Origin of the sequence: Paenibacillus lycopersici, from assembly GCF_010119935.1 — a bacterium.
In the GTDB taxonomy this organism is placed as follows: domain Bacteria; phylum Bacillota; class Bacilli; order Paenibacillales; family Paenibacillaceae; genus Paenibacillus_Z; species Paenibacillus_Z lycopersici.
In genome coordinates this window covers 6,031,028-6,088,698 of record NZ_CP048209.1, presented here as the reverse complement: position 1 = coordinate 6,088,698, position 57,671 = coordinate 6,031,028, and the positions used below count along the sequence as shown (strand labels likewise).

The 57,671-nt window shown below is 60.0% G+C and carries 50 protein-coding genes and 1 pseudogene (1 of these 51 cut by a window edge); 34 read left to right on the top strand and 17 right to left on the bottom strand.

The features are described from left to right. From GXP70_RS26695 to GXP70_RS26680, 4 genes are all read left to right on the top strand, one after another. Positions 1 to 7 carry the 3' portion of a DUF3502 domain-containing protein gene (locus tag GXP70_RS26695; RefSeq protein WP_162359620.1) on the top strand. The gene continues 1,589 nt to the left of window position 1, outside the view, so the window shows 7 of its 1,596 coding nt (coding positions 1,590–1,596); its start codon lies off the left edge, out of view; it ends in the stop codon at positions 5 to 7. Between the two features lie 239 nt (positions 8 to 246). After that, positions 247 to 1,470 (top strand): enolase C-terminal domain-like protein, encoded by a 1,224-nt coding sequence (locus tag GXP70_RS26690; protein ID WP_162359619.1) that lies wholly within the window; start codon positions 247 to 249, stop codon positions 1,468 to 1,470. Between the two features lie 67 nt (positions 1,471 to 1,537). Continuing rightward, positions 1,538 to 2,386: an NAD-dependent epimerase/dehydratase family protein gene (locus GXP70_RS26685; RefSeq protein WP_162359618.1), complete on the top strand. Its 849-nt coding sequence runs from the start codon at positions 1,538 to 1,540 to the stop codon at positions 2,384 to 2,386. 373 nt (positions 2,387 to 2,759) lie between these two features. Next, on the top strand, positions 2,760 to 3,416 hold the full coding sequence (locus GXP70_RS26680) for a FusB/FusC family EF-G-binding protein (protein WP_162359617.1): 657 nt from the start codon (positions 2,760 to 2,762) through the stop codon (positions 3,414 to 3,416). Between the two features lie 222 nt (positions 3,417 to 3,638). Here the strand turns inward: GXP70_RS26680 and leuB are convergent, their stop codons facing one another. The 4 genes from leuB to GXP70_RS26660 form a co-directional block, all read right to left on the bottom strand. Continuing rightward, on the bottom strand, positions 3,639 to 4,736 hold the full coding sequence (leuB, locus tag GXP70_RS26675) for a 3-isopropylmalate dehydrogenase (protein ID WP_162359616.1): 1,098 nt from the start codon (positions 4,734 to 4,736) through the stop codon (positions 3,639 to 3,641). 139 nt (positions 4,737 to 4,875) lie between these two features. After that, on the bottom strand, positions 4,876 to 5,409 hold the full coding sequence (locus GXP70_RS26670) for a GNAT family N-acetyltransferase (protein ID WP_162359615.1): 534 nt from the start codon (positions 5,407 to 5,409) through the stop codon (positions 4,876 to 4,878). Positions 5,410 to 5,438: 29 nt separating this feature from the next. Continuing rightward, positions 5,439 to 6,326 (bottom strand): aminoglycoside phosphotransferase family protein, encoded by an 888-nt coding sequence (locus GXP70_RS26665; RefSeq protein ID WP_162359614.1) that lies wholly within the window; start codon positions 6,324 to 6,326, stop codon positions 5,439 to 5,441. Then, on the bottom strand, positions 6,323 to 7,198 hold the full coding sequence (locus GXP70_RS26660) for a LysR family transcriptional regulator (protein WP_162359613.1): 876 nt from the start codon (positions 7,196 to 7,198) through the stop codon (positions 6,323 to 6,325). Before GXP70_RS26660 ends, GXP70_RS26665 begins: the two co-directional genes overlap by 4 nt. Before the next feature lie 109 nt (positions 7,199 to 7,307). Here GXP70_RS26660 and GXP70_RS26655 point away from each other — a divergent pair. The 6 genes and pseudogenes from GXP70_RS26655 to GXP70_RS26635 all read left to right on the top strand — a co-directional run. Further along, positions 7,308 to 7,607: pseudogene (locus GXP70_RS26655) on the top strand (tautomerase family protein); the annotation flags it as partial. 75 nt (positions 7,608 to 7,682) lie between these two features. Then, a complete protein-coding gene (locus GXP70_RS29645; protein WP_192043511.1) occupies positions 7,683 to 8,054 on the top strand; it encodes a carboxymuconolactone decarboxylase family protein in 372 nt (123 codons plus the stop codon). 109 nt (positions 8,055 to 8,163) lie between these two features. Next, positions 8,164 to 8,661, top strand: coding sequence for a GNAT family N-acetyltransferase (locus GXP70_RS26650; RefSeq protein WP_162359612.1), 498 nt, complete (start codon positions 8,164 to 8,166; stop codon positions 8,659 to 8,661). Continuing rightward, entirely contained in the window at positions 8,658 to 9,188 is a 531-nt protein-coding gene (locus GXP70_RS26645) for a DinB family protein (RefSeq protein ID WP_162359611.1), read from the top strand. Before GXP70_RS26650 ends, GXP70_RS26645 begins: the two co-directional genes overlap by 4 nt. 294 nt (positions 9,189 to 9,482) lie before the next feature. Beyond that, positions 9,483 to 9,956: an NUDIX hydrolase gene (locus GXP70_RS26640; RefSeq protein WP_162359610.1), complete on the top strand. Its 474-nt coding sequence runs from the start codon at positions 9,483 to 9,485 to the stop codon at positions 9,954 to 9,956. A 14-nt stretch (positions 9,957 to 9,970) separates the two neighbouring features. Beyond that, on the top strand, positions 9,971 to 10,615 hold the full coding sequence (locus GXP70_RS26635; RefSeq protein ID WP_162359609.1) for an HAD-IA family hydrolase: 645 nt from the start codon (positions 9,971 to 9,973) through the stop codon (positions 10,613 to 10,615). A gap of 329 nt (positions 10,616 to 10,944) precedes the next feature. Here the strand turns inward: GXP70_RS26635 and GXP70_RS26630 are convergent, their stop codons facing one another. The 3 genes from GXP70_RS26630 to pepT form a co-directional block, all read right to left on the bottom strand. Next, positions 10,945 to 11,253, bottom strand: a complete 309-nt coding sequence (locus GXP70_RS26630; protein ID WP_162359608.1) for a hypothetical protein — start codon at positions 11,251 to 11,253, stop codon at positions 10,945 to 10,947. Positions 11,254 to 11,669: 416 nt separating this feature from the next. Beyond that, positions 11,670 to 11,888, bottom strand: coding sequence for a hypothetical protein (locus GXP70_RS26625; RefSeq protein WP_162359607.1), 219 nt, complete (start codon positions 11,886 to 11,888; stop codon positions 11,670 to 11,672). Positions 11,889 to 12,009: 121 nt separating this feature from the next. After that, complete coding sequence (pepT, locus tag GXP70_RS26620; protein WP_162360698.1) at positions 12,010 to 13,248, bottom strand: peptidase T; 1,239 nt, start codon at positions 13,246 to 13,248, stop codon at positions 12,010 to 12,012. Between the two features lie 228 nt (positions 13,249 to 13,476). On the opposite strand from pepT, the gene GXP70_RS26615 reads away from it, so the two are divergent. Together GXP70_RS26615 and GXP70_RS26610 are read left to right on the top strand one after the other, a co-directional pair. Further along, a complete protein-coding gene (locus tag GXP70_RS26615) occupies positions 13,477 to 15,207 on the top strand; it encodes an ABC transporter ATP-binding protein (RefSeq protein WP_162359606.1) in 1,731 nt (576 codons plus the stop codon). Between the two features lie 55 nt (positions 15,208 to 15,262). Next, positions 15,263 to 17,089 carry an ABC transporter ATP-binding protein gene (locus tag GXP70_RS26610; RefSeq protein ID WP_162360697.1) on the top strand — a complete coding sequence of 609 codons (1,827 nt, stop codon included), beginning with the start codon at positions 15,263 to 15,265 and terminating at the stop codon, positions 17,087 to 17,089. Between the two features lie 394 nt (positions 17,090 to 17,483). On the opposite strand, the gene GXP70_RS26605 is transcribed toward GXP70_RS26610, so the two are convergent. After that, entirely contained in the window at positions 17,484 to 18,896 is a 1,413-nt protein-coding gene (locus tag GXP70_RS26605; protein ID WP_162359605.1) for an MFS transporter, read from the bottom strand. Between the two features lie 274 nt (positions 18,897 to 19,170). Beyond that, entirely contained in the window at positions 19,171 to 19,746 is a 576-nt protein-coding gene (locus GXP70_RS26600) for a TetR/AcrR family transcriptional regulator (RefSeq protein ID WP_162359604.1), read from the bottom strand. A 199-nt stretch (positions 19,747 to 19,945) separates the two neighbouring features. Here GXP70_RS26600 and GXP70_RS26595 point away from each other — a divergent pair, with 199 nt between their 5' ends. The 6 genes from GXP70_RS26595 to GXP70_RS26570 all read left to right on the top strand — a co-directional run bounded on the left by GXP70_RS26595 (position 19,946) and on the right by GXP70_RS26570 (position 29,688). After that, positions 19,946 to 21,433 (top strand): aminoacyl-histidine dipeptidase, encoded by a 1,488-nt coding sequence (locus GXP70_RS26595; protein ID WP_162359603.1) that lies wholly within the window; start codon positions 19,946 to 19,948, stop codon positions 21,431 to 21,433. A 551-nt stretch (positions 21,434 to 21,984) separates the two neighbouring features. Continuing rightward, complete coding sequence (locus GXP70_RS26590; protein WP_225442908.1) at positions 21,985 to 24,030, top strand: glycoside hydrolase family protein; 2,046 nt, start codon at positions 21,985 to 21,987, stop codon at positions 24,028 to 24,030. Further along, positions 24,027 to 25,193 carry a NosD domain-containing protein gene (locus GXP70_RS26585; protein WP_162359601.1) on the top strand — a complete coding sequence of 389 codons (1,167 nt, stop codon included), beginning with the start codon at positions 24,027 to 24,029 and terminating at the stop codon, positions 25,191 to 25,193. Before GXP70_RS26590 ends, GXP70_RS26585 begins: the two co-directional genes overlap by 4 nt. 808 nt (positions 25,194 to 26,001) lie before the next feature. Then, a complete protein-coding gene (locus GXP70_RS26580; RefSeq protein ID WP_162359600.1) occupies positions 26,002 to 26,187 on the top strand; it encodes a DUF4177 domain-containing protein in 186 nt (61 codons plus the stop codon). A 529-nt stretch (positions 26,188 to 26,716) separates the two neighbouring features. Further along, positions 26,717 to 27,562 carry a DUF5700 domain-containing putative Zn-dependent protease gene (locus GXP70_RS26575; RefSeq protein WP_162359599.1) on the top strand — a complete coding sequence of 282 codons (846 nt, stop codon included), beginning with the start codon at positions 26,717 to 26,719 and terminating at the stop codon, positions 27,560 to 27,562. Positions 27,563 to 27,804: 242 nt separating this feature from the next. Beyond that, positions 27,805 to 29,688 (top strand): heparinase II/III domain-containing protein, encoded by a 1,884-nt coding sequence (locus tag GXP70_RS26570; protein WP_162359598.1) that lies wholly within the window; start codon positions 27,805 to 27,807, stop codon positions 29,686 to 29,688. Between the two features lie 173 nt (positions 29,689 to 29,861). Here GXP70_RS26570 and GXP70_RS26565 read toward each other — a convergent pair whose 3' ends face one another. Further along, a complete protein-coding gene (locus GXP70_RS26565; RefSeq protein ID WP_162359597.1) occupies positions 29,862 to 30,284 on the bottom strand; it encodes a hypothetical protein in 423 nt (140 codons plus the stop codon). A 317-nt stretch (positions 30,285 to 30,601) separates the two neighbouring features. On the opposite strand from GXP70_RS26565, the gene GXP70_RS26560 reads away from it, so the two are divergent. The 12 genes from GXP70_RS26560 to iolB all read left to right on the top strand — a co-directional run bounded on the left by GXP70_RS26560 (position 30,602) and on the right by iolB (position 44,334). Next, positions 30,602 to 31,171, top strand: a complete 570-nt coding sequence (locus tag GXP70_RS26560) for a GNAT family N-acetyltransferase (protein WP_162359596.1) — start codon at positions 30,602 to 30,604, stop codon at positions 31,169 to 31,171. A 537-nt stretch (positions 31,172 to 31,708) separates the two neighbouring features. Next, complete coding sequence (locus GXP70_RS26555) at positions 31,709 to 32,998, top strand: ABC transporter substrate-binding protein (protein ID WP_162359595.1); 1,290 nt, start codon at positions 31,709 to 31,711, stop codon at positions 32,996 to 32,998. Positions 32,999 to 33,099: 101 nt separating this feature from the next. After that, positions 33,100 to 33,984: a carbohydrate ABC transporter permease gene (locus GXP70_RS26550; protein WP_162359594.1), complete on the top strand. Its 885-nt coding sequence runs from the start codon at positions 33,100 to 33,102 to the stop codon at positions 33,982 to 33,984. Positions 33,985 to 34,002: 18 nt separating this feature from the next. Further along, a complete protein-coding gene (locus GXP70_RS26545) occupies positions 34,003 to 34,830 on the top strand; it encodes a carbohydrate ABC transporter permease (protein WP_162359593.1) in 828 nt (275 codons plus the stop codon). Between the two features lie 48 nt (positions 34,831 to 34,878). Beyond that, positions 34,879 to 35,889 carry a LacI family DNA-binding transcriptional regulator gene (locus GXP70_RS26540; RefSeq protein WP_162359592.1) on the top strand — a complete coding sequence of 337 codons (1,011 nt, stop codon included), beginning with the start codon at positions 34,879 to 34,881 and terminating at the stop codon, positions 35,887 to 35,889. 42 nt (positions 35,890 to 35,931) lie between these two features. After that, positions 35,932 to 36,891 carry a carbohydrate kinase family protein gene (locus tag GXP70_RS26535; protein ID WP_162359591.1) on the top strand — a complete coding sequence of 320 codons (960 nt, stop codon included), beginning with the start codon at positions 35,932 to 35,934 and terminating at the stop codon, positions 36,889 to 36,891. 372 nt (positions 36,892 to 37,263) lie between these two features. After that, the gene (locus GXP70_RS26530; protein WP_162359590.1) at positions 37,264 to 38,205 is read left to right on the top strand and encodes an aldo/keto reductase; all 942 of its coding nucleotides are present in this window, start codon (positions 37,264 to 37,266) and stop codon (positions 38,203 to 38,205) included. Beyond that, positions 38,202 to 38,954 carry a sugar phosphate isomerase/epimerase family protein gene (locus tag GXP70_RS26525; RefSeq protein ID WP_225442569.1) on the top strand — a complete coding sequence of 251 codons (753 nt, stop codon included), beginning with the start codon at positions 38,202 to 38,204 and terminating at the stop codon, positions 38,952 to 38,954. The genes GXP70_RS26530 and GXP70_RS26525 overlap by 4 nt, the downstream gene beginning before the upstream one ends. 104 nt (positions 38,955 to 39,058) lie before the next feature. After that, entirely contained in the window at positions 39,059 to 40,924 is a 1,866-nt protein-coding gene (iolD, locus tag GXP70_RS26520; RefSeq protein WP_162359589.1) for a 3D-(3,5/4)-trihydroxycyclohexane-1,2-dione acylhydrolase (decyclizing), read from the top strand. A gap of 31 nt (positions 40,925 to 40,955) precedes the next feature. Next, entirely contained in the window at positions 40,956 to 41,954 is a 999-nt protein-coding gene (iolC, locus tag GXP70_RS26515) for a 5-dehydro-2-deoxygluconokinase (RefSeq protein ID WP_162359588.1), read from the top strand. Positions 41,955 to 41,976: 22 nt separating this feature from the next. Then, a complete protein-coding gene (locus GXP70_RS26510; protein WP_162359587.1) occupies positions 41,977 to 43,437 on the top strand; it encodes a CoA-acylating methylmalonate-semialdehyde dehydrogenase in 1,461 nt (486 codons plus the stop codon). A 78-nt stretch (positions 43,438 to 43,515) separates the two neighbouring features. Next, positions 43,516 to 44,334, top strand: a complete 819-nt coding sequence (iolB, locus tag GXP70_RS26505; protein WP_162359586.1) for a 5-deoxy-glucuronate isomerase — start codon at positions 43,516 to 43,518, stop codon at positions 44,332 to 44,334. Between the two features lie 97 nt (positions 44,335 to 44,431). Here iolB and melA read toward each other — a convergent pair whose 3' ends face one another. From melA to GXP70_RS26490, 3 genes are all read right to left on the bottom strand, one after another. Beyond that, entirely contained in the window at positions 44,432 to 45,844 is a 1,413-nt protein-coding gene (gene melA / locus GXP70_RS26500; protein ID WP_162359585.1) for an alpha-galactosidase, read from the bottom strand. A 920-nt stretch (positions 45,845 to 46,764) separates the two neighbouring features. Continuing rightward, positions 46,765 to 47,844: a Gfo/Idh/MocA family protein gene (locus GXP70_RS26495; RefSeq protein WP_162359584.1), complete on the bottom strand. Its 1,080-nt coding sequence runs from the start codon at positions 47,842 to 47,844 to the stop codon at positions 46,765 to 46,767. A 5-nt stretch (positions 47,845 to 47,849) separates the two neighbouring features. Further along, positions 47,850 to 48,938, bottom strand: a complete 1,089-nt coding sequence (locus tag GXP70_RS26490) for an FG-GAP repeat domain-containing protein (RefSeq protein ID WP_162359583.1) — start codon at positions 48,936 to 48,938, stop codon at positions 47,850 to 47,852. A gap of 172 nt (positions 48,939 to 49,110) precedes the next feature. Here GXP70_RS26490 and GXP70_RS26485 point away from each other — a divergent pair, with 172 nt between their 5' ends. Both GXP70_RS26485 and pgsA read left to right on the top strand, forming a co-directional pair. After that, entirely contained in the window at positions 49,111 to 49,938 is an 828-nt protein-coding gene (locus GXP70_RS26485; RefSeq protein WP_162359582.1) for an AraC family transcriptional regulator, read from the top strand. A 301-nt stretch (positions 49,939 to 50,239) separates the two neighbouring features. After that, positions 50,240 to 50,824 carry a CDP-diacylglycerol--glycerol-3-phosphate 3-phosphatidyltransferase gene (gene pgsA / locus GXP70_RS26480; RefSeq protein ID WP_162359581.1) on the top strand — a complete coding sequence of 195 codons (585 nt, stop codon included), beginning with the start codon at positions 50,240 to 50,242 and terminating at the stop codon, positions 50,822 to 50,824. 172 nt (positions 50,825 to 50,996) lie between these two features. Here the strand turns inward: pgsA and GXP70_RS26475 are convergent, their stop codons facing one another. The 3 genes from GXP70_RS26475 to GXP70_RS26465 form a co-directional block, all read right to left on the bottom strand. Further along, entirely contained in the window at positions 50,997 to 51,806 is an 810-nt protein-coding gene (locus tag GXP70_RS26475; RefSeq protein ID WP_162359580.1) for a phytanoyl-CoA dioxygenase family protein, read from the bottom strand. Between the two features lie 124 nt (positions 51,807 to 51,930). Further along, a complete protein-coding gene (locus tag GXP70_RS26470; protein ID WP_162359579.1) occupies positions 51,931 to 53,289 on the bottom strand; it encodes an MFS transporter in 1,359 nt (452 codons plus the stop codon). Positions 53,290 to 53,374: 85 nt separating this feature from the next. Then, on the bottom strand, positions 53,375 to 53,809 hold the full coding sequence (locus GXP70_RS26465; protein ID WP_162359578.1) for a MarR family winged helix-turn-helix transcriptional regulator: 435 nt from the start codon (positions 53,807 to 53,809) through the stop codon (positions 53,375 to 53,377). Between the two features lie 415 nt (positions 53,810 to 54,224). Between GXP70_RS26465 and GXP70_RS26460 the strand changes: the two genes are divergently transcribed. Then, positions 54,225 to 54,650 (top strand): hypothetical protein, encoded by a 426-nt coding sequence (locus tag GXP70_RS26460; protein ID WP_162359577.1) that lies wholly within the window; start codon positions 54,225 to 54,227, stop codon positions 54,648 to 54,650. 113 nt (positions 54,651 to 54,763) lie between these two features. After that, entirely contained in the window at positions 54,764 to 55,879 is a 1,116-nt protein-coding gene (locus GXP70_RS26455) for a DUF4303 domain-containing protein (RefSeq protein ID WP_162359576.1), read from the top strand. Between the two features lie 624 nt (positions 55,880 to 56,503). Here GXP70_RS26455 and GXP70_RS26450 read toward each other — a convergent pair. Continuing rightward, positions 56,504 to 57,424 (bottom strand): amidoligase family protein, encoded by a 921-nt coding sequence (locus GXP70_RS26450; RefSeq protein ID WP_162359575.1) that lies wholly within the window; start codon positions 57,422 to 57,424, stop codon positions 56,504 to 56,506. Between the last annotated feature and the right edge of the window lie 247 nt (positions 57,425 to 57,671).

Genomic DNA, 57,671 nt, shown 5'->3' with positions numbered 1-57,671 from the left:
CAAGTAAGGATTCGCCGGTAATCGGCGTGATCAGGAACAGAACAAGCCGCCCCGTCCTCGCGAAGCTTCGGCGAGCCGACGAGGGGCGGCTTCGCTGTCTCTATCGCTGGCTTCATGCCGGGTGCGGAGAACTTCGGCCGCCCGGGAAGAGGAATTACGCAAGGAACGACGAAAGGTATTCACAGTCGATCGTCAGCGGCATGATCGTGCTTCGGTTGATTATTCTGGGGGAAGAGGTGCATACGAATGGCGAAAATCACGGGGATCAAATGCATCCGCACGCGAAAAAACGGCACGTGGACCATCGTGAAAGTGATGACGGATCAGGATGGGCTGTACGGCATCGGTTCGGCGAACGACTGTTATAACCCGGAGGCGGTCGTGCAGGTCATCGAGCAGCTGCTCGCGCCGCAGCTGATCGGCAGGGATACCGGGAACATCGAAGATATGTGGCAGACGATGCAGCTCAGCTCATACTGGCGGAACGGGTCGATCCTGCAGACCGCGATCGGCGGCATCGATGTCGCGCTGTGGGATATTAAAGGCAAAGAGGCGGGGCTGCCGATCTATGCGCTGCTCGGCGGCGCATGCCGCGCGGCCGTTCCATGCTACGGGCACGCGGGCGGACGCGATATCGCGGAGCTGAAAGAAGAAGTGCAGCGCTACCTGGAGCAAGGATACACGGTCATCCGCGCACAGCTCGGCGGTTACGGCGGCGGCGGGTTCATCCCGCGCGGCCAGGCGAATGTACCGGAAGGCGCATGGGCGAAAGAAGCGGTCTTCGACGAGCACGCCTACGTGCAGGCGATTCCCGCGATGTTCGAGCAGCTGCGGGTCGCTTTCGGATCGGACGTGCAGTTTACGCATGACGTGCACGAGCATCTCTCGCCGATTAACGCCATCAAGCTGTCGAAGCGTCTCGAGCCGTACGATCTGTTCTTCCTGGAGGACGTGCTGCCGCCCGAGCAGCTTGCCTGGTATCGCCAGCTGCGCCAGCAGAGCGCGACCCCGCAGGCGGTCGGGGAGCTGTTCACGAACCCGCAGGAGTGGACGACGCTGATCACGGAGCGGCTGATCGATTTTATCCGGGTGCGGATTTCCAAGGTCGGGGGCATTAGCGCGGGACGCAAAATCGCGACGCTCGCGGAGGCGTTCGGCGTCCGCACCGCTTGGCAGGAGGGCGGGGAGAACGATCCCGTCAATCAGGCGGCGGCGGTTCATCTGGACATGGCCGTCTGGAACTTCGGCATCCAGGAGATCAATCATTTCACGGCGGAAGAACGCGAGGCGTTCCCGGGGCTCGTCGAGCGCAGGGGAGGCTATCTGTACGTGTCCGGCAAGCCGGGACTCGGTCTCGACTTCGACGAGGAGAAGGCGCTGCTGCTGACCGGCGACGATTGGAACCGCAAGAGCTACCACCAGCCGTATACGCTCGACCGCAAAGCGGACGGCACGCTGGTACGGCCTTGATCCGCTTAATGGCCGAATTGGACAAGACCGTGAACATAAACATAAACGAAGGAGTGGATCCCACAACATGCAAACGATAGCGGTCACCGGAGGAAGCGGCAAGCTCGGCCAGTACGTCATACGCGAGCTTGTCCGCCAGCAATATCGCGTTATCTCGCTGGACCAGAAGCAGGCGGCAGGCCTCCCCTGCCGGCAAATCGTCGTCGATATGAATGATTTCGGCCAAGTGGCGGGCGCGCTGCAGGGCGCGGACGCCATCATTCATTTGGCCGCGATTCCGTCGCCGAACGGATTTCCGCATCAGACGATCTTCACCAATAACGTCGTGGGCGGGTTTAATATTCTGGAAGCCGCGTCCATGCTCGGCATTCGAAGGGTCGTCATGGGCTCCAGCACGTCGAGCTACGGGTTCGCTTGGGCGCTTGAGCCGTTCGCGCCGAACTATTTCCCGATCGACGAGGCGCATCCGCATCTTGCCCAGGAAGGCTACGGGCTGTCGAAGACGTTGAACGAGCTTACGGCGGAGATGTTCCACCGCAGGAACGGGATGCAGGTCGTCAGCCTGCGTTTCTCGCTGATCGCGGCGCCGGATGAATACGAGCGGATGAAGGACAGCATCGGCAGCAAGGCGGATTTTGCCAAAATCCTGTGGAGCTATATCGATATCCGCGATGCCGTCAGCGCATGCATCGCATCGCTCCATGCGGACGTGGACGGCGCGATCGCGCTGAACATTACCGGCGACGATACGCTCAGCGCGTTCGATACGTCCGAGCTGCTCCGGGAATGCTACCCGGAGGTGACCGATTTGCGGTCGGAGATGACAGGGCGGGAGCCGCTGTTCAGCAATCGGCTCGCGAAGGAAACGCTGAACTGGCGGCCGGAGCACTTCTGGTCGGCGGAATTGCAGGGTTAAGATGCGCAGCCGCGCGTGAAACGATAAGCCGCAGGTTCGTTGCTCGGGCAACCGGCCTGCGGCTTTATCGTTAGCTTCGAGAACGGGAACCCGCGCCGCAGACGGCGAATGAAGCAGGATTCAGCCGGAAAATCGATGCGGCGGGCTGCCGGATAAGGTATAATGGTTGCATTCCCGGAAGAGGAGGGTGATACGGATGGCAGTCAGAGATTGCCGGATTGGAACGGCGCTATGCAAAGCCTGATTAGGGGGCGATACTTTGCATGGGCTGGCCAATTCCTATCGCCGGCAGCATAGAACGCAACGATCGTTTTCTAATAGATGGCTTTGCCCTTATGGATGGAACCACTATACCAATAAGGAGCTGACGTCCATGTGCGATCAACCATTTATTAGAAATCATGACTATAACTTTATTCAGAAGCAGGCAGACTACGTGCTGCATGCGCTTCGAACGGTCGGCGATCCCAAAATCGTGGCATCCGTCCGATCGGACGCGCAGGCCAAGGCGGTGGATTTGTTCCCGGACGTAACGGATCATCGGAGAACGATACTGGAATCGATCGCGGATGTGAAGTCGGCCGAAGACGTCCAGCAGTATATGCGAGGGCTCGAGCCGTACCGGATCGCGTACCCGCCGATTACGGGCAAGCAGATCCAAGGGCTGTTCCCGAAGAACAAGAAGCTGAAGCTGCCCGATCTCGCGCAAATCGATTTCCGCCGCGTATCTTACCTGAGCTGGACCGATATCGCGACCAATAAAATGTTCCTCGTGTACCCGGCAGGCGACGGGTTCGTCGGCTTGGAAGGCCGGTTCACGGCGAGCAGCAAGAAGAGCTATTGCTTCGCATGCAACCGTCTGGAAGACGTGGTGTTGTTCTCGGCGAACTTCAAGAAGAAGCCCGCGAACGCGTCGCCCGACTATTACAAGACGGTCGGCAACTATATTTGCGCGAACGGCGAAATCTGCAATAAGAACATCGCCGGTACGGCTTCGTTGGAGCAATTCATCGAAGCGGTTCTCGGCTAGACCGGGAACGCATAAGGGAAGGGAGGCGGCTTGCATGGCCGCCTCTTTCTTATGCCCGCATGTCCGGACGCTTACAGACAGACGCCAATGACTACGAGTTGGTCCACTACGAAGAAAACGGCGTCCACGCTTGCAGGCAATCGAAAGATACATCCGATGCCCGATCAGAGTGCCCGCGGCAAGCATCGTTACACCGCGGATGGCGATAAGGGGCCGGCGCCCCTAATCTCCTCGATCGAGCATGCCGGCGATCCGATCGCCCATCTCGCTTGTTCCGAGCAGCAGGCGAGGATCGTCTTCGCCGGTGAAGATGTCCCGGGTACGGAAGCCCGATTCCAGCGTTCGTCTGACTGCGCGCTCAATACGCGCGGCTTCGGTTACGCAATGAAAGGTGTGGTTGAACATCAAGGCGATGCATAGGATCGCGCTGATCGGATTGGCGATATTCCGCCCGGCGATGCTTGGCGCGGAGCCATGAATCGGTTCGTACAGCCCGAAGGCGGAATCTCCGAGGCTTGCCGACGGGAACAACCCGATGGAGCCCTGCAATACGGAGGCTTCGTCGGATAGAATATCGCCGAAGAGGTTGCTCGTCAGAATCACGTCGAACTGCCGGGGATTCATGATTAACTGCATGGCCGCATGATCGACATGCATATAGTCGTTCTCGATGCCGGGGTAGGAAGCGGCGACCTGATTGACGACTTCTCTCCACAGCACGCTGCTTTTCAATACGTTCGACTTCGCGACTAATGTCACTTTCCGCTTGCGTTTCGATGCGAGTTCGAATGCTTTGATCGCGATCCTTCGTATCTCCGACTCCGAGTAAGCCTCCGTATCCGCGAATACGCGCTCGTTATTCAGCATTCGCTCCTTCTTCTCGCCGAAGTAAATGCCGGACGTCAGTTCACGCACGATCAACACATCGACGTTACGAACGATCCGTTCCTTGACCGGGGACAGATGCATCAGCGGCTCCCAAACCTTCGTCTCCCTGAGGTTGGCATACAGGCGAAAATGCTTGCGAAGAGGCAGGATGGCGCCTTGTTCCACGCCCGACCACTTCGGATGATGCAATTCCTCCGGCGGCCCGCCGAACGGCCCTTTGAGCAGCGCGTGGCATTGCCCGGCTAGCGCCAAGGTGGACGGCGGGAGATGGCAGCCGTATCGGTCATATGCCGTTCCGCTTGCTTCCAGAGGAACGATTTCGACTGCATGATTGTAGAGCGCGGCCGCTTTCTTTAAGATTTTGACAGCTTCTTGCATGATTTCTGGCCCGATAAAGTCGCCTTCGAGCACGCCTATGATTTTCTTGGACATCGCCGTCACCCCTTGGTTCGGAATTCATCGTTAATGAAATCCTAATCCAGACGGACGAATTGCGGAAATACATATTATGGATAAACGAAATAGTTCAAACGTATAAGCGCTCGTTACGATGATGCCGGGGGCAGCTGCCTTACAATTGAAACTCCAATTGATAATCCCTTGGGTCATTGTCGTATAAGGCCTGATTGAGCTCTGCGGCTTCGGTGCAGCCGATCGCCCTATAGAACGCGATGGTTTCCTCGGCGGACCCTGCGCAAATATATAGTTTATCCGCCTGCCAAGCCCGGGCGATATCGGCGGCGGACGCAAACAGCCGCTTGCCGATTCCTTGATTGCGGCGCTCGAGCGAGACGAAGAGCTGATCGAGCAGAACGTAGGCATGCTGCCCGCCAAACGGCTCGCGATTCACGGCTGCGAATCCGATTAATCGGCCGTCCGCATCGAATGCGCCAGCCGCTTCGCCTTCATTAGCTACCGTCGCGCGCAGTCGGTTGAAATGACTCTCGTATCCTTCGGGCCAATCGGGATCCAGGTAATGAATATCGACAAGACGGCGTACGCCGTCCACTTCTCTCCATGCCCGCTCGATGAATTGCGATGGATTCATCTCCTTGATTCGATCGCAATCATCAAGAACGAGTTTCCTGTACGTCACTTGTACCATCTGCTGCCTCCTTGCGGGATCAGGTGAGTTTATAAACGCTTATAATCCTCGATAATGACATCGATCACGCGCTTGCCCCAATTGGCCGCCTCCGAACCTTGAGGATTCCAATCGTAGGTGATCAAGGCCTTCCACAACGCCCAGCCGCGTGCACGGCGGGTCGTATTCTCGCCCAAACCCATACAGTCCAGGAACCGTTGTCGGCTTGGCGCATCGAAGAAATTCCAGGCCATGACCAGGTCGCTTGAAGGATCGCCCACGCCCATGGTGCCGAAATCGATGACGCCGCTCAGTCTTCCGCCGCTGACGAGCAAGTTCCCGACGGCCACGTCTCCATGCACCCAGACCGGGGCCGACGCGTAGTCGGCCGCAAGCGCCAGCTCCCACATCTCGGCTAGCAGCCTTGCATCATACATGCCGGAGAGCTTGTCGATGACCAGCCGCGTATCCGAATCGTACACGGACAAATCGCCGCCGCGGTGGAAGTTTTGGACGCCTGCGGGAACGCCGCCGGCCGCATCGATCGCCTCAAGCTCATGGAGGAAAGCCGCCAGATCCTCCGCCAATTGGTTCAAATCGCCGACGTTGGCATGCGTGATCGTATCGCCCTCGATCCACCGGTTGACCGACCAAGGGAGCGGGAACGCTTCAGTCGGCCGCCCCTTCGCGAGCGGAGCGGGAATCGGCAAGGTAAGCTGCGGCTGGAAGATAGGCAGCCAAGCCGTCTCCTTGTCTACCGCCGAAGCGTATCGCTCGTGGCTGGGCAGCCGGACGGTCATCTCGCCGCCCAGCCTGAACGTGCGGTTGTCATGGCCGCTGCGCTCCACCGGTCTTAATGCCAGATGGCCCCACTCGGGAAACTGGCTGTCGATGAGTCCGCGTACAAGGTCCGTCGTAATGTCGAGTTGATCCGTCATACGTGAAATTCCTCCTTGATGGCGTTTTGAAATAATCGCATGGATGATTCGGCCGGCTCGCTGCGGCCGCGCAGCTGCAGAAGGCCGATGGGAATGGGCGGCATCTCCAGCTGCGCGTCGATCCGCTCGACCTCCGGAATTAACGGCGTGGATGCCAGCACGACGCCGACGGCATGCGTGTGTTGAACGAAATAGGGAATGGCGGAGATTCGGCTAACGGTATGCAGCAGCGGAGACGCCTTATACCGGGACAGCTGCTGCATGAGCTGCAAATAGTAGAGACAAGTTCTCCCTCCCGCGATGACCGGGTAGTTCAGGAGGTCGGAGAAGGAAACCTCGGTTCTACGGTGCAGCGGATGTTCGCGGTCCGCGATGAAGACGGTGCGCTCCCGGCCGAGCGGCTCGAAATAAAAGGCGGCCGGGTCGGAAGGCTCGCCGCAGACGGCAAAATCGAGTTCGTCGTCGAGCAGCGCCTGCGTCAAATTATCGGTGTTGCCCGCGACGAACCGGCAGGCCATGCGCGGCTTCTGCCGTTCGAATTTGCGCAGCGCGCGGGGCAATACGGCGTCGATCGCGGTTTCGATGCCGCCGATGCGCAGCAGGCCGATCTCGTCGTGCTCCAGCGCCCGGGCCAGCTCGGCGACGCCGTTCCAATGCTGCAGCAGGCTGTCCACCTCTGCCGCGAACAGCTGGCCGGCGCCGGTCAATTGCGCGTCCCAGCCCCTCTTGAAGAGCTGCACGCCAAGCTCCTTCTCGAGCCGCCGGATTTGATTCGTGATGGTCGACTGCGCGTAGTTCAATTTCTCCGCCGCGCGGGAGAACGTGCCTTCTTGCACGATCGTTTGGAAGGCCGTTAGTTCCTTGAGGTCCATTTCGTCACCTTAATCGATAGAATTGATGGAGTTGATGATTTTATTCCATTATATAAATGAAACGGCGTGAAGTACAATAAGATCATTCAGAAGCAAGGAGTGATCCAGCATGCCTTTCATTCGCGTCAGCTATATGGAACAGCAATACGATGCCGATCAATTGGCCCGAATCAGCGAAACGATCATGGAGGCTTTAGTTCGGCATTTCCATGTGCCGGCGGACGATTGGTTCCAGGTGTTCCACGCCCACAAGCGAGAAGAATTCTACTACAGCGGCACGTATTTGGATGTGAGACGAAGCGACGGACTCCTGTTCATTCAAGTGACGTGCAAGTCGGGCAGATCGGCGGACCGGAAGAAGCGGCTGTACGAGACGTTGGCCCGTACATTGTCCGAACGGCTTCCCATGCGGCAGGAAGACGTATTCGTCGTGCTCGTGGATACGGAATTCGAGGATTGGTCGTTCGGCAGCGGAATCGCGCAGATGCTTGAGCGTACGGGAAGGGAGGGGCGGCCGGCGGAGCAGCGCTCCCTTGCATCCGGCGCGAGAGAGGCGTACGGCGACATTGCGCCGGCATTCGTCCGCTACTCGGAGGAAGTGCTGTTCGGGGACGCTTGGCGGAGAGAGGAGCTGTCGCTGCGGGACCGCAGCCTGATCACGGTCGCGGCGCTCGTGGCGGGAGGGATGACCGAGCAGCTCCCGTATCATCTGCGCTTGGCCATGGAGAACGGGCTGGCACCGGAGGAATTGACGGAAGCCGTCACGCATCTCGCCTTCTATGCCGGGTGGCCTCGCGCGGCTGCTGCGCTCACGGCAGCGAAAGAGGTGCTCGGGAAGCAAGCTTTGCCAGGATAAATTGATTTATAATCAATCCTTCGCTTCCAAATTCCCGTGTAAAAGGTTAAGTTTAGTAGCATAGCGGATTTCTCGGCTGTCAGTTCATATTCGGGGAGTGGGTGCTCCATTGCGGATCATCTCGACGAAAGAGATCGGCGCAAGCGCGTTGAACCGCTTCTTCCTGTCACGCTGGGGAAGCCCCCGAATCGTCAGCGTTAGCGGCGTCTATTATGGCGCCGAGCTGGATGGATTCCTTGCGTTGAATGAAGAAGGCGCCATCGTCGGACTGTGCACGTATGTAATGTACGGCGAAGACTGCGAAGTCATTACGATCGATAGCGTGGAAGAGAACCAAGGGATCGGGACGGCTCTGCTGCGGCGCGCGGAGCAGGAAGCATGCGCAAACGGCTGCCGCTGCATGCGGTTGATTACGACGAACGACAATCTGCATGCCCTCGGATTCTATCAGAAGCGGGGCTACAGGCTTGTTGAAGTGTTCCCTTATGCCGTTGACCGGGCAAGGGCCATCAAGCCCGAGATCCCTCTCGTTGCCGACAACGGCATCCCGATCCGGGATGAGATCCTGCTGCGGAAGGACATTCATGAAGAGGAGACCGAGCCATGATGGATAGCGATCGGATTTACCTTATCGCGGATATGCCCGGCTACGCGCCGCAGGTCGGCCGGCTGCTCTCGATGATGAATTACGCGAGACATACGACGCTGGAAGCGGTGCAGCACCTGAACCGGCAGCAGCTGGACTATTTGCTGGATGCGCGCAGCAATTCGATCGGAGCGCTGCTGCTGCATTTCGCGGCCGTGGAATACGCCTACCAGGTCTCGACGTTCGAGGATCGGGGACTGAACGAAGAGGAGCTGGCGGAGTGGGGAACCGCGCTCGACCTGGGCGACGCCGGCCGGGAGCGAATTAACGGCCATGACCTGGATTATTATCTCGGCAAGCTGGAAGCCGTCAGGAACCGCACCTATGACCTGTTCCGGTCGGTCGACGATCGCTGGCTGTACGAGCAGGAGGAATTCTGGTACGGTAAACAAGCGAACCGGTATTTCATGTGGTTCCATGTATTCGAGGACGAGATCAATCATCGCGGGCAGATCCGCTTGATCCGCAGCCGGCTGCCGAAGGAATGAAGCAGCGGCTGCCGTATCGTTCGCGCCGCGAGGCGCGATCGACGATAAGCATCGCCGAATAACAAGCGTGGCCGAAACACGACCGGTTGCTGGGACAGCAGCCGATCGTGTTTTTGTTAGGGATGAAGGGGACAAGCGTAGATTGCGGCAAGAAAAATATTCCATTTTTAAGCAGGGTTGGTTTCGTTGCATCGCGAATTGGGTAGATGTGGAAAGCGTTGGGCGCGATCGCACTTTGTGCCGAGGCGATAGAACAGGACGGCTTTGCAGAGGAACGCATGGAGGTGAAGAGGCTTGGCGGTAGTCAGAGTGTTCGTGAGGGATGACCGCGACCGCGTGCTTCTTGTACAGACAAGGCACAAGCATATGGACGGTCATTACTGGATCGTGCCCGGCGGCATGATCGAAGAAGGCGAATATAGCAGAGACGCGGCGATTCGCGAGGTGCAGGAGGAAACAGGCCTGCGGATTACGATCAAGCGTTTGGTTTGGGTCGAGGAAAGCAAGAACGACGAGGGGAGAATCGGATCGATTTACTATTTTGTGGCGGAGGCCGCGAATGGAGCGCCAATCGTAGGCTATGATCCGGAGCTGCCGGAGAACGGGCAGAAGATCATCGATGTCGCGTACAAAAGCAGGGACGAGATCCAGCGATTAGAGAAGGTGTATCCCGAGATTATGAAGCATGACGATTTCTGGGCGATCATGGAAGCGGACGCGCATGATCCTTACGTAACCAGACCGAGCAGGGGATTCGGACATGATTGAAGGGAGTGCGCCTGATGAGAGAATACGTGATATTTGATTTCGACGGAACGATCGTGCAGTCCAAAATGCTGGCCATCCGGTTGTTCAATGAACTGGCCGCGAAGTACGGAGGCCGGCAAATCGAAGAAGCGGAGATTCCGCGCTTGTCCGGGCTCTCCATTCCGGACCGGTTGAAGGCGCTGCAAGTGCCGCTCTACAAGATGCCCCCGCTGGTGTTGGAAGGAAAGCGCCGCTACCGGGACGAGCTGCCGGGCTTGCAGCCTGCGCCCGGCATGCGCGAGGTTTTCGCTCGGCTCAAGAACCACGGGTATAAGCTGGGCATTCTCTCGTCCAATACGATGGACAATATCCAAACCTTTCTCGCGCAGCATGAACTGGCCGGCTTCGACTTCGTTCATTCCTCGACCAACATGTTCGGCAAGGACAAGGCGATCCGCAAAATGGCGCGCAGCGCGGGCTTCGGCCTCGATCAAATGATCTATGTCGGCGACGAGCTCCGCGACGTGCAGGCATGCCGGAAGGTCGACGTACCGATCATTGCCGTTACCTGGGGGCTCGATTCGGCGAAACTGCTGGCCCAAGCCGGGCCGGACTACCTGTGTCATTCCGCCGCGGAGCTGGAGGCGATTATTCTGGCAGGAAGCGGGAAGCGCGGGTAGCGCGGGTGCGATGCGGCGAGTGTCGCGATAAGTAGGGGTTGATGCGTGTCAGGGAAGGAAGCACGGGTGCGATGCGGGGAGTGTCGCGATAAGGGGGGGATTAATGCGCGTAAGGAAGGAAGCGCGGGCAGCTAGGGATCCCGCGAGTGAGGGAGCCTTGCATCCGTGCCGGTGCAAGGGGCTATCGTGCAAATGGCCTTGCAGGCGTTCGTGCGAACGCAAAACAAAAGAGCTGCCGAAGTCGAATTCGGCAGCTCTTTGTGATGTTTGCACGGGCAGCACGGATAGGTAGCATACCTGCCGATGACAAGCATTGCGCGAGCGGGCATTTACGATTTCTCGCGTTGAGGTCCCTTGGCAAGCTGCTGCTCAAGCGCGGCTTTCTTCGCGGCTGCCTGCTTGTCGAGGTCGGCCAATGCGCGCGCCGCGGCTTTGATCTCTTCGTTGTGTTTGTTCACGCGCGTCAATTTGCTGCTCAGATCGTTCGAAGACTGACTTAACTTCATGTCTCTTTGCAGCTGTTTGATCTTGGCTTGCGCCTTGTGCTGCTTCTGCTTCAGGCTGCCGGCTCTGCTCTCCAGGTCAGCGATGTCGCGCTGCAGCTGGGCGATAACGGCTTTCGTGAAATTAATGGACATCCATGCACCTCGGAATCGTGATGTTGCTGCCGGGTCGTGCTGGCAGGAATTCGCAGTGTGACGGTCCGAACCGGCCGCAAAAGCTGCCCAGCGGCAGGAATTCGCGGCGTGACGGTCCGAACCGGCCGCAAAAGCTGCCCAGCGCAGGAATTTACTGTGTGACGGGCCGAACCGGCCGCAAAAGCTGCCCAGCGGCAGGAATTTACTGTGTGACGGGCCGAACCGGCCGCAAAAGCTGCCCAGCGCAGGGATTCGCGGCGTGACGGGCCGAATCGTCCGCAAAAGCTGCCCGGCGGCAGGAATTTACTGTGTGACGGTCCGAAACGGCTTGGTCAGAGGCGGGAAAAGTTGCTCGAACAGCAACTTTACCGGCATTTTGCTGGTCAGAGGCAGGGAAAGTTGCTCGAACAGCAACTTTACTGGCATTTTTGCTGGTCAGAGGCGGGAAAAGTTGCCCATATAGCAACTTTACCGGCATTTTTGTCGGTCTGACGCAAATAAAGTTGCTCGTGTAGCAACTTTTCGGCTTTTCGCCATTCTGCGGCCAGTTGTGTAAGGCTCTTTGCAAGGCTACTGCGAACCGGCCGCAAAAGCTGCCCTGCGGCAGAAATTGGCGGCGTGGCGAGCTGAGCCATCCTCAAAAGCTGCCGTGGCAGCAGGAATTCGCGCTTTGCCAGGCCGATCGACCCTGCCCACTAAGCCGAACCGGCCGGCCTCTCCTCCAGCGCAGCCGTGCCACCGCCAGCCCGCCGAAGCCTACTGCCCCCGCTGCTCGTACAGCCGGGCGATCTGCACGATCGTTGCCGTGGCTTTGGCCATCGTCTCGAGCGAGACATACTCGAACTTGCCGTGGAAGTTCTCCCCGCCGGCGAAAATATTCGGCGTCGGCAAACCCATATACGACAGCTGCGACCCGTCCGTGCCGCCGCGGATCGGCTTGACGATCGGCGCGATGCCGAGGTTCGTCATCGCTTCGTGAGCGATGTCGACGATGAACTTGACCGGCTCGATTTTCTCGCCCATGTTGTAATATTGGTCCTTCATCTCCAGCACGATGCGCGATTCTCCGTACGTCTGGCGGAATTCGGCGACGATGGATTCCATCGTCGCTTTGCGGTGCGCGAAATTCGCTTTGTCGTGGTCGCGGATGATGTACACGAGCTTCGTCAGCTCCGTGTTGCCCTGGATCGAAATCAAATGATAGAACCCCTCGTACCCTTCGGTGAACTCGGGCGCCTCGCCGGCAGGCAGGCGGTTGTGCAGCGCCATGGCGATTTTGGAGGAGTGGACCATCTTGTTCTTCGCGGTGCCGGGATGCACGTTCACGCCCTTGATCGTCACGACCGCCTGGGCGGCATTGAAGCTCTCGTATTCGAGCTCGCCGAGCGGGCCGCCGTCCATCGTATACGCGTAGTCCGCGCCGAACGCAGCGACGTCGAACTTATGCGCGCCGCGTCCGATTTCCTCGTCCGGCGTGAAAGCAACGCGGATGCGGCCGTGCTTGATCTTGGGATGCTGCACGAGGTACGCCATGGCGGTGACGATCTCGGTGATGCCCGCTTTGTCGTCGGCGCCGAGCAGCGTCGTGCCGTCCGTGGTGACGAGCGTCTGGCCGACATAACCGGCCAGCTCCGGGAACTCGCGCGGCGACAGCACGATGCCAAGCGCCTCGTTCAACACGATATCGCCGCCGTCGTACCGCTCGACGATCCGGCGTTTGACGCCGTCGCCCGTGAAGTCCGTCGCGGTATCCATATGGGAGATGAAGCCGATCGTCGGCACGTCGCCCCGGTCCGTATTCGCCGGAAGCGTCGCCATGACATAGCCGTTCCCGTCCAGCGTGACCTCTTCGAGGCCGATCGCCTTCAGTTCGCGTTCGAGCAGGCGCGCGAGGTTCCATTGCCCTTCCGTGGAGGGGCAGGTTTCGCTGTCGTCATCGGATTGCGTGTTGATTTCTATGTAGGAGGTAAACCGTTTCAGCAGCTCGTCTTTCAAGGCATCTTCATTCATCGTTTTATTCATCCTTCTCACGCTCCTTGGCGTTTTCATTTCAATCCTATAGTAACACAAGTTATAATAGGACGTATAAGAGCGGCGCAGGGGCGATTCAAAGGACGGTCAGATGGAAGGCTGGCCGGCCCGTCCGGCTGCGACACCGTTACAAGGCTACGCGGTAACAAGGCAATCGTAAGCACCCTACTAATCGGCAAGGGAGTCCTGAGCTTGAGTTATTTGAAGCCTTACTTTCGCCGCTTCGGCAAGCCTTTCGCGGTGGCGATCCTGTTCCTGACGTTCGAGGCGCTGTGCGATCTCCTCCAGCCGACGCTCATGTCGCGCATTATCGATGTGGGAGTTAAAAACAAGGACCTCGATTACGTCGTCCGCTTCGGCGGATTCATGCTGCTCGTGACCGCGGGCGGCGCGGTGGCGGCGACGCTGCGCAACATTATTTCCAGCCATGTGTCGCTGAATTTCGGAACGCGGCTGCGCTCGGATCTGTTCCGGCAAGTCCAGACGCTGAGCTTCGACAACATCGATAAATTCGACCGCGCCTCGCTCGTCACCCGGCTTACCAACGACGTCACCCAGTTGCAAAACTTCACGAACGGCTTGATGCGGATTTTCGTCAAATCGCCGCTCGTCTGCATCGGCAGCTTGATCATGGCGGTCCGGCTGAACCCTCCGCTGTCGCTCGTGCTCGCCGTCGTCGTCCCCATGGTGGCGGTGCTGATCGTCTTCAACATGCGGATCGGCTTCCCGCTGTTCGCCAGGGTACAGAAGGCGCTCGACCGCCTGAACGGCATCTCGCGCGAATACCTCTCCGGCGTTCGCGTGGTGAAAGCGTTTAACCGGTTCCAATACGAGAGCGACAAATTCGCAGGCGTCAACCGTTCGTTCCAGGACATCTCGTCGCGCGCCATGCGGATGGGGGCGATTTTCAGCCCGAGCATTATGCTGACGGTCAATTTCGGCATCGCCGCGGTCATCTGGATCGGGGGCGTTCGCGTCGATCAAGGCCATATGCAGGTCGGGCATATCATCGCCTTCATCAACTACATGACGCAGATTCTGTTCTCGCTGCTCATGATTTCCAACGTCTTCAACATGTTCGTCCGGGCCAAAGCGTCCTCGGAGCGCATCGCCGAGGTGTTCGCGGAGCGCGACGCCATGACGTGGAGCGACAAGGCGCCGCAAGCGTCCGGAGACGTCGGAAGCGTCGACTTCCGCAACGTATCGTTCGCCTACGGCGGCACGGAATCCGTGCTCCGCGACGTGAATTTCAGCTGCCGGCCGGGCGAAACGATCGGCATCATCGGCTCTACGGGGTCCGGGAAAAGCACGCTCGTCAGCCTGATCCCGAGATTCTATGACGCCGCGTCGGGCGCCGTAATCGTAGACGGGACGGATGTCCGGCTGGTCGATCCGAAGCGGCTGCGGGAGCGGATCGCGATCGTGCCGCAGAAGACGGTGCTGTTTACCGGCACGATCCGGGAGAACCTGCTCTGGGGCAAGGAGGACGCCTCGGAGGAAGAGATGCTGCACGCGGCGAGAATGGCGCAGGCTTACGAGTTCATCGAAGCGACTCCGGAAGGCTTCGATACGAGGCTCGGGCAAGGCGGCGTCAACCTGTCGGGCGGCCAGAAGCAGCGGCTGTCCATCGCAAGGGCGCTCGTGCGCAAGCCGTCCATCCTCATTCTGGACGATTGCACGAGCGCGGTCGACGCGAAGACGGAGTCGCGGATCAAGGCGGCTTTGCGCGAGTATGCCCAAGGGCTGACCTGCCTGCTGATCGCGCAGCGCATCACGTCCGTCATGGACGCCGACCGGATCGTCGTGCTCGACAACGGGGAAATCGTCGGCTCCGGCACGCATGACGAATTGCTGCGGGATTGCCGGGCGTATCAGGAAATATACCGGTCGCAAACCGGCAAGGAGGCGAAGGCGAATGTCTGACCGCGGCGAGAACAAGGAAGGCCGGCCATCCGGCGGCGCGCAGCAGCCTGCCGCCATGCCGCCGATGAATATGCCGGGCCGGGGCGGTCCGATGGGCCGAGGCGGAGGCCCTGTCGTCAAACCGAAGAACATGAAGGCGACGCTGAAGCGGCTGTGGTCGTATTTCGGCAATGAACGCCGGCTGCTCGCCGGCATTTTCCTGATCGTGCTTGTCGACTCGCTCGTCGTGCTCGCGTCGCCGTATCTTATCGGCGCCTCCATCGACGCGATGACGGCGCAGGACGGCGGAGGCGTCGACTTCGGCACGCTCGAGATCGCGCTGATCGCGCTCGTCGTGTCGTATATCGCGGACGGCGGCCTGACGTTCCTGCAGGGCTGGCTGATGGCGGGCACGTCGCAGCGCATTGTCGGCCGGCTGCGGGCATCGCTGTTCGATAAGCTGCACAAGCTGCCGATCCGCTTCTTCGACACGCGGACGCACGGCGACCTCATGAGCCGGATGTCCAACGACATCGACAACGTAAGCAATACGGTCGCGCAGTCCGCCTCGCAAGTGATGTCGGGCTCGATCGCCATCGTCGGCGCGCTCGTCATGATGCTCGTGCTGAGCCCGCTGCTGACGCTGGCGAGCTTGATCACGGTGCCCGCGGTGTTTTTTCTTGCCCGCGCGATCGCGCGCTCGACGGCGCCGCTGTTCAAGGAGCAGCAGAGCAAGCTGGGCAAATTGAACGGCCATGTCGAGGAGACGATTAGCGGCATCCAGATCGTCAAGGCGTTCAACCGCGAGGAGAAGGCGATCGCCGAATTCGACGCCGTCAACGACGAGCTGTGCCAGGTCGGCATCAAGGCGCAGATCCGTTCGGGCTTCCTGATGCCGATCATGAACGTCATCAACAACCTCGGCTTCGCCGCCGTGGCGATCGTCGGCGGCTTGCTCGCGGTCAACGGACACATCACGGTCGGCGTTATCGCCAGCTTCCTCAGCTATTCCCGGCAATTCGTGCGGCCGCTTATCGACCTCGCGAATTTGTTCAACGTGCTGCAGTCCGGCGTGGCCGGCGCTGAGCGGGTGTTCGAGGTGCTCGACGAGCAGGAAGAGCCCGCCGATCCGCCGGGCGCCGTGGCGCTGACGAACACGCGCGGGCGCGTCGTGTTCGACAACGTGAGCTTCGGGTACCGGGAAGACCGGCCGATTCTGCGCGACGTCAGCTTCGCCTCGGAGGAGGGAACGAGCACGGCGCTCATCGGTCCGACGGGCGCGGGGAAGACGACGATCGTCAACCTCCTGACGCGGTTCTACGACGTGACGGCAGGCTCGATCACCATCGACGGGCGGGATATCCGCGATTACACGAAGGACAGCCTGCGCCAGGCGTTCGGCATCGTACTGCAGGATACGTATTTGTTCGCGGGCACGATCCGGGACAATATCAAGTACGGCAAGCCGGATGCCACGGACGCGGAGATGGAACGCGCGGCCGCTCTTGCGAACGCGCTGCCGTTCATCCGGCGGCTGCCGCAGCGGTTCGATACCGCGCTGTCCGAGAACGGCAGCAACCTGAGCCAGGGCCAGCGGCAGCTGCTCGCGATCGCGCGGGTCATTCTGGCCGATCCGTCCATTCTTATCCTGGACGAGGCGACGAGCAGCATCGACACCCGGACGGAGCTGCATATCCAGGACGCGCTGAAGGGCGTGCTGCAGGACCGCACCAGCTTCGTCATCGCCCATAGGCTGAACACGATTCGGGACGCGGATACGATCATGGTCATCGCGCACGGCAACATCGTGGAACAAGGCTCGCACGAGGAACTGATGAAGCGTCAAGGCGTGTACCACGAGATGTTCTCGAATCAGTTCGGCGCGGTGCTCATCGACGGATAGCGGCAAAGCTCGAGCTAGCCTGCGGTTAGCGTAACGTTCGGAGCTCGTTGGCATTCGAGTGGCAGGCCGGGCGGGCACAAGAAGAAGACGATCCAGGAAGCGCGTCGCGGCGCGGCTTGGATCGTCTTCTTGCGTGCGGGGCTACAAGGGCGGCTGCATTGCAGGCCGGCGGGTATGAGATTGGCAGCCATCTCGCGCCGGCCGCCCTTCGCGCAGCAGGGTTACTTGAACAAATCGACAACCGCCGGAGTTAAACCGGACTCGCTGCCGTCTGTCGGTACCGTACGCTCATTCTCGTCCGTCGCCGTCTGCCGGTACCGCATGTTCGCTCTCGTCCTTCGCCATCTGCCGGTACCGCGCGTTCGCTATCGTCCATTACCGTATGCGTCCATTGCTACCCAAGCTCGTTGGCGGCTTGCGGCTGGCGCGATGTCTGCTTTCTTCTGGCGTAGAAAGCGAGGACGCTGAGCACGCTGAGCAGCGTCATGGCGGCGCCGGTCAAGAGCGCCGGCACGATGTGGTCGCCGAAATCGGCCGGCGACTGGACGGCGGCGCCGGATTGGAACACGAGGCCGCCGATGGCGATGCCGAACACGCCGCCGAGCTCGCGCATCGCATTGTTCACGCCGCTTGCTTCGCCTGCGGCCGATTCCGGCACGGAGCTGAGGATGCCGTGCGAGATCGGCGTGAAGCTGAGGCCCATGCCGGCGCCGGCCATCATCATGAACGGCGCCATGTAGCCGAACGGGAAATCGACGCCGAGTTCGAGAATTTGCAGGCCGAAGCCGAGCAGCGCCCCGCCTTGGAGCAGCAGGCCGGTCAGCAGGACGGTGCGGGTGCCGAGCTTGCCGACCGCCAGACCGGCAAGCGGCGCGGCCACCATCGTGCAGCCGGTCCAGACCATCTCGCGCACCCCTGCCCCAAGGGCGGAATAGCCTTGCGCTTGCTGGAGGAACAGCGTGAGGAGGAAGATGGCGCAGAAGATGCCGGCGTTCATCCAGAAGCTGGCCAAGACGAGGCCGGTATATTTGGCGCGGCGAAACAGATCGAAGCGGATGAGCGGATTGCTGCGGCTGCGATTCCACAGATAGAACAGCGCGAGCAGCAGAGCGCCGCCGATGAGACAGGAGAGTACGAACGCGGAACCCCAGCCCTCGGCATTGCCGCGTTCAAGCCCGAAGACGATGCCGAATAGTCCGGCGCCGAGCAGCAGCACGCTGGGCAGGTTGATCGGCTTGCGCACGCCGTACGCTTCGGGAAGCCAGCGCAGGCCGAGCAGGAAGGCAAGGATGCCGACGGGAACGTTGACCCAGAAAATCAGCTGCCACGGCGCGCCTTCCACGATCAAGCCGCCGATCAGCGGGCCGACCGACAAGCCGAGACCGGAAATGCCGGACCAGATGCCGAGCGCGGCCGCCCGTTTCTCCGGAGGAAACGCGGCATTGACGAGCGTGAGGCTGAGCGGAACGATCGCGGCGCCGCCGACGCCCTGCAGCGCGCGGGACAGGATAAGCTGGATCGAGCTTTCGCTGATGCCCGATAGGGCGGAGCCGATCGTGAACAGCACGATGCCGGTCAGGAACATCCGCTTGCGGCCGAAGCGCTCGCCAAGGACGCTGAACGGAATAAGCAGCACGGAGAAAGCGAGCGTGTAGGCATTCATGAACCATTCCAGATCGGACATTGTGGCGTGAAACGATTCCTGGATGGCGGGCAGCGCGACGCCGATCACCAGATTGTCGAGCATCGCCATGAAGAGGGCGGCACAGGTGATGACGAGCAGTTTGACGCGTGACGAGGTAAACATGATAACACTCCTTTAGCATATTATTTATTAATAAATAAGTAATACCCGCAAAAAAACTGTCACTTTATTTATCGATAAATAAATGACAGGGCGAAAAACAAGCAGCGGAACGGGGAATAGACGAGATGCGTTTCCGCTGCCATTCATAATCCATACATTCATGCGGCTGCCGGGATCGGCATGCCGTGCTGCGAACGATGCGCACGACCCGCGTATCCAAGTCCGACCGGCTTTCGATCGGCACCGGCGAAGTGTTTGTTGTTCCGCGCTCCGATTATTCCTCGGGATTCGCCGGCGCGCCGAGACCCTTGAACGGTTCCGGATTCTTCTCCCGCCACCGGCACAGATGCGGCAGATTGAGCGTTTCCGACAGCGCAATCAGCAGGCCGTGGCCGATGAAGTTGCTTGCTTTGCTCTCCGCATCCTCGAGTCCGGCTTGCGTGAACCGGTTCACGACGCGCTCGTAAACCATCTCGAATCGTTCACGCGTAAGGTCGCGGATGACGGGCTCGGGCGTCGCATAGGCCATCATCGTCAGCAGGATTTCGTCCCGGTATTCGACGAGCAGTTCGACGAACGCCCTGCCCATCGTTTCCTGCAGTTCTTCCGGCGGTGCCTGCACGGAGGCGAACGCGTTCAGAATGCGCGTGTAGGCGCGTTCCAGCACGGCGAGATAGAGCGACTCCTTGGTGGCGAAGAAGTGAAATACATATGGCTGCGTAACGCCTACGGCCTGCGCGACCTTGGCCGTCGTCGTCTTGTAGTAGCCGTTCTCCGCGAAGAGCGTCGCCGCGGCATCGAGTATTTGTTCTTTGCGGTTGAGGGAAGCGTCGTCTTTGGGTGGGGTCATGTCGGCTGCGGCTCCTTAAGCGTTATTTATTGACTAATAAATAAATATCATAGCGGACAACCGGTTGTCAATCATTTCTTTTCTGGCTGCTGCATTTGGGCCGAAGCGGTTGAGCACTCGAGCGTTAATTGGCGTTTGGGCGCTCCGTGCGCTACACTGGTAAGAGCGATGAACCTTAATGTTGGGAGGACGTTTACATATGAACAATGAAGCAGGCCAAGTATATACGGGCGATTCCAGCGTGCTGCGGTTCTTCGAGCAGCTGTCCGCGATTCCGCGGGCGTCCGGCAGCGAGAAGGCGATCAGCGACTTCGTCGCGGCATTCGCGCGCGAGCGGGGCTGCACGGTGGTACAGGACGACCGCTGGAACCTTATTATCCGCAAACCGGCTGCGTCCGGTTACGAGTCCGCGCCGATCGTTATTTTCCAAGGTCATCTGGACATGGTGTGCGAGAAGAACAAAGCGACGGTCCACGATTTCGCGAAGGACCCGATCCGCTTCAAAATCGACGGCGACATGATCTACGCGGACGGCACGACGCTCGGCGCGGACAACGGCATTGCCGTGGCGACGGCGATGGCGATCATCGATTCGCCGGACATGGCGCATCCCGAGCTGGAAATTCTGCTTACGACGGAGGAAGAGACGAGCATGGGCGGCGCTTTCCATCTCGATCCGGCGCCGCTGAAGGGCCGCATGATGATCAACTTCGACTCCGACCGCGAAGGCATCCTGTTCGTCAGCAGCGCCGGCGGCATCAACGCGTTCCATTCGGTGCCGCTCGCCTGGCAGCAAGCGGACGCATCGACAGGGGCGCCGCATACGATCAGCGTGCAAGGGCTGATGGGCGGCCACTCCGGCGACGACATCATTCACGAGCGCGGCAATGCCAACAAGCTGCTGGGCCGGGTGCTCGACGACTTGCGCGGGCATGCGGATTTCGCGCTGGCGTGGGTGAGCGGCGGCGCGAAGGTGAACGCGATTCCGCGCGAAGCGGATGCCGCGGTGTACTTGAGCGAGGCCGGCAAAGCCGCGGCCGAGGCTCGTATCGCCGAGCTGAACCGCATCCTGAGGGACGAATTCCAGGCAAGCGACAAAGGCGTGACGGTGACGCTGCAAGCGGGCTTCGACGAGGGCGTCGGCGCGGCTGCCGCCGGCAAAGCGTTCACGGAGGACGTGAAGCAGGCCGTTATCCGCTTGTTGACGCTCATCCCGAACGGCGTGCTGAGCATGGACAAGGCGATCGGCAATCTCGTGCGCACGTCCTCCAATCTCGGCGTCGTCTCGGTTAACGACACGCATGTCGTCATGCAAAGCTTGGCGCGCAGCTCGATGCGCTCGCAAGTCGACGAGGTCGTGCGCACGATGCGGACATTGGCTGAGACGGCGGGCTGCGAATTCCGGACGGATCAATATTTCCCGGGCTGGCCCTACCGCGCGGATTCGAAGCTGCGTCCCGTCTTCCAGGAAGCGTACGAGAAGCGCTTCGGCAAGCCGATCGAGATCAAGGCGATCCATGCCGGACTCGAATGCGGCGTGCTGATCGAGAAGATGCCGGACCTCGACGCCGTCTCCTTCGGGCCGAACATGTACGAGATTCACACGCCCGACGAGCATCTGTCGATTTCGTCCGTGGAGCGGACCTGGCCATTCCTTCAGGACGTGCTGCGGGCGCTGAAAGGGTAAGCGGGCAGGTTCCCCTGGCGCGATCCGCAGCCTGGACTGCATGTCCGCAAGCGAGCGGCTGACCAAAATAGAAGATGAAAGTAACCGCCTTCGGTAGTTTTCGAAGGCGGTTTTTCGCGCTTATGCCGTCAGCGGCTGTTCACGCCGCGCGCGTTCTGCCGCATATTCGGGCAGGCAGCCGTGTTCCGCAAGTTAAAGGGACATGAGCAGGTTGTCGGCGAGTGACTTCCGGTATTATTCAATATTTCAGGCCGCAGCTTCAAGGATGGCTATATTTTCCCGAGCGCTGCCGCTTCCGCTCATTTATCCGCTGCCGCAGCGGTGCTTCATGACAGGAATTGTGAGGGGCGGCGTCAAAGAATAACAGGACAGGCCATTAAGACGAGGCGAAGACTGCAGAACGAGCGATTGCAGCGCAAGGAACGGCATGACACAACGACTGCAATGTAATGACTGCAGCGCCATGACTGCAACGCAATGATTGAAGCGCAACGACTGCAGCACAATGACTGCAACGCCATCAACCGCCGGGAGGGTTTCCATTGTCCAACGTGAACACGAACCTCAAGCTTGATGCCGGATTGTCGGCATTCATCGCAAGCCTCGCGATCGATTCGATCGGCCGGACGCAGCCGACCTCGGAGATTACGCGCCTCGGCGATAACGCCGCGAAGGTGAAGCTTTCTTTTGCACTGGATGAAGCGGTGGAACAGGACGACTGGCAGCTCGGCATTACGCCGGCCTTTCGGCCGACATTCCACTGGGCGCCGCATTTGACGCCGACCGATAACCATATCGTCGACCAGCACAGCTTCCGTTCCCCTGCGCTTATCGCGCATGATGCGGATCGTTGGCTCGCCGTCGTGCCCGATCTCGATATGATGCTCGGCGGAACGCCCGTCCGCTGGTACATGGACATGAACGCGCGGGACAATCGGCTGACCTTGGGCATGAGCCGGTATCAAGTGACCGAGCATGTGCTGTACGAGAAGGACAGCGGCGCGGCATACCCGCAAGGTACGGTCGAGTTCGGTTTCTACGTGCTGACGGGCGAGGGAGAGGCGTACACGGACAATCCTTGGCGTCCCGTGCTCGAGCTGCTGTGGAACCGCTGGGGCAGCCCGTTGTTCCGTCAAGGCGAACCGGTGGGCCATCCGCTGGAGCCGTATGTCGACCATGCCTACAACTGGGCGTTCAATACGTGGAAAGACGCCGTGTGGCAGCAGTTCGAGCTGGACGGCCGGACGGTCGGCGCGCCGGTCTTCATCGTCAACGTCACGCAGAGCCCGAATTATCCCGGCGTCGTGAACGAGCGCGAATTCCGTTCCGTCTGGAACCAGGCCTGGTTCAGCTCGCTCCGCTCGGCATCGGGCATGTACCGCTACGGGCAGGAGAAGGGCAGCCGCGAAGATCTCGAGCGCGCGCGGATGGCGAAGGAGCTGGCACTGTCGGCGCCGCAGCGCGAGGGGTTCTTCCCCGCGGTCATCGCCACCGAGATGGAGCGGATTGTCGTTGAAGGGAAGACGGTCAACCGCTCCAAAGGCTGGGGCACCGCGTTCTGGGGCAACTCCAACCGGAACCCCGTCACCCGCGATTCCCGCGAAGCGCCGTACCATGTGCTCGACATGAGCTTCACGTCGCTGCTCATGCTGCGCTGGTACGAGGAGCTGGAGAAGGACGAGCGGCTGCTCGCGTACGCGGTCCGATACGGCGACGCGCTGCTGGGCTTGCAGGACGAGAGAGGGTTCTTCCCTGCATGGCTCGATCCGAACACGCTGAAGCCGCTCGCCGTGCTGGCGGATTCGCCGGAGACGTCGATGTCCGTCACGTTCCTGCTGAAGCTGCACGAGATGACCGGGAGCGAGACCTATTTGACGGCGGCTTTGAACGCGATGGATGTCGTCGCCGAGGAAATCGTTCCGGCCGGCCGATGGGAGGATTTCGAGACGTATTGGTCTTGCAGCAGCTATGGCAGCGGTCATCTGGTGGACCGGAAGGTCGAGCGCAACAACATGTACAAGCAGTGCAACTTCTCGATTTTCTGGACCGCGGAAGCGCTTCTGGCCGCGTACCGGTTAACCGGGGATTCCCGTTACCTGAGGCTGGGCGAGCGATGCCTGGACGAGCTGCTGATGTCGCAGGCATCCTGGCAGCCGTCGTATATTTACGTCAGCGCGCTCGGCGGCTTCGGCGTCATGAACTGCGACGGCGAATGGAACGACGCGCGGCAAAGCTTGTTCGCCGAGCTGATTATCGAGTACGGCAAGCAGACGGGCCGCCAGGAATATATCGAACGGGGGCTTGCCGCGCTGCGGTGCGCGTTCGTCATGATGTACTGTCCGGAGAATCCCACGACGCAGGCGCAGTGGGAGCAGGCGCATCCGTTCTTCGGCCGGGAGGACTACGGCTTCATGATGGAGAACTACGGGCATGACGGCGTCGTGAACGATCACGGATTGGGCATCGGCGAGTTTACGATTTTCGATTGGGGCAACGGCGCGGCGGCGGAGAGCTTCCTCCGCATTCGGGATCACCACCGCGAGCTGCTGGAGCAGCACGGGATGATCGGCCAGACGACGGGGGGCGAAGTGCGATGAAGAGAGAACGGATGCTGGCACAAGCGGAACGGACGCTGACGGTCGGCGGACCGGAAGCCGACTTCGAAAGCTTCACCTCGGCGGCGATTCAGGCGGCCGTCAATGAACTGCGAAGATTCGGCGAAGGCGGAACAGTCCAGCTGAACGAGGGTGTCTACCGGATGATCGGCCCGGTCCGGCTGTATGACCGGATCACGCTGCAGGGACGCGGCGAGGCGACGGTGCTGCGCAAATCGGAGGGCGTGCGGACGAAGCTGACATTGGATGCGGACTATGGCGAGCTGCAGGCGGACGTGAAGGATGCATCCGGCTTCGAGGTCGGCATGGGCATTCAGGTGTACGACGAATCGCAGCATTGGGGCTGGGACGAGAGCAATGCGGTCATTACGCGCATCGAGGGCAATCGGCTGTACTTCGACCGCCACTTGGAGCGGGACTATCATGCGGACGACAACGGGACGCTGACGAACGCCTGCTCCGTCATCGAGGTGCTCGAGGGCAGGAACGTTCGGATTTACGATCTGAAAGTAGACGGCGCAGGCGAGCTGAACGAGCCGATCGGCGGCTGCAGGGGCGGCGGCATTTATCTGTACAAGAGCGGCGAGTGCCGGATCGAGAACGTCATCGTCGACGACTTCAACGGCGACGGCATCTCGTGGCAAGTCACCGAGCATATCTCGGTGCGCCATGCCACGGTGACGCGGAGCGCGGGATCCGGACTGCATCCGGGCGCCGGCTCGTCCCGCAGCGTCGTGACGGACTGCACGCTCGAACGGAACGGGCTTGCCGGCCTGTTCATCTGCTGGCGCGTCCGGTTCGGGGAATTCAGCCGCAACCGGATTTGCGACAACGGCAGCTACGGGATTTCGATCGGCCATAAGGATTCGTTCAACCTGTTCCAGGACAACGACATTTCGGGCAACGGAGAGATCGGCGTCATCTATCGGGGCGAGAAGCCGGGGAACGGCGCGAACGGAAACCGGTGGCTGCGGAACGTCATCGCGAACAACGGCGGAACCGAGAAGGCCGGTTACGGCATCTATGCGGTCGGCGTTGCCGAGGACAACGTATTCATCGGCAACCGGATCGAGGAATCGGCGGACGGCCGCCAGCGGACGGCCGTGAAGCTGGGGGATACGGTGCGCGGGTTTACGTTCGAGTAAGCACGGTAGAAACATGGGCGTGTGGAAGTGCGGTAACGTGGAATTGCCGGGACACGGAATTGCGAAAAGTCCGGAAGTACGGAAGCACGGAAGCAAGGAAGCACGGAAGCAAGGAAGCACGGAAGCGCGGAAGTGCGGAAGTGCGGTTGCACCGCTGTGGAATGAATGCGGGACGAGGCGATGAAGCCTCGTCCTGAGGCTGCCCGAGAAAGTTTGACGCCGTATGTGTTGAAACGATCGTCCTCACCCGGGTCTAGCGGACAGAGGTTCCGCTATTTTGGCAAGATTAGACTTTTGGGTTTAGCGATCGGACACAGGATTCGCTAATGCCCCAGAATGCCATTGAAAACATCCAAATCGGCCGATATAACGGATCTCCTGTCCGCCAACACACGAAAATACGCGATTATGAAGTGAATAACGGATCCTCTGTCCGCTTCCTTGTTTCGACGGACGTACCGCTACCGGCCGTCATGAAGACGGCTGGATCGCAACGGTTTGGGCAATTCAGTCCACGACGGCAAAGCGGCTGCTGAATCTGTCCGTGCTCTAAGGCTTAAGTTGTTATTAGCCTACTCTTCGGTTTGGGGCTGGTGCGCTTGAGCACTCGGTACCTGTCGTAGGGGTTCTCAATAGGTTAGGGACGAGGCGACAGAGCCTCGTTCTATTTGGGGCGTCCGCGAAACTTATGATGACTCTCCGCGTCCAAATATTGGATAATTGCGAAGGGGCAGGCTCGCTCGGAATTTTGCGGAGTTAGATCGGCACGGACCGAGGATTGCCATGAACGACAGGAGGAGGGCTATCCATGTATGAGTATATTTTTGTCGAGACGACGCTGGGGGGATTTTTCACCGAAGCCGACCATCACGAGAAGATAGCGGAGTATGCCAAACAAGGCTGGCGTCTCGTTCAGGTGCTGCCCACGCACTATAACGGCCACGGGAAACCGGAAAATTACGAAATCATATTTGAGAGGCCGTTGAAAGGGTAGGCGGAAACGCGTCTGACGGGTCAAGCTTCTGATGCTCCTCGTACGGCAGCATGAGGCCGTCGGATACAAATACCAATATGGTGTGGAATATGCTGTTCAGCGAATCTTGATTTCCATCTTGCTTGGAAAGGAAGGGGATTCATTGAGTAGAAGCAATGATTGCAAAACAGATTATATAAGAAAGGCTCAGGGAAAAGGGATGGAGTCGGTCGTTTACCTACCGCTCGAAGTTGCCCTTCGAATTCATTCACTGCTTGAATTGCAGAACAGGGCGTTGGTAGCATCCTCAGCCCTTGTTGATTTGTTAATTGCTAATCACGATAGTATAAGCTCAACGTCAAGAATCGATATGGAGACCATACAAACTAATGAAGTTGTCATAAAATCCGCATTGAGTTAATGGAAAACGAAGGAGCTCGACAGACCAAGGTCACTTGAATAATAGCGATGAACCATCATAGAATCCATATTTCACATAATATAGTTGCGTTTAAATAATTCAACCGAATATTATTTAGGGGGTGTCAAAATGGAGATCAGAGATACGACAAATCATTTTTTCGAATTGTATTCTAATGGGAAATTATCATTTGATCTATTGGATGAAAATTACTATAAACGCTTTGAACACTTCGAGGATTACTTCCGGACGCATTGCGCTAAAACGAAGGGGCGAATCGAAGAATCTATTGAGAAGTACGATAATGATATCCATAAAATAAGGCGTGTTGCGGATTTCCTGCCAAGGATCATTCAAGAAGTATATGCAAGCGCCGCCTTATATTTTGGTTTTGAAGTAAATATTGATTTTAACTTATTTGTAGGCGCATATGGATCAAATGCATATGCCTATAAGTATTCTGTTTTTTTGGCAATTGAGAAGCTTCCTTCATTAGAGGAATATGTTAAAGTAATTGTGGCTCATGAAATTGCTCATATCTATCACAATTATATTCTTCTTGAGCAGACCGAAACCAATTGGGAAAGCATCCCTCTAATGAATGGAATTACAAGTATGTATCTAGAGGGAGTAGCTACTTATATTTCGAAAAGGTTAGTACCGGACATGCCTGAATCAGTGTATTACTCCTATGACGATTCAGGTGAGGATTGGTTTTCATTTTGCCGTGGCAATCAAAAGGAGATAGCAAGAGCCTTCTTGGAAATTTCGAATTGGGACATCGACGGTTTACGTGAATGGTTCCGACTTTCGGGCGGGAAGATCTTTGGGTATACCAGGCTTGGTTATTTTTTAGGGACCATTTTTATCGAAGACAAGTTAAAAGAGATCGATGAATATAAAATCTACACCTTGTTGGCAGATGAATCATTCTTATCCATTGGCAACCAATGGTTGGAGAAAACAGCCTCTTGAACTAATGGATGAGCGAATGACAGATGTACCGGACATGCAGCGGCCGCCTCGATACCGGGGCGGCTTTTCTCTTGGCTTCAGGGCTGCTATTCGGGAATGACCGGGGCGCCTCGAGAAATTGGACATCAAATGACAATGGATGTGGTCATTTTAATATGTTTCTCGCGATCACGGCCCTATATAATACGGGGCAAGAGCATCCCGTACGGGGAATGCGGCTGGTGCGAGAGGAGAAGGATGACATGCTGACCGATCGTTACAAGGACCTGAATTGGAATGACGCGCTGCTTCCACCGGAGCGGATCGCCCCTTTCCCCAAGGCGGACGACCGCGCTGCCTGGGAAGGGCTGCTTCCGGAAACGCGGGAACGCTGGGTTGCGCTCGCGGAACGCTATCTGAATTATGATTGGCCCGCAATGAAGGCGGAAGATTACCGGGCGTACTGGACGACCGGAGAATTGAACACGCGGACGCGCGCGACGTTCGAGCGGCGCAGCGTGCTCGGCATGCTGGCCGTGGCGGAGTGCATCGAAGGCCGGGGACGCTTCCTGGACCAGGTCATTAACGGAATCTTCGTCCATTGCGAGGAGACGACCTGGGTGCCGCCGCTGCACCGCCTTCACGCGGACAAAACAAGCAAGGAATGCATGCCGGACAAGACGGATCATATCGTCGAGCTGGTCACCTGCGCGACAGCCGATCTGCTGCTCTGGATCCGCTATACGATGGGCACGCGGCTGGACGCGGTCAGCATCCGCATCTGCCGCCGCATCGCCGACGAGGTGCGGGAGCGGCTGCTCGTTCCGTACATGAACAAGGACGATTATTGGTGGATGGGCTTCCAGCCCGGCGAGCGCGTCAACAACTGGAACCCATGGTGCAACAGCAGCGCCCTGATGGGCTTCCTGCTGCTGGAGGACGATCCGGACCGCCGTTCCGAAGCGATTCGCAAAATCATGCGCAGCCTCGATGTCTTCATCCGCACCTATCCTGCCGACGGCTGCTGCGACGAGGGCCCGGGCTACTGGGCGCCGTCCGGCGGCGGCTTGTTCGTCGCGCTGGAGCTGCTGCAGGGCGCGACGAACGGCGCGATCGACGTCTTCGGCGAACCGCTGATCCGGGACATCGGCGCGTATATCTATAAAGCGCATATTCACGACCGGTACTTCGTGAACTTCGCGGACGGCGACGCCATGCCGCTGATCGGCGGCGATGTCATGTACCGGTACGGGAAGCGCATCGGCGACGAACGCATGATGAACCTCGGCGCGAGCCTGCGGGAAGGCGAGCCCGTCGTCCATAGCTGGTTCGGCATGTATGCCCGGCTGCAGGCGCTGTTCCACGAGCGCGAACGGGATGAACGGCATGCGAGCGCGCCTTATGTCCGCGATGCCTGGCTGCCGGTCTCGCAAGTGATGACGGCGCGCACGGCCGAAGGCAGCAAGGAAGGCTTGTTCCTGGCGGCCAAGGGCGGGCATAACAAGGAGTCTCACAACCATAACGACGTCGGCAGCTTCACCGTCTTCATCGACGGCTGCCCGCTGTTCGTCGACCTCGGCACGGAAGAGTACAAGGCGCAGACGTTCGGACCGGACCGCTTCGAGCTGTGGTACTTGCAGTCCCGGTATCATAATCTGCCGACCGTGCGCGGCGTGCTTCAGCACGAGGGCGGCGAGTACCGCGCCCGGGACGCGGTCTATGCGGCAGACGGCGCCGCGTCGGCATTAGCCATCGATATTGCGGATGCCTATCCGGAAGAGTCGGGCATCGCATCCTGGCAGCGGACGTTTAAGCTGGAACGCGCGGGCGTGCCGCATATCGAGATTGTCGACCGTTATGTGTTGCAGGAAGCCACGTCGGATATTTATTACAGCCTGATGACTCCTTGCGAGCCGATTCCGGCCGCGGACGGAACATACCGCTTCGAATACGCGCCGGGCCGGTACGCGGTGCTCGCCTTCGACCGGGCGCATTTGAGACCTATCGTCGAGCCGATACATACGATGGAATCCCGATTGCAGCGCAACTGGGGCGAACGCATGTACCGACTGGCGCTGCATGAACGGGAAGCGGCCGCTTCCGGTACGCGGAAGCTGAGGATCTTCCGGCAGGAGGATATGAAATGAGCGGCTTGGATGGTCTTGGCGGGAATAAGGCAATCTGTTCCGAATGCCCGATGCCGGACGCGTTCGATCGGCGCGGAGAACCTTGACGGCGCGAATGCGAAGGGCGATAGGCTGCCGGGAACTCGGCGGCCTATTCGCGTTGGGGCTTGACGAGCGGTTACTCCGATTCCGTGTCAGGCATCGGTCTTTGCGGATCTTCGGATCGAGACTGCGAGCATGATCGCGACAACGTAGACGGGGTACAGGATGATCATGGCGAGTATGACGAGTCCGATGCCGGGCAGCGGCCTCTCCGCAGGATTGGTGATCGGGAAGAGAGCCACGAAGCCCCGGATGCCCGCCCAATAGTAGGGGAACCACAGCAAGACGACGGCGAATCTGCTTTTTCCGCCGGCGAAGCGGGATTTCGTCAAGTAGAAGCAGAGCGCCGTCAGGCCGATGAAAGTCACCCATTGGGCAATGCTGACCCCTCTCGAGATGCCGGACACGCCGGTGATTCGTTCGATGCGGTATACATTAACCATGAGCTCGGACTCTACGAATAGAAGAATGGCAAACAATATACTGATTACGTTTATCTGCAGCACGGTTCTCATCACTCTTCACTCCTTGCCTGCGTATTTTCCGGCAATGCCTTAACTTGGCCGCGCCAACTTACAGGGTATTCCTGCCAGTATATCATGCCGGCAGCAAACGAAAGCGTCTCAAACCGGCATGAGCCGGTTTCGTTCATGGTCCGCGGCAGCGTTGTCCCGGAACGGGTGCGCCTTGCTTGTCGGCGTCTGCTCGCGCCGGCACTGCCTTGCCTGCTACAATAGAATCACATCTCCCGCGTAATTGGCAGTACTGAGAGATGGCCGTTTGCATAATGAAAGTCGGCTGTCTGTAACCGACTTGCGAAGGAGGAAGCGCCATGAGCCATCCCTACCCTGATTTATTCCGCGGCGAGCGGCTGCGGTTCGCGGCGGCGCAGCCGGACGACGCGGCGGAGCTGTCGCGGTTCACCGAAAACTATGAATATCTGCGGAACGTGGATACGGAATTCGCGGTGCCGCAGGCGGCGGCGTTCTTCGAGCAGGCCGAGAACGGCAAGAACACGATCGAATTCATGCTTCGAACGCTCGAGGACGACCGGCTGATCGGCTTCGCCGCGCTTCACGGCATCGAGTGGAACAACCGCTCCTCGCGCCTGGCCGTCGGCATCGGCGACCCCGAAGACCGCGGCCGGGGCTACGGCAAGGACGCCGTCGCCATGCTGCTGCGCTACGCGTTCCTGGAGCTGAATTTGGAGCGGATCAGCCTTGAGGTGATTGCTTACAACCTTGCGGCGATCCGCGTCTACGAGAAAGCCGGGTTCGTGGAAGAGGGCAGGCTGCGCGAGGCCGTTATGCGCGGAGGCCGCCGCTATGACCTGATCGCGATGGGGCTGCTCGTCCGGGAATGGGCGGCGCTTCACGGAGATGCGTTCGGCGGAGGAGTATGACCCGCGCGCCTGAGTGGCCTGCCCGCTTGGGAGGGCGGCCCGTCCGGGAGGCCGGTCCGTCTGGGGCCGATCCGCTTGGGGGCCGATCCGCCTGAGAGGCCAGCCTGCCCAAGGGCGGCCCGAAACGACGAGGAACGGGCCGCCGGAGCAAGCGGCGAACCTGCCAGGTGCAAGCGAATTCTGCATGAACATCGAATCGGGACGCCTCCTGCCATTTCGAGGCATTTCGACATAAAAAAACATAAAAATAAACATTGTCAAATTGAAAGGTTGCGATTATACTAAGTCCACAGCGGTATGGAAGCGATACCAGAGTAAAACGGCCTATTATCTGGAATCGATTCCATGTTTTTTACTCACAATCTGGTATCGGTTTCAGAGAGCCGTGTTCCGAACTTCTCGAAGGTGGTGGTTGGACGGCAGAACGCACCTGCAGACGAATAGGAAGAGATGATCGAGGAAGGATTTGAAGGAAGCGGAATGCAGACATCCTATGTGAATGCACTACATTCTTTTAAAAATTGGGGGAACGAATCCATGAAAAGAAAGTCCTTTGGTTTGACCGCCGCCTTGCTGGCGTGTGCGATGCTTGTCCTGTCCGCCTGCGGCCAGAACGGTTCGAATACGGCATCCAATACCGGCAGCAATAACGAAAGCGCTTCATCTGGTAAAATTCCGTTAAGGCTGTGGTATTGGAACGGAGCCATCTCCGACTCCACCATCGAAGCGGCCAAAGCTAAATTTCCGAACATCGACCTGCAGGCGGAGAAGCTGCCGTCCGGCGACGATTATTTCACTAAATTGAAAGCAACGCTCGTCGGCGGAAGCGACGCTCCCGACATCGTGGCGATGGATAGCTGGGTGTCCTCGATGCTGACGTACAAAGATAAATTCGTGAACCTCTACGACCAGGGCGCGCGGGACATTCAACCCCAATACCTGGATTGGAAATGGAAGCTGGCAGCCACGCCGGACGATAAGTACTTGATCGGCCTGCCGATCGACGTGGCGCCGGTCGTGCTCTACTACCGCACGGACCTGCTGCAGAAAGCCGGCGTGCCGAATACCCCCGAGGAAGTCGGCAGCCAGGTGAAGTCGTGGGACGATTACCTGGCGCTGCTGAAGAAAGTGAAGGACGCGACAGGCGCGGCGACGGGCAACATCGTCGACATCTACAACACGGTCATGGGCCAAAGCGACAAGTCGTACTTCGACGAGCAGGGCAACTATATCGGCGACCAGGCGCATGTGAAGAGCGCGTACGATCTGGCGGTCAAAGCGTATCAAGACGGCCTTACGTTCCCGTACTCCAACGGCTCCGAGCAGAACGCCGCGATCAACAACGGCAAAATCGCCATGTTCACGGGCGCTTCATGGGCGGTCGGCGATCTGATCAGCGCCGCTCCGGACACGAAGGGCAAATGGAACATCGCGCATCCGCCGGGCAACGTCGGCAACCAGGGCGGATCGTTCTTCGGCGCGCTGAGCTCGACGAAGCATCCGAAGGAAGCGTATGAATTGATTCAATTCCTCGTCAGCCCGGAGAACCTGTTGACGGCGTACAAGGAATTCGGCAACTACCCGTCCACGCCGGAGATCTACTCCAGCCCGGGGATGGTCAACAAGAACGAGTTCTTCGGCGATCAAGACCTGAGCCCCGTATTCGCGGACGCCGCGAAGGACGTCAAGATCGCGCACAGCGATTCCCGCGACTTGGTCGCGGGCACGGCCATCTCCGACGCGCTCGTCGCGGTCGACAAGAAGCACGATCCGGAGAAGTCGTGGAAGGAAGCGCAGGACAAAATCAAGAAACAGCTGTCCCACTAAGCGGGCCGGGACCGCTGCCAAGCTTGGCATTCAATAACGGATGGGACGAGGAGCGGCCGCGGGCCGTTCCTCGCGTCCCAGCCAAGTAACGGAGGAATAGCATGGGAGGCCTTTTGAAAGATATCTATAAGAGCAGAGCGTTGTATCTGTTTATTTCTCCATTTTATATCTTGTTTCTGATCTTCTCCGTGTTCCCGATTTTCTACTCCGTCTATTTGGCCGGCCATAAGTGGGACGGCATCGGAGAGATGAAGTACGTCGGCTTCGGCAATTTCACGTACCTGTTCACGGACCCGACATTCTGGCATGCGCTTGTGAACAATATCGCCCTCTGGATCATGGGCAACGCGCCGCAGCTGATCTGCGCGCTGATCGTCGCTTTCCTGATCAACATGTCCATCCTGCGCTTCAAAGGATTTTACCGCATCGCCTATTTCCTACCGAACATTACGGCCATGGTCGCTGTCGTTATCATATTCCAATCGCTGTTCGGCAACGAGTACGGACTGATCAACTACCTGCTCCAGAAGATCGGGCTGTCCCGGATCGAGTGGTTCAATTCGCCTTTCGCCTCCCGCGTCGTCATTGCCGCGATGATCTGCTGGCGGTACATGGGCTATAACGCCATCATCTATCTGTCCGGCCTGCAGCGGATTCCGAAAGATCTGTACGAGGCGGCCGAGCTGGACGGGGCATCGACGGTCCAGACGTTCCTGCGGATCACGCTGCCGATGCTGAAGCCGATCATCCTGTTCTCCGTCATGATGTCGACGATCGGCGGCTTCCAGATCTTCACCGAGCCGCAGGTGCTGGCAGGCACGAAGTCCCCGTACCCGGGCACGGACACCGTCGTGCTGTACATGTTCCGCGAAGGCTTCACGTTCCAGAACTACGGCTACGCGGCCGCCGTTTCGTGGGTGCTGTTCGTCATTATCGGCATCCTGTCGCTCATTAACTGGAAGATTTTCAACAAAAACGACGATTGATAACGAGGTGAATGCCAGATGGGCAAGGCCATTGTATTCAAAAAGCTATTGCTGCACGCGGTGCTGATCCTCGGCGTGCTGGCGTCGATCTTCCCGTTCTACTGGCTTGTCGTCATGTCGACGAACCAGACGAGCGCCATCTTCGCGTTCCCTCCGAAGCTGACCTTCGGCGGCTACTTCGCGATCAACTATCGGCATGTTCTGGACAATATGAATTTCTACCGCGCCCTGCTTAACACGCTGTTCATCGCGGTGGCAAGCACGACGCTGCAGCTGTTCTTCAACTCCTTGACGGGGTTCACGTTCGCGAAGTTCAAGTTTCCGGGCTCCAGGGCGCTGTTCTTCATCATGATGGCCACGATGATGATTCCGGGCCAAATGCTGCTCGTGCCTCAGTTCATCATCGTCAAGACGCTGGGCTGGGTCGGCAGCTACAAGGCGCTCATCGCGCCGAGCATCGCGTCGGCGTTCGGCATCTTCTGGATTCGCCAGTACGCGCTCGCCATCCATAACGAGCTGCTGGAATCCGCGCGGATCGACGGCTGCAGCAAGTTCGGCCAATACTGGCGCATCGCCCTCCCGATTTTGCGGCCGGCGCTCGCGTTCCTCGCGATCACGACGTTCATGGGCGTATGGGAAGATTACTTGTGGCCGTTGATTGTTTTAACGGATTCTTCCAAATTCACTTTAATGATTGCGCTCCAACAGTTAAAATCAGTTCATACAGCGGATTATTCCATGGTCATGACAGGTACCCTCATGGCGACCGTTCCGCTGATCGTCGTCTTCCTCGTCGTCAGCCGTCAATTCATCGCCGGCATCATGGAGGGCGCGGTCAAGAGCTGAGGACCGCAGGGCGCATGGATAGTGAACGAATTGGAGGCTTGGTAGCGCATGGCGCCGAAAATCAAGGACGTGGCGAAGAAGGCCGGCGTATCCGTAACGACCGTATCGCGGGTATTGAACGGCGAGAAATACGTGAAGGACGACCTGAAAGAGCGAGTGAAATCGGCTATCGACGAGTTGGGCTATACGCCCAGCCATATCGCCAGAAGCCTCGTGCGGAAGAAGACGAACTTGATCGGGGTCATCGTGCCGGACGTCACATCGAGCTTCTATTCCACCATCCTGAGCAACATCGAGCAGACGGCAAGCCTGAACGATTATAACCTCCTGGTGTGCAACATCATCGAGGATACGGACAAAGAGCTGAAATACTTAAACGTGTTCAAGGAAATGCGCGTGGACGGCATCATTATCATGCACGAGAAGCTGAACGACGAGATCCGCGAGATGATCGGCAAGCTGGACATTCCGATTATATTCTCCAGCGTCAAGCCGCCGGACCAGCAGTTCATCTCCGTCATCATCGACGATTATGAGGCGGCTTACGATGCGACCCGGTATCTGATCGGTCTGGGCCACGAGCGGATCGGCTTCATCGGCGGCGACATGCGGGACGTGACCTCGGGACAGAACCGCTATATCGGCTACTGCAAGGCATTGGCGGACAACGGCATTCCGCTCGTAGAGGACTGCGTTCGATTCGGCGATTACAAGACGCAGAGCGGCTATACGCTCATCCAGGAGCTGCTCGATTGCGAGCCTCGTCCGACGGCCGTTTTCGCGGTCAGCGACGACATGGCCGTTGGCGCGATGAACGCCGTGCGCGACCGGGGTCTGGCGGTTCCGGACGATATTTCGATCATCGGCTTCGACGGCAGCCAGCTGACCGAGCTGGTACGGCCGCGCGTGACGTCGATGGAGCAGCCGATTCGCGAGATGGGCACGGTTACCGTTAACGTGCTGATCGAGATGATCGCGCATCCGGAGAAGGCGCCGAAGCAGGACGTCATTCTGCGGCATGAGCTCGTCGTGCGCGACAGCTGCAGGCGCAACGAATAAGCATAAGCATTCTATACAGCGTAGCGGAAGAGGGAGAGAGACGTGAAGAAATTCGATGCGGTGGTCGTCGGCGACGTCAACATAGATTTGGTGGTAGTGGGTCAAAGCCGGGTGCCGCAGCCCGGACAGGAAGTGTTCGTGGAGAACATGCTGGTTCACGTCGGCGGAGGGGCGGCCCTGTTCGCGCTGTCCCTCGCCAAGCTCGGACTCGGCATCGCATTCAGCGGCGTATTGGGGGAGGACAGCAACGGCAGCTTCATCCGGGAACAGTTTGCCAAATATGGAATCGATACCAGCTTGATCGAGACAAGCAAAATCCACCGGACCGGCATCTCGATCGCGTTCAATCCGGACACGGACCGTTCCTTCCTGTCTTACGCAGGCTCCAATCAGGAACTGGAGCTGGGCCGCCTGGAGCCGGACCGCATCGCCCAAGGAAGGCATGTTCATCTGACGGGCTACCGCGGCCGCGAGAATCACGAGACGTTCCTTGCGATCGTGAAGCAGCTGAAGGAGAGAGGCGTCACGCTCTCCTGCGACGTCGGCTGGGACGATTCCGGGGAATGGTACGAAGGCATCTTCGACTTGATGCGCCATATCGACGTATTCCTGATGAACGAAACGGAGGCGCTCCATTACACGCGCCGTACGAACATCGAGGAAGGCTTGCGGCATATGGCGACATTCGGCAGGCATGTCGTCGTCAAGCTGGGCGCCGCAGGGGCCGTCGCCGCGAAGGACGGCAAGCTGACGCATCATCCGGCATTCAAGGTCGAGGCCGTCGACACGACGGGCGCGGGCGATTCGTTCAATGCCGGTTATCTCTACGGGTTCCTGCGGGGACTCGACGTCGAAACGTCGTTGAAATACGGCAATGCCTGCGGCGCGATGTCCGTCGGCGCATACGGCGGAAGCACGGGAACGGCGGATCTTGGCGGGCTGCACCGGTTCCTGAAGCAGCACGAGGGCGGACAGGCGCTGCCCGAGGCGAGTTCGCAATAGCATGTCCGACGGTAATTGGTTCGAAGGGGGACGCGGCGTGATTTCTGACCACAACGCGGCATGGCCGGCGTAACCTCGCGAGACGGCGCGCCTGCTCAACCAGGGCTGCGTATGTATGCAGATGAACGCGCTTGTATCCCGCGCCGTTCGCCGATGAACGCCGGGAGCCCCGCCGGTTGCCGGAAATATAGCAAGGAAGGAAGCAAGGAAGCAAAGAAACAAAGAAACAAAGAAACAAAGAAGCAGCAGTCAAGACGAATTCCGTATAGATGGTTGGTTGATGATGTGGCAACAATCGATATGGTATCGGTACCAGATTACGAAGAACCAAGGCACTCATTCTGAAGGCGATCGCTCCAAGGAGGATGCACAATGATAACGATACGAATTCAAGGCGTGACTAAGCCGATATCCCGCCTCATTCTGGGTACCGGCGATCTGCGGGCGCTTGGCGAGAGCGAAATCGCGATGCTGCGCGCTTACGTGAATGCCGGCGGCGCCACGTTCGATACCGCGCACCAATATCGGGGACGAGAGAAGCTGCTCGGCCAATGGCTCGCCGAAGAGAAGCTGCGCGACAAGGTTGCCATTCTGACGAAAGGCGCCCATCATGACGACGGCAGCCCGGGCCCGCGGGTCAACCCGGCGGCGATCCGGCAGGATTTGACCGAGAGCCTGGAACGGCTCGGCACGGATCATGTCGAGCTGTACGCGCTGCACCGCGACGATCCCGCCGTCGAGGTCGGCCCGATCATTGAAGAGCTGCACGCGCACAAGGAGGCGGGGCGGATCGGCGCGTTCGGCGCATCGAACTGGACGCACGAGCGGATCCGGCAAGCGAACGATTACGCGGCCGCGCACGGCTTGACGGGCTTCGCGTTCAGCAGCACGAACCTGAGCCTGGCGAAGCCGCAGGCGCCGCGCTGGCCGGGCGTCGTCTCGGCGGACGAGGCGACGATCGCTTGGCATGCGGCGAACGGCATGCCGCTGCTGTCATGGTCGGCGCAGGCAGGCGGCTTCTTCTCCGGGCAGTTTACGCCGGAGGACACCTCGAACGAGGAAATGGTGCGCGTCTACTACAACGACGACAACTGGGAGCGGTACCGCCGCGCCTTGCGGCTCGCCGGAGAGAAGGGCGTCACGCCGATCCAGCTTGCGCTGTCGTACGTGCTGCACCAGCCGTTCGCGACATGCGCGATCATCGGTCCGCGGAGTGCGGAGGAGCTGCGTTCGTCGATCGAGGCCATGCAGCTGAAGCTGACGCCGGCGGAAGTGGAGTGGCTGGATTTGAAAAGGGAGGCGATCGGACAATGATCCGGAATAAACTGGCGGCGCAGCTGTTCACGGTACGGAACGAAGCGAAGAAGGATTTCGAAGGCCTGCTCCGGGAACTGGCCAAGATGGGCTGGGCGGCCGTTCAGATCGACGGCTTGCACGGCAATCCGGCCCGCGATATCGCGGCGATCGCGAAGGAGCTTGGACTCAAGACCGCCGGCATGCACGTCGGCCTGCCGCGCATGAAGGATGATTTGGACAACGTGCTGGAAGAGGCGCGCCTGTTCGGCACGAAGGATTTCATCTGCCATTCGCTGCCCGACGGGCTGCAAAACCCCGATGGCTACGCGAGCGTCAAGCGCGACCTGCTGGCCGTGGCGGAGCGCGTGAAAGGGACGGATTTCCGCGTCGGCTATCATAACCACGATTTCGAGTTTCACACGATGATGGACGGCAAGTTCGCGCTCGATTACTTGCTGGACGATCCGGTGGTATATGCCGAGATCGATACGTATTGGGTCAAGAAGGCGGGGCAGGATCCGCTGTCGTACATTCGCCAATACGCGCACCGGATGCCGATCCTGCACCTGAAGGACATGACGAACGACGACCGGCAGTACTTCGCCGAGATCGGCTCAGGCGTCATCGACTTCGCGCCGATTCTCCGCTGGGGACTGGCAAGCGGCGTCGAATGGTTCGCCGTCGAGCAGGACTACTGCCCGGGCAGTCCGCTGGATAGCCTTGCGCAGAGCTACGAGTATTTGCGCAGGCTGGAAGAGACGCTCTAAGACGGCAGCCGCGGATGACGTGGACAAGCGAAGGAGAGGAATCCGGTGTTAGTTACGGAATCGATGCCGATTGCGGCAAATTCGACGAATGGAGGCGGCCGCGCATGAGTACGATCCGATTGACCATGGCCCAAGCGCTGCTTAAATTTCTGGATAACCAATACCTGTCCGTGGACGGGGAGGAAATCAAATTCGTCCGCGGCGTGATGGGCATCTTCGGTCACGGCAATGTGACGGGCCTCGGCGAGGCGCTCGAACGGGTGCCCGGCGAGCTCGAGTTCATCCAGGGCAAAAACGAACAAGGAATGGTGCATGCCGCCGCGGCCTACGCCAAGCAGAAGAATCGGCGGCAGATCTACGCCTGCACGTCGTCGATCGGTCCCGGCGCCCTCAACATGGCGACGGCGGCCGCGACGGCGACGGTGAACCGCATTCCCGTCCTGCTGCTGCCGGGCGACAATTTCGCCGGCCGCCAGCCGGACCCCGTGCTGCAGCAGCTGGAAGTGCCGGGCGACTATACGGTTGCCGCGACGGATGCCTTCCGGCCGGTCAGCAAGTTCTGGGACCGGATCGTCCGGCCGGAGCAGCTGATGGCCTCCCTGCTGCAGGCGATGCGCATCCTGACCGACCCGGCGGAGACCGGCGCGGTGACGTTGGCGCTGCCGCAGGACGTGCAGGCGGAAGCGTACGATTACCCGGCCGCGTTCTTCGGCAAGCGGGTGCATTATGCGGACCGCCGTCCGGCATCCCCGGAGGCGGTGCGCCGCGCGGCCGATGCCTTCGCCGGCAAGCGGCGGCCGCTCATCGTCGCGGGCGGCGGCGTGCTCTACGCCGAAGCCGCGGATGAGCTGCGCCGGTTCGCGGAAGCGTTCGGCATCCCGGTCGCGGAGACGCAGGCCGGCAAGAGCGCGATGCCGTGGAACCATCCGCTCGCCCTCGGCGGCGTCGGCACGACCGGCACGCTGGCGGCGAACCGGATCGCCGCCGAGGCGGATGTCGTTATCGGCGTCGGCACGCGTTTCTCGGACTTCACGACCGCGTCCAAGTCGGCGTTCCGCCGGCCCGGCGTCGCGTTCGTCAATATCAATGTCAGCGCGTTCGATGCGGCGAAGCTGGAAGGCGTGGCCGTGACGGCCGACGCGCGGACCGGACTTGCCGGGCTGCAAGCCGAGCTGACGGCGCGCGGCTACGGCAGCGGCTACGCGGAAGGCGAGATCGCCGCGCTGAAGGCGGAGTGGGACCGCGAGGTCGACCGGCTCTACGCGCTCGAGCGCGAGGACGGCTTGACGCAGACGCGCGCGCTCGGCGTCATCAACGGCTTCGTCGGCGCGACGGACGTCGTCGTCTGCGCCGCCGGCAGCCTGCCCGGCGACCTGCACCGCGTCTGGCGGACGACCGAGCCGAAGACGTACCATATGGAATACGGCTTCTCGTGCATGGGCTACGAGGTGAGCGGCGCGTTCGGCGCGGCGCTGGCCGAGCCGGAGCGGGACGTCTATGCCTTCGTTGGCGACGGCAGTTACCTGATGCTTCATTCGGAGCTCGTGACGGCCATTCAGGAAGGCGTGAAGCTGACGGTGCTGCTGCTCGACAACCATGGCTTCCAATGCATTCATAATTTGCAGCGCGGGCACGGCAGCGACGGCTTCGGCAATGAATTCCGTTACCGGTCCAAGGCAACGGGGCGTCTGAACGGCGATTACATGCCGATCGATTTCGCGATGCATGCCCGCAGCTTGGGCGCCGCCGCCTATACGGCGCGCACGGCGGAGGAACTCGCGGACGCGCTGCGGCGCGCGAAGGACGAAGAAGGCCCGGTGCTGGTAGAGATCAAGGTGCTGCCGGGCACGAATACGGACGGCTACGAATCGTGGTGGCATGTCGGCGTGCCGGAAGTGTCCGCGAGCGGCAATGTCGTCGCCGCGCACAGCCGCATGCAGACTGCGTTGAAGGCTGCGCGACCGTACTGATGCAATTCCCAACATCAAGGAGGGCTGCCCGATGGAAAACACCTTAGCGTTTCCCGCCGGCAGGCCGCGCGACTTCGTCGCGATCGGCCGGCTGTGTATCGATCTGAACGCCAACGAAATCAACCGTCCGATGGAAGAGACGATGACGTTTACCAAATACGTCGGCGGTTCGCCGGCCAATATTTGCATCGGCATGTCCCGCCTCGGCCACCGCGCGGCCTTCATCGGCAAAATCGCGGACGACCAGATGGGGCGGTTCATCCGGAGCTATCTGCACGATAACGGCATCGACACGGCCGGCGTGACGACGGACCGGACGGGCGCCGTGACGGGGCTTGCGTTTACGGAGATCAAGAGTCCCGAAGACTGCAGCATCCTCATGTACCGCGACAACGCCGCCGACCTGCTGCTTGCGCCCGAAGAAGTGGACGAGGGGCTGATCGCGGAGAGCAAGGCGCTGCTCGTCTCCGGCACGGCGCTCGCCAAGAGCCCTTCGCGCGAAGCGGTGCTGCTCGCGCTCCGCTATGCCCGCAAGCACGGCACGAAGGTCGTATTCGACATTGATTACCGCCCGTACACGTGGACCTCGCCCGAAGAGACGGCCGTCTATTACCACTTGGCGGCGGAGAAGAGCGATATTATCATCGGCACCCGCGAGGAGTTCGATATGCTCGAGCGCTTCGACGGCAACGCCGCGCACAGCGACGAGGTAACGGCGGCGCAATGGTTCGGCTGCCACGCCGAGCTTGTGATCATTAAACACGGCAAGGACGGCTCCATCGCCTACGCCAGGGACGGCGGCTCGCACCGGGGCGCGATCTTCCCGGCGAAGATCGTCAAGACGTTCGGAGCCGGCGATTCGTACGCGGCCGGCTTCCTGCACGGCCTGATGCAGGGCTGGAGCGTCGCCCGCAGCATGGAGTACGGCAGCGCGGCGGCGTCCATCGTCATCTCGAGCCACAGCTGTTCCGACGCGATGCCGACGGCCGAGCAGGTCGACGCTTACATCGAGACATCCCAACACGCGTAATATCGAAAGGAGAATGAACCGTATGTCCCACACGAACGCACCGGCCCTGCTGAACAACTTCATCGGCGGCGAATGGGTCGCCTCCGTCTCCGGCAGCTCCGAGCCGGTATATAATCCGGCCACCGGCGAGATCATCGCCTATACCCCGCTCTCGAGCAAGGAAGAACTGAAAGGTGCCGTGCGCGCCGCGAAGAATGCCTTCGAGACGTGGAGCAAGACGCCGGTTCCCCGCCGCGCGCGCGTGCTGTTCAAATACCAGCAGCTGCTCGTCGATCACTGGGAGGAGCTGGCCCGCATCGTCACGCTGGAGAACGGCAAGAGCTATACCGAAGCGCATGGCGAGGTGCTGCGTGGCATCGAATGCGTGGAATTCGCCGCTGGCGCGCCGTCGCTCATGATGGGCCGCCAGCTGCCCGACATCGCGACGAACCTGGAGTCCGGCATGTACCGCTACCCGGTCGGCGTCGTGGGCGGCATTACGCCGTTCAACTTCCCGATGATGGTGCCGTGCTGGATGTTCCCGCTTGCGATCGCCTGCGGCAATACGTTCGTGCTGAAGCCGTCCGAACGGACGCCGCTGCTCGCGAACCGGCTCGCCGAGCTGTTCCGCGAAGCGGGCCTGCCGGACGGCGTGCTGAACGTCGTCCACGGCGCGCACGACGTCGTGAACGGGCTGCTGGAGCATCCCGGCGTCAAGGCGATCTCGTTCGTCGGCTCTCAGCCGGTGGCCGAATACGTCTATAAGACGGCGTCGGCGCACGGCAAGCGCGTTCAAGCGCTGGCCGGCGCCAAGAACCACTCCATCGTCATGCCGGACGCGGACCTCGACGCGGCGGTGACGCAGATCGTCGGCGCGGCCTTCGGTTCCGCGGGCGAGCGCTGCATGGCATGCTCCGTCGTCGTCGCCGTCGGCGATGCCGCCGAGCCGCTGATCGCGAAGCTGGTCGAAGCGGCGGACAAGATCACGATCGGCAACGGTCTCGACGAGGGCGTCTTCCTCGGCCCGGTTATCCGCGGTCCGCATAAGGAGCGTACGCTCGGCTACATCGCCTCCGGCGAGCAGGACGGCGCGGTTCTGCGCCGGGACGGCCGTACGGACGCGGCGGCATCGGGCGACGGGTATTTCGTCGGCCCGACGATCTTCGATCACGTGACGAGCGAGATGAAGATTTGGAAGGACGAGATTTTCGCGCCGGTGCTGTCGGTCGTGCACGTCGCGAGCCTGGACGAGGCGATCGCGCTTGCCAACCGTTCGGACTTCGCGAACGGCGCCTGCCTGTTCACGCAGAACGGCAGCCATGTCCGCCGCTTCCGCGAAACGATCGACGCCGGCATGCTCGGCATCAATCTGGGCGTGCCCGCGCCGATGGCGTTCTTCCCGTTCTCGGGCTGGAAAAAGTCGTTCTACGGCGACCTGCACGCGAACGGTCCGGACGGCGTGGAGTTCTATACGCGCAAGAAAATGGTGACGGCGCGCTGGTAGCCGCCTCGCCGGGGTATGGGGGAACCGCGCTGATCGGTTCTCCGGGAAGCCCCGGCCATCGCAAGAAAGGAGCGCAACATGAGCGAACTGATTGTCAAACCGAATCGTACGCCGGATCCCGACGGCAATGTGCTGCGGATCACGCCGGAGTCGGCGGGATGGACGTACGTCGGCTTCGAGGTGTACCAATTGGAGGCCGGGGAGCGGCTGGCCGTTCCGACCGGCGACCGCGAAGCATGCCTTGTGCTGCTCGCGGGCCGGGCGGACGTCGTCACGGCGAAGCAGGCTTGGACGGGCATCGGGGCAAGGATGAGCGTCTTCGAGAAAATCCCGCCTTATGCCGTCTACGTGCCGAACGGCGACCGCTTCGAGGTCGCGGCGTTGACCGGGCTGCGGCTCGCTGTATGCTGGGCACCCGGGAAGGGCACGCATCCGGCCCGGCTCATCGGACCGGAGCAAATAGGCGTTGAAGTTCGCGGACAAGGGAGCACGGAGCGGCTGATCCATAACATTTTGCCGGAATCCGAGGCCGCGGACGGCTTGCTCGTCGTGGAAGTGTTCACACCCGGCGGCCATTGGTCCAGCTATCCGCCGCATAAGCACGACCGCGATCATCTGCCCGAGGAGTCGTTGCTCGAGGAGACATACTACTATGAGGTGCAGCCGGAGCAGGGCTTCGCGGTGCAGCGGGTCTACACGGACGACCGCTCCCTGGACAAGACGCTGGCCGTGAAGAACGGCGAAGCCGTGCTCGTGCCGCGGGGCTATCATCCCGTGTCGGCGCCGCCCGGCTACGATGCGTACTACTTGAACGTCATGGCCGGCCCCGTGCGGACGTGGAAGTTCTGGAACGACCCCGATCATGCTTGGCTTATGCCGAAGCCGTCGGGGAAGTAAACCGCATTCCGCGATCGATAAAAAGCCCATCCATTTCGGATCCGCTTCGACGGATTCTGAATTGGATGGGCTTTGTTTGTTCAATGAGGCCAGCCGTTTATTGCGCCAGCTCGCCCAGCCGGGCGAAGATCGCAAGCGCCGGATCGATCGGCACGTCGGCGCGCTTCACGTCGGCCGGAATATGGACCGTCGGCGTCGGACGCGGCCGGCGGTTGCCGAATTGCGGCAGCCATTCGCTCTCGGCGTCGAGCATTTCCGTCACCATCTCGCGGATTTCCTTCAGCGTCAGCACCGACGACGTCAGCGGATCGAGGGCGATGGCCTGCACGACCGTTTCCGGGTCGCCGGATTTGGCGGCCATGACGGCCAGGCGCTGTACGTTGATGTTCGTCATGTTCAGCGCCGCGCATTGCGCAGGCAGATCGCCGACGATCGTCCGGTGGATGCCGGTCCGGTCCGCGTAGACGAGGCCTTCCGCGCAGCAGTCGTCCGGCAGGTTCTTGATCATGCCGTTATTGCGCAGATTGCCGCTGAACTTGAACGGCTTGCCGGTCTCCAGCGCCTCGATGATGTAGGCGCAGTATTCGATGCTGCGCGGCGGCAGGTCGGACGACTCGTCCGTGAGCATGTCGGCATCGCTGTATTTGTTCCCGACGTACACGCACCAGTTGTAGTACGCGCCGGATGCGCCGCCGAACGCCGGCTCGTCGCAGTAGAGGTCGAGCGCTTTCTTGCTGTGGCGGAACCATGGCACGTACTCGGACAGATGCCCCGTCGATTCCGTCATGAAATAGCCGAAATGACGGAACACTTCGCCGCGCACCTTCTCGTTGACGTAGAACTCCGGCTGCTCGAATTTCTCCCGCAGCGCCGGGTAGAGGTCGCGACCCTCATGCTCGAGCTTCAGGAACCAGCCCATGTGATTGATGCCGCCCGTAATAAAATCGATCTCCTGCTTCGGCACGCCCGTATAGCCGGAGATGAGGTCGAGCGTCGTCTGCACGCCATGGCACAAGCCGACGTACTGGATGTTCGTCTCGCCGAGCGCCCAGCAGATCATGGCCATCGGGTTGACGTAGTTGAGCAGGATCGCTTTCGGACACAGCTCTTCCATGTCGCGCGCGACGTCCAGGATGACCGGAATGCTGCGCAGGGCGCGGAAGACGCCGCCCGGCCCGAGGGTGTCGCCGATGCATTGGTCGACGCCGTATTTGAGCGGGATTTTGTAGTCCATCTCGAAGGCGGTCAAGCCGCCGATCTGGAACGAGCAGATGACGTAGTTCGCGCCCGTCAGCGCCTCGCGGCGGTCGGTCGTGATGGAAACCGTGGCCTTGAGGCTGTTCTGGGCGATGACGCGGTCGATGTAGCTTTTCACATGCGTCGTCCTGGTGGTCGACGGCGCCATGAGGACGAACTCGGTTTCTTCCAGCGCTTCCGTTGCCATGATGTCCAGGATCAGCGTTTTGCAGAACACGACGCTGCCGGCTCCGATGATGGCGACTCTTCTCATTAGGAACACCCCGTTCTGGTGAATGGTTAAAGCGTGTAAGCGGGGAAGACTCGGCGGGCGGTTCGGTCTTCGCTCGCTTTTTCCGACGCCGAACCGCCCTTCAAGCTTCTTTCCGCTTGCTTGGCTTTTGAAACATTGCCTGCAGCGCGCCTCCAGCAGGGGCTTTGCAGGGAATAGATAGAGGGATGGCCGTTGCCAGTAAAAGAATTGTACCACGTACAATACATGCCCGCGAGACTGAGCTTTGCCGGCCAAAGCGTTGTACTGCGTACAACACATGCTCGCGCAACCGGCCGTGTCCGGACAAAGAGTTGTACCATGTACAACACATGGCTGTCGAGAAAGTACTCCGTTCTTCGACATTGCCTTTGTCGGCTAGATTGTCTTCATGGGCAACGGACACAGAATCCGTTATTGGGTTGAAATCGGTAGGTTTAGGCTGGCGAACGGACACAGGATTCGTTATTGCCTCCGGAGAGCATCGAAAGTCTGCCTTTTTGACGGAATAACGGATCCTATAACCGCGAGCATATGAAAAGCCACGAAAACGGACAAATAACGGATCTCCTGTCCGGATTCCATGCTTTTCGAAGACGGTGCCGCTGCCTATCCCTCCACGAGCGATGTGATCCAAACAGCTGCGGCTGTCTAAACCGGGGAATGGGGACGTTCGCCACAACTGCCCGAAGTCTGCCGTTCAAGTTATATGAGCCATTCAGTATCATCAAACATGAGTTTCTTTACATGCTAAGTTGTACTACGTACAACACATGGCCCCGAAACCGGCAATTGCCGGCAAATAGTCGTACCACGTTCCATGGTCGCGACACCGGCTGTAGGCGGCAAAGCTGGCCACCATCGCCCAACATGCACGGCTCCCAAAACCGGCCGCGCACTCCCGGCCGCCGGCGCCGCCGGCCTTACACCTTCGCTAGCCCGTTACCATACGTACGCGACATAAAATCAATATAAGACCGCGCGAGGATCAAATCCTCCAGCGCTTCCTTCGACGTGCACGGCGCAGGGCGTTCGCCCCGGACTGCCGCAAGGAAGTTGCGCGCCTGGTTGCGCATCGCCGAGACGTTCGGCATGATCGGCCGGACGATTTCCGGCTCGCCGACGGCGGCGTTGTCGCGGTAAATCGTCAGCTTGCCCGCCTGCTGCCGGACGAGCGGAGCAGGGAGGTCGACGCGGACGAAGCCGTTGTCGAAGCCGACGACGACATGCTCATGCCATTCGTGGGACGTCTGGTACGGCGCCATCTCCAGGCTGACCGTGACGCCGCTGTCGCTTTCGCCGACGAGCAGCAGGCCGGCGCGGTCGCCGAACGTCAGCTTGTAGTTCTCGCCGCCGAGGAAGAAGCGGATGGCATTCACTTGGTGAATGTAATAGTTGACGAAGATGTCCAGCTCGCGCGTCTGCTCATCCGTATAATCGGCCGGTCCCGGCTCCGGCTGAAGCGACGGGTACGGGTCGCCCGCGTTCAGCGGCTTGTCGGCCGCGGCCGTCCAGTCGCCCGGCGGCATCGTCACGCGGATGCTGCGCAGCTTGCCGTAGTCGCCGCTCGCACGCCAGGCGTCGACTTCCCGCTTGGCGCGTTCCATCGCCGGGTCGGAGCGCTTGTGGTAGCCGACCATGTGCAGCGTGCCGGTCTCTTCGCTGATGCGCACCAGCTCGCGGCCGGCCTCGACGGTCAGGCTGAGCGGCTTCTCCGTGAAGACCGGGACGCCCGCGCGCAGGATGTCCGGAATCAGCGCCGCGTGGTGGCGATACTGCTGCGGCGCGACGATGGCGTCGACCTTGGCGTTCGCGAGCAGCTCGCGATGATCGCCGTATACTTCGGGAATGCCGTAGCGCTGCGCGACGAGCGCCGCGGATTGCGGCCGGATCTCGGCCAGCGCCACGACCTCGCATTCATCCGCGAGCACGGCGTAATTGCTCAAGTGCGCCATCTGCCCCATGCCGCCCCCGCCTACAAAACCGATCCTTACTTTGCTCATGTCCGTTATTCCTCGCTTTGCCCAAGATTTTCGAAGAGATAGAGGCCGTCCTTGCCCGGCGCCACGATATCGGGATAGCCGTTGCCGGTCAGATCCTGCACCCAGAAATAAATGCCCGCGCCGGATGCTTCGCCCGCCGGACCGTAATCGATGACATGCTTCTCGAACTTGCCGCCGGCGATCTTGTAATAGTAGATGCCGATGTCGTCGAACGCCCCGGGATCGCCGTCGTTGTGCGCCCGGTAGCGCTTGCCCGTAACGAGCTCCGGCTCGCCGTCGAGATCGAGATCGACCAGCCATAGATCGTGGAATTGCGAGCCGGACATGTCGATCTCGTGCTTCGTCCATGTCCGCGAGCCGTCCTCGGCGCGGCCTTGCTCGTACCAATGCAGCCCGTAATCATGCGCTTGCCCGACGATCAGGTCGGTCAGCCCGTTGCCGGTCACGTCATAACCGAGCACCGGTACGCTGGCGCTGCCGAGCGAGAATTCCGGATGGAACGTCCACAAGCCGGCGCAAGGATCCTCCGGCTGCTCCAGCCAGCCGCCCGCCAGCACGACGTCCGTCCGGCCGTTGCCGGTCACGTCGGCGAAGCCCATGCCGTGGCCGCTCGCGCCCTCGCCGATGACATGCTTCTTGAACTCGCCGGTGCCCCGGCCTTCCGCGTCGCGGACGAGCTTGTAGAACGCCTGGGGCGCTCCCGGCGTGTTGGGGAAGATCTCCGGCACGCCGCAGCCGTCGATGTCGAAGTACCGGATCGTCTCGATGCTGCCGCAGCGGTCGATGTCGAACGTCTCCCACGGCACGCCGGGCTCCCCGGGGTTCTTACGCCAGCGGAGCGTTTCGCCCCACCATGCGCCCGTAATAATGTCGAGCCGGCCGTCGCCGTCGACGTCCATCGGATAGTCGGAGAAGTCGTCGTGATATTCCTGGATGGCAGGGACGTCGCAGATGAAATGTTTGTTCGCGTAGTCCGGCCCTTCGTACCAGTACGCGCCGCTCACGATGTCCGGCACGCCGTCGCCGTTGATGTCGAACACGGCGCAGGCTTCGTACTTCTCTTCGGACAGCTGGCGTTTATGGAATCGCAACAATACGAGCACGCTCCTTAATTATTTAATGTTGTAACACAAGGTATAAATACGGTATTCTGATAATAGCAAATGCAAGCGCTATCTATTACTAGATTATGCCAATTGGCATGACGATACAATAATGGAACTTGTGAGAAAAACTATTCATTCTTGCGATTAGGGAGGAGTGCCGGTGAGCGAGGCGTCGCTGTTCCACAGTCAGCCGATCTACATGGCGGGCGGTTCCTTCGATATGGACGGCAATCCGGTCCGCTTCAACCTGGAGCTGCACAAGCATGACGCCAACAGCGAAATGCTGCTCGTCGAGGAAGGCGAGGGAGATTTCGAAATCGACGGCAGGCCGTATACCGCGCGCGCGGGAACGATGCTGTTCTATCAGCGGGGGCTGTGGCATAAGGAGCTGTCCACGAAGCATCCTTTTCGCGCGACGTTTATCGGATTCACGGGGCTGCGGGTCGGCGAGCTGCCGCCGGATTATTTCCTCGCGCCCGGCAGGGACCCGGTCGTCGAGCTGAACGAGCATATGCCGGCCATCAGCAAGCTGATGCGGGACTGCATCGCCGAGCATCGTCGCATGGAGCCGGAATCCGAGCTCGCGGCGAATCATTATCTGGGGCTGCTGTTCGTGAAGCTGGCGCGGATCTTGCATTACGGCGAAGCGGCGGAGCGTCCGCGGCCGACGGCGAAGGATGCGGTGTGGAAGGCGAAACGGACGATCGAGCAGAACTACGGAGCGCCGCTCACGCTGGAATCGCTTGCCGCCGAAACGTACATGAACAAGTACCACCTGGCCCATTTGTTCAAGGAAGCGGTGGGGGTGAGCCCCATCCAGTTCCTTATTTATTGCCGCATGGAGGCAGCCAAGCGGTATTTGCGCACGACGAAACTGGCGGTGAGGGAGATCGCCGAGATCGTCGGCTACCAGAGCGAGCCGTCCTTCTATAACGTCTTCATGAAGACGGCCGGCACGACGCCGCGCAAATATCGGGATGGCGACTAGCACGCAGCAGCGTCCGCAGCGGATGCGCGCCTTGCATACATGTGTTTCGACAGGAGAAGGAGGCTGAAGGCTGTGAAGAGCAAGCTCCTGATTTTTGCGATTATAGGGAGCGGCGCGCTGATGCTGGGAGCGCTGATATGGCTGTATTGGGCGATTCAGCGGATTTGAGGGGGGACGTTCGGAGGGACTGCCCGGACAAGCCCGCTATTCGCGCATGACAAATCCGCATGACGGCAGTAAACTGGAGAAAACCGGCTCATCCGGAACCCAAGCGGCGGCAGCCCGAACAAGGAGCACGACTATGAATTTGGCCAACAAAATCACCGTTGCGCGTATCCTCATGATTCCCGTGTTTATTCTGCTGTTTCCCATCTATCCGGCATGGCTGGCCGACAAGTCCGCCATTCTCCAGCATTTGAACGCGCATGGCTTCTACTACGCGGGCGCCGTCTTCCTGCTGGCATCGGCGACGGATAAGCTCGACGGCTATGTCGCGCGCAAATACAACCTCGTGACGAACCTCGGCAAGCTGCTCGATCCGCTGGCGGACAAGCTGCTCATTACCGCGGCGCTCATTCTGATGGTGAGCCTGCATCTGACGCATGCCTGGGTGGCGTTCGCGATCGTGGGGCGGGAAATCGTCATCACCGGACTTCGCATCGTCGCGGCGTCCCGGCGAATCGCCCTGCAAGCCGACAGCACGGGCAAAATCAAAATGGTGTTCCAGGTCGCGGCCATCACCGCCGTCCTGCTGGACAATCGGCCGTTCAGCTTCTTCACGTCCATTCCCGTCGACCAAGTGCTGCTGTACGCGGCGCTGGCGCTGACCGTCTACTCCGGCGTCCACTACGTACGGAACAACTACCGAAGGCTGGAGCTTCTCTGAGCGAGAGACGTCGCGATTGACCAGTCCGCTTCGCTCGCGGATTACCGGCCCAAGCCCCAAAAAACCGCCCGCAAGTCATGAACCGCACTCCAATCGCTAGATGCTGTCTAACAATGGAGTGCGGTTCATCATAAGCGGGCGGTTTTTGTGATGCACAAGCAGCTGCCGCAGGTTATACGCAGCCCGGATATTGACGCCCCCGCACGAGCAGATGCGGATTGCGCGATTGGGCCTGGTTCGGCTGCTTCGAGCGCGCATTCAAATAATGCAGGACGTAGGCGCGTCTCTGGCGATCGGCGGCGACGTTGTCTCCCGACCGGTGCAGCATCGTCCCCGGGAAGAATACGGCCGAGCCTTTCGGCAGGCGGCACGCCACCTCGGCTTCCTTCTTCGCCGCATGCACTTCCGTGAAATATTTGCGCTGGCGCTCGTCATGCGGCAATTCATGCGGGTAGATCGGTCCGCGGTGGCTTCCGGGAATGACGTGCAGGCAGCCGTTCTGCTCGTCGACGTCGTCCAGCGCGATCCAGACGCCGATCAGCGTGTCCGGCTCGGACTTCAAATAATAGGAGTCCTGGTGGTACGGCTGGCCGACGCCCAGGTTGCGGGGCTTGTCGATATACATGCTTTGGATGCACTTGATATCGGGCCCGAGCAGCCCGGCGAGAATGTCCGCGATGTTGTCATGCATCGCATAATAGCGGAAAATCTCGTCCGTCATATGCATGCGGTGGCCGAGCTTGAACAGATATTCCGGGTCGGGCCGTTCATCCGATACGAGCCCTTGCGCCACGGCCTCCGGCTCCAGGTAGATGCCGTTATGCGCGCCAAGCGGTATGGCGCCGGTAATCATCGCGTTGGCATTTTGAATCAGCTCGTCGCATTCGGCCGTCGTGAATAATTGATTCACGATCAAATACCCGTTCTCGGCGTATTGCGTTTTCTGCGCGTCGGTTAACGTGAAGCCGGCTTGACTAGTCAATGAATTTGCCCTCCCTGTAGATCGCGTTCTCTTTCATCTTCGATGCAAGCCTTGCGTTAACCTTCACGCCGATCGAACAAAATCGCGCCGGTAGCTTTCAGGGAGGTTATTATAGCTGCCTTGTTCAGCTAGCCGGCTGCGCGCGCGGCGTTTCGCGCGGCACCCGTTCCGGCTTGCCTGCCGTCCGGATGTACCAGACGAGAATGGCGAGGGAGAGCAGGCAGACCAGGAGCAGAATGCGGTAGACATTCTCGTAGGCGCGGCCAATCGGGACGTTCTTCTGCAGGGCCAGAATCAAGCCGAACGCCGCGACGGAGACCGACCCGCCGAAGAATTGAATCAGCTGCATCAAGCCCATGCCCGAGCCGATCAGCGGCTTCGGCAGGATGCGGGACGTCTCGTTGTTGAGCGAAGACAGCGTCGCGGAGAACGAGGGCGAGAAGCAGAGATACCCGCACAGGACCACGAGCGGCGAAACCTCCAGCGCAAACGAGAATACCGCCAGGACGACGGCCAACATGCAATGGCCGATCAGCAAAAACCGGATGTTCCCGTGCCGGTCGATCCACTTCCCGACGAAGCGGGTCAAGAAGGCCGACAATAACGCCCCCGGCGCGATCGTCAAGCCGATCTTGATCGCCGATTCGCCATCCAGGTTGGCTAATGCGAGCGGCATGAGGAACAGATTGCCCAGGTTCAGCACCAAGGCGCAGAAGCCGATCGCCGTCAGCTTGCGGTAGTCCTTCTTGGCGAACAGCGCCGGATTGATGAATGTTTGCCGGTCCCTCCTCCGCAGATGCCAGGCATGGATCAGCAACGAGAGCAGACTTCCGCTGAACCAATAGAACGAGCGCTGCATGATCGCGACCAGTAACGTCACGACATTCACGGTCGTAAGCAGGGCGCCCGTCATGTCGAATTGCAGCGGCTTCGGTTCTTCGCGGGGAAGCAGGCGCATCAATACCGGAAGCACGAGGAGAATCAGACAGGTGACGGCGAACAAGCCGTTCACGCCGAAATACTCGCTGATGACGCCGCCGATAATCGGCCCGAAGCCGAACGCCATCGCGCTCCCCGTCGAGATCATCGCAATCGCGCGTCCTCGCCGTTCATAGGGAATGTAGCGGCTCGCCATGACGAGCCCGAGGCCGGCCATCGTACCCGCGCCTGCCGATTGCAGGATGCGCACGGCCAGCAGCATGTCGAAGCTGCGCGCGAAAATGCCGAGCGCCGAGGATAAACCGAGGATCGTCAGTCCGACCAGCAGCAGCTTCCGCATCGGAACGCTGTCGGATAAACGGCTGTAGATGATGGTCGACAGGGCGTAGCCGATGGAGTAGCTGGATATGATCCACGATCCCAGATCGGCCGTGATGCGATAATCCGTAATGATGCTCGGGATCGATACGTTAAACATGGTTGTATTCATAATGACGATAAACACGCCAAACATCCAGATTGGCATGACAACGCGGTCATTCATGGCTTTGTTTCCTTCCTATCGTTTGAATCCAGTTATTCTCTGGTTGTTCGTGCGGGCATGGAGCGGATAGCAGGCGCGGGCATCGTTAACGCTTCAGATGCCGATTCGCGTTGCGGTTGATTTGGGCGATCGCCCGCGCGAATGCGCCGAGCTCTGCGGGCGTCAGCTCATCGACGGCGTCCTTGTGGACTTGCTCGTCGATCGGAATCAAGCGCTCCGTAAGCTCCTTCCCCTCGGGCGTAAAATAGACCAGCGACGACCGTTTATCCCGCGGATTCGAGCTTCTGGCAACGAAGCCCCGCTTGGCCAGCACGTCCAGTATGCGCGTGACATTGGCTTGATCTTTCCCGGCTGCATGGGCCAAATCCTTGATGCTGATGCCTTCCTGCTCCTGCAGCCGCTTCAGCAGCGACCATTGTTCGCTCGTGATGCCGTAAGGGCTGAATTCCTGGTTGAAAAGCAAGTTCAAATTGCGCAGCGTCCGCGCGATGTTGAACCCGACATGGTCGTCAAGTTTCATCGGTACCCTCCTTCATATACATGTTATAGCATGTATGTCGTGTCATGCAAATCGTAGAGCGAAGCGCGTCGATCCCGGAACGCGTATCGATTGAGGGCCGATCGCCAGCGGGCCGATTGGCAGCGTAGACTGCAGGCCTAGCAGCAGACATCGTTCGCAGGAAGGGATTGACAATTACTGGCGGCGGCTTATAATCGATGCTATAAGTTTTCACGATTCGTCCGGAAGGAGGCCTGCTTCATGCAGCCGAACCGCATTTACAACCATCATCATCATCGCCGTAAGCGTTAGCACCCCTGAAGCATTCAGGGCGGGCTTGCGCTGCTTGCGCTTCCCGTCCTGCCGCCATAGGAGCGCGCGGGAGCCATAACTCCCGCGCGCTCTTTTATTTTATACATGCAAAGGAGACGTGGCTGTGGGAGAGAACAACGAAACGGAAGGCAAGGAAACCGGGGACGCAAATTGGCTGGAGCCGGCTTATGTGCGCATCCAAACGAGGTATTGCAGCAGGATCGGCAAGCCGGCGGGCATCTTCGCGGCGTGCTGGCATTTGCTCAGAGGCACGATGCGGGACGATTGCCTGTCCGAGGAGGACAAGGCGCTGTTCCTTGCCATCGAGGCATGGTTCGTCGAGCATCTGCCGGAACCGCCGTTCTACGAGGACGGCAACGCGATGCGGGCGGTCACGTGGTTCAAGCGGCAGGCGGCCCGCGACATGCTGCCTCGCCTGAATCCGCTGCTTGGGCTGCTGGTCAAATACGGGGTCGACTACGACATCGTGCATACCGATTCGCCGGGTCGGATCGTGTACGAGGACGAGTATCAGGTGGGGGTTGTGTGAGGAACGGCCAAATGTGCTAGAACCGTGGGAATTTGCATAAAAAAAGGGAAAAAATCCGCCGATAAAGGAGGTGTACGGGAATACGCGAATGGGATAATCGGAGGATCGCTGACATGAATACTTACTATTCCGAGCTGGGCCGCAAGTTCGAAGGACGAACGCCGATCGATACGGAAGGCTATTACGTGCTTCACCGCAATGAGGAGATCAGCCGGAGCCTGACCGTGCCGAAAGGCGTGCCGATGATCACGGCCGCGCGTTTCGTACAGGCGCTGGCAGACGGCTGCGGAACGATCATACGCGCGTTTGCCCGGCGGCCCGAGAACAAGGACGTCTATGCGTTCAGCCTCTACGCGGACGATCACAGCGGCTTCCTCGTATACATGAATACCGAGGCGGGGTTTCAAACCGCATTGGCCGCATACGGTCATGACGATCCCGAGCGAATCCGGGCGCTGAAATACGGCCAGGGCGATTTCGAATTTCAGTTCCGGTCGGAGCAGATGGGCGAGCATGGCGAGACGATCCGCCTTATGGAACGCGCGGCATATCGGGCGCTCGATCTCAATGAGGATAGCGACTCCGGCAAGGACGTGAGCGAGCCGGTTGCCGCCATCGAGGCGGGGATCGTCGACATGGGCTACCAGGTGCTGGCGCTGCGGGCGGTGCAGCGCTTGATCGAGGATGATGCGTTCGCTCCGCTTCGCACGACGGCCGATTTCATTGCCTACGCGGCGACGGAGAACGATTATTTCAATTACAGCATCGTCATGCGCAAGACGATCGAGCCCGCCTTGTTCGACGCGCTCTTCCCCGAGCTTGGCGAATACGATCGGCAGTATCGCCGTGAGCTGGAATCCTATCGCAAGCTGACGGTCGCCGAAGCGCTCGACTATTGGACGGAAGCGGCGGACGGCTCGATTACCGCTTCGCCGTATCGCTATATCAAGTCCGAATACGAGGTGTTTGCGCAGCTGGCGCCGTTCGGGAGCGCGCTTGCCGAGGCGAGTCTGCCGAGACTGAGACGCGTCGCGGAGCAAGACGATTTGGTTCAGGATGATCGGAAGAAGCTGTTTTATTATATGGAATGCCTGCATTTCTGCGGCGGCCTGACGGACGGCCAGCGGGAAGAATGCCGGTCGATCGCGGCGCTGCTTGAAGCGAAGCACGGGGAGCTGAGAGAGGAAGCGCGCCAGCTGGTTCGGCTCGCGAACGGGGAGGCTTCATAGCGGAAACAATAGAGCCGATGCACCATGGGGTTGCGGGTGCGTCGGCTCTGTTCTTACATGGCGGGCAAGGGCGGTGTTCCGCGAGTCAGCAAAGAAAGACGATGGTGAGGCGGGCATCGCGTCGATGCTCTGCTGCGGGCCTGCGCGATGACGGTTGCGGATGGCTGAGCGGCTGCGATAGCCGTGCAGCCATCCGCGGCTATCGCAGCCGCTAATGCCGCCAACGCAAGAAGTACCGTTTAGCTTCTAAAGCGGCATGCGCCGCAACGCGGCGAAGACCGAAAAACCACGAAAGCGATTTATCGGGAAGCGGGCTTTGACAATGGCGCGTCCGATGCGATTCGAGCGTACGGCCTGCAGTTTAGGAAACCGTCGCTCTATCCTGCAGAACAGCGGACAATGCGGCGAGGGCGTAATACCGGCCAAAGCCGTAATACCCGCCAAAGCGATGAGTGCTGCTAGCCGCTTAGCGGTGATCGCCGCAAAGCAGCAAAAGCAGCCAGTACCGCAAGCCGCAAAGTCACTAAAGCGTCCAGTGCCGCAATGCGGCGAAGGCTACGAGGCGCTCAGCACCGCAATACGGCGAAGGCTAAGAGGCGTCCAGCGCGGTAATGCGCTCGAAGTCTACGAGCCCGCGGGCTTATCGGCCTGCCGCACGATCTGCCAGCAATCGGCCGGCGGTTTCAGCACATAGCTGTACAGGTTGCCGCCCCCTTGCTCGATGGCGACGAGGATGCCGTCTTCCACGGGCAGCGCGTGATGCAGCTCGCCGCGCGGAAGGAGCCGTCCGATCATGCCCTCGACGATCGGCAGCAGCGCGTCTTCGAGCCATAGCCGCTCCCGGTACCAGCGCGGGACCGGTATGGGCGGCGGATACCCGTCCGGCACCGCGCCGAGCGCTGCCGCCAGCTCGCCCGGCGTTGCCGGGAGCCGGCGGCCTTCGCCGACGGCCGCCGCGAAGCGCAAGCACAGCTCGACGACGCGCATGATTTCGTCGTCGGCCAAGGTGCCGTTGGCGTAGCGGATCTCGACCGTGCCGTTATCGTACCACGCGGCGGCATTGATGCCGCAGCGGTGGGATTGCGGCCGGCCTGTACGGCACAGCGACTCCCGGCGAGGGCTGCGCAGGTAGGCATCGCGCACCGCCTCCGTGACCGGCGGGCAGTAGAACAGCCGCTCCTTGCTCGTCCTCAGCAGCGCTTGCAGCGCGTCCTGGCACGCCAGCGCGGCCTCCACGAGCGGCAGTATCATCGCTTCGCCCCAAGGCTCGATGCCGACATGAACATGAAGCCCGCAGCTCCAGTTCATGCGCGCTCCTTGCTCGCGCAGCCGCGCCAGCATGACGCGGAGCTGGTCCCGCTCCGCCCACGCCAGAGGCGGCGTTTGCAGCTCGCTGCCGGACGGCTCGCCGGCGTCGTCGATCTGTTCCTCGTCCAGCGCCATGACCCAGCCGGGCAGCAGCTCTAGCTCGGCCGGCCGGCCGCCGATAAACTCGATTTCTACGCCGAAGCGCAATTCGTTCCATTGAACATGTTGTGGCCACATCGTGGTTGCACCCTCTCTTATGATTTGATCGTTGCATTCCCAAATCGGGAAGAGAGGGGGGAGCGCGGGGTCTGGCTTCCATACCGGCCGGAGCCGGCCTGCTGGCTGCCGCACTTGTCCGGCGGGCATCGGAACCGCCTGCGGCTGCCGCTCGGGCTTACCGGGGGATTTTCATTCTTGGCATCGAGGTTCCTCCTGTCCGTAATGGTCTTCCTGGTCTAGTACATTCGCCGCCTGGCGGAACAAT

Excerpts from the sequence above, each read along its gene's own strand:
- GXP70_RS26510 (WP_162359587.1), top strand. The coding sequence starts at position 41,977 with ATGTCCCACACGAACGCACCGGCCCTGCTGAACAACTTCATCGGCGGC.
- GXP70_RS26685 (WP_162359618.1), top strand. The coding sequence starts at position 1,538 with ATGCAAACGATAGCGGTCACCGGAGGAAGCGGCAAGCTCGGCCAGTAC.
- GXP70_RS26690 (WP_162359619.1), top strand. The coding sequence starts at position 247 with ATGGCGAAAATCACGGGGATCAAATGCATCCGCACGCGAAAAAACGGC.
- GXP70_RS26680 (WP_162359617.1), top strand. The coding sequence starts at position 2,760 with ATGTGCGATCAACCATTTATTAGAAATCATGACTATAACTTTATTCAG.
- iolB (WP_162359586.1), top strand. The coding sequence starts at position 43,516 with ATGAGCGAACTGATTGTCAAACCGAATCGTACGCCGGATCCCGACGGC.
- GXP70_RS26455 (WP_162359576.1), top strand. The coding sequence starts at position 54,764 with ATGAATACTTACTATTCCGAGCTGGGCCGCAAGTTCGAAGGACGAACG.
- GXP70_RS26575 (WP_162359599.1), top strand. The coding sequence starts at position 26,717 with ATGGAGATCAGAGATACGACAAATCATTTTTTCGAATTGTATTCTAAT.
- GXP70_RS26495 (WP_162359584.1), bottom strand. The coding sequence starts at position 47,844 with ATGAGCAAAGTAAGGATCGGTTTTGTAGGCGGGGGCGGCATGGGGCAG.
- iolD (WP_162359589.1), top strand. The coding sequence starts at position 39,059 with ATGAGTACGATCCGATTGACCATGGCCCAAGCGCTGCTTAAATTTCTG.
- GXP70_RS26565 (WP_162359597.1), bottom strand. The coding sequence starts at position 30,284 with ATGAGAACCGTGCTGCAGATAAACGTAATCAGTATATTGTTTGCCATT.
- GXP70_RS26545 (WP_162359593.1), top strand. The coding sequence starts at position 34,003 with ATGGGCAAGGCCATTGTATTCAAAAAGCTATTGCTGCACGCGGTGCTG.
- GXP70_RS26525 (WP_225442569.1), top strand. The coding sequence starts at position 38,202 with ATGATCCGGAATAAACTGGCGGCGCAGCTGTTCACGGTACGGAACGAA.
- GXP70_RS26585 (WP_162359601.1), top strand. The coding sequence starts at position 24,027 with ATGAAGAGAGAACGGATGCTGGCACAAGCGGAACGGACGCTGACGGTC.
- GXP70_RS26595 (WP_162359603.1), top strand. The coding sequence starts at position 19,946 with ATGAACAATGAAGCAGGCCAAGTATATACGGGCGATTCCAGCGTGCTG.
- GXP70_RS26625 (WP_162359607.1), bottom strand. The coding sequence starts at position 11,888 with ATGGCTCAGCTCGCCACGCCGCCAATTTCTGCCGCAGGGCAGCTTTTG.
- GXP70_RS26465 (WP_162359578.1), bottom strand. The coding sequence starts at position 53,809 with ATGAAACTTGACGACCATGTCGGGTTCAACATCGCGCGGACGCTGCGC.
- iolC (WP_162359588.1), top strand. The coding sequence starts at position 40,956 with ATGGAAAACACCTTAGCGTTTCCCGCCGGCAGGCCGCGCGACTTCGTC.
- GXP70_RS26560 (WP_162359596.1), top strand. The coding sequence starts at position 30,602 with ATGAGCCATCCCTACCCTGATTTATTCCGCGGCGAGCGGCTGCGGTTC.
- GXP70_RS26540 (WP_162359592.1), top strand. The coding sequence starts at position 34,879 with ATGGCGCCGAAAATCAAGGACGTGGCGAAGAAGGCCGGCGTATCCGTA.
- GXP70_RS26610 (WP_162360697.1), top strand. The coding sequence starts at position 15,263 with ATGCCGCCGATGAATATGCCGGGCCGGGGCGGTCCGATGGGCCGAGGC.
- leuB (WP_162359616.1), bottom strand. The coding sequence starts at position 4,736 with ATGTCCAAGAAAATCATAGGCGTGCTCGAAGGCGACTTTATCGGGCCA.
- GXP70_RS26450 (WP_162359575.1), bottom strand. The coding sequence starts at position 57,424 with ATGTGGCCACAACATGTTCAATGGAACGAATTGCGCTTCGGCGTAGAA.
- GXP70_RS29645 (WP_192043511.1), top strand. The coding sequence starts at position 7,683 with ATGCTTGAGCGTACGGGAAGGGAGGGGCGGCCGGCGGAGCAGCGCTCC.
- pgsA (WP_162359581.1), top strand. The coding sequence starts at position 50,240 with ATGAATTTGGCCAACAAAATCACCGTTGCGCGTATCCTCATGATTCCC.
- GXP70_RS26550 (WP_162359594.1), top strand. The coding sequence starts at position 33,100 with ATGGGAGGCCTTTTGAAAGATATCTATAAGAGCAGAGCGTTGTATCTG.
- GXP70_RS26600 (WP_162359604.1), bottom strand. The coding sequence starts at position 19,746 with ATGACCCCACCCAAAGACGACGCTTCCCTCAACCGCAAAGAACAAATA.
- GXP70_RS26660 (WP_162359613.1), bottom strand. The coding sequence starts at position 7,198 with ATGGACCTCAAGGAACTAACGGCCTTCCAAACGATCGTGCAAGAAGGC.
- GXP70_RS26665 (WP_162359614.1), bottom strand. The coding sequence starts at position 6,326 with ATGACGGATCAACTCGACATTACGACGGACCTTGTACGCGGACTCATC.
- GXP70_RS26580 (WP_162359600.1), top strand. The coding sequence starts at position 26,002 with ATGTATGAGTATATTTTTGTCGAGACGACGCTGGGGGGATTTTTCACC.
- GXP70_RS26570 (WP_162359598.1), top strand. The coding sequence starts at position 27,805 with ATGCTGACCGATCGTTACAAGGACCTGAATTGGAATGACGCGCTGCTT.
- GXP70_RS26630 (WP_162359608.1), bottom strand. The coding sequence starts at position 11,253 with ATGTCCATTAATTTCACGAAAGCCGTTATCGCCCAGCTGCAGCGCGAC.
- GXP70_RS26645 (WP_162359611.1), top strand. The coding sequence starts at position 8,658 with ATGATGGATAGCGATCGGATTTACCTTATCGCGGATATGCCCGGCTAC.
- GXP70_RS26605 (WP_162359605.1), bottom strand. The coding sequence starts at position 18,896 with ATGTTTACCTCGTCACGCGTCAAACTGCTCGTCATCACCTGTGCCGCC.
- GXP70_RS26555 (WP_162359595.1), top strand. The coding sequence starts at position 31,709 with ATGAAAAGAAAGTCCTTTGGTTTGACCGCCGCCTTGCTGGCGTGTGCG.
- GXP70_RS26635 (WP_162359609.1), top strand. The coding sequence starts at position 9,971 with ATGAGAGAATACGTGATATTTGATTTCGACGGAACGATCGTGCAGTCC.
- GXP70_RS26470 (WP_162359579.1), bottom strand. The coding sequence starts at position 53,289 with ATGAATGACCGCGTTGTCATGCCAATCTGGATGTTTGGCGTGTTTATC.
- GXP70_RS26670 (WP_162359615.1), bottom strand. The coding sequence starts at position 5,409 with ATGGTACAAGTGACGTACAGGAAACTCGTTCTTGATGATTGCGATCGA.
- GXP70_RS26530 (WP_162359590.1), top strand. The coding sequence starts at position 37,264 with ATGATAACGATACGAATTCAAGGCGTGACTAAGCCGATATCCCGCCTC.
- melA (WP_162359585.1), bottom strand. The coding sequence starts at position 45,844 with ATGAGAAGAGTCGCCATCATCGGAGCCGGCAGCGTCGTGTTCTGCAAA.